The organism is Streptomyces sp. NPDC054866 (assembly GCF_053610745.1).
On record NZ_JBSGZA010000003.1, the window covers coordinates 226,165 to 281,967 of the forward strand.

General features: G+C 68.1%; 55 protein-coding genes and 4 tRNA genes (2 of these 59 cut by a window edge). 32 read left to right on the forward strand and 27 right to left on the reverse strand.

Going from position 1 to position 55,803, the window contains the following annotated elements; translation table 11 throughout:
- The 8 genes from ACWGI2_RS16380 to ACWGI2_RS16415 all read left to right on the forward strand — a co-directional run.
- Positions 1 to 572 carry the 3' portion of an NADH-quinone oxidoreductase subunit J family protein gene (locus ACWGI2_RS16380; protein ID WP_453695982.1) on the forward strand. It extends 64 nt beyond the left edge of the window, so only the last 572 of its 636 coding nucleotides appear in the window; the start codon falls outside the window, past its left edge; its stop codon occupies positions 570 to 572.
- Positions 572 to 967: an NADH-quinone oxidoreductase subunit NuoK gene (gene nuoK, locus ACWGI2_RS16385; protein ID WP_453695984.1), complete on the forward strand. Its 396-nt coding sequence runs from the start codon at positions 572 to 574 to the stop codon at positions 965 to 967. The genes ACWGI2_RS16380 and nuoK overlap by 1 nt, the downstream gene beginning before the upstream one ends.
- Positions 964 to 2,958, forward strand: a complete 1,995-nt coding sequence (locus tag ACWGI2_RS16390) for an NADH-quinone oxidoreductase subunit 5 family protein (RefSeq protein ID WP_453695985.1) — start codon at positions 964 to 966, stop codon at positions 2,956 to 2,958. Before nuoK ends, ACWGI2_RS16390 begins: the two co-directional genes overlap by 4 nt.
- Before the next feature lie 6 nt (positions 2,959 to 2,964).
- Entirely contained in the window at positions 2,965 to 4,572 is a 1,608-nt protein-coding gene (locus tag ACWGI2_RS16395; RefSeq protein ID WP_453695986.1) for an NADH-quinone oxidoreductase subunit M, read from the forward strand.
- Positions 4,569 to 6,107: an NADH-quinone oxidoreductase subunit N gene (locus ACWGI2_RS16400; protein WP_453695988.1), complete on the forward strand. Its 1,539-nt coding sequence runs from the start codon at positions 4,569 to 4,571 to the stop codon at positions 6,105 to 6,107. The genes ACWGI2_RS16395 and ACWGI2_RS16400 overlap by 4 nt, the downstream gene beginning before the upstream one ends.
- Positions 6,108 to 6,294: 187 nt before the next feature.
- The gene (gene htpX, locus ACWGI2_RS16405; protein ID WP_453695990.1) at positions 6,295 to 7,158 is read left to right on the forward strand and encodes a zinc metalloprotease HtpX; all 864 of its coding nucleotides are present in this window, start codon (positions 6,295 to 6,297) and stop codon (positions 7,156 to 7,158) included.
- A complete protein-coding gene (locus ACWGI2_RS16410; RefSeq protein ID WP_453695992.1) occupies positions 7,155 to 7,547 on the forward strand; it encodes a YccF domain-containing protein in 393 nt (130 codons plus the stop codon). Before htpX ends, ACWGI2_RS16410 begins: the two co-directional genes overlap by 4 nt.
- Before the next feature lie 134 nt (positions 7,548 to 7,681).
- On the forward strand, positions 7,682 to 7,948 hold the full coding sequence (locus ACWGI2_RS16415) for a GlsB/YeaQ/YmgE family stress response membrane protein (RefSeq protein WP_453397462.1): 267 nt from the start codon (positions 7,682 to 7,684) through the stop codon (positions 7,946 to 7,948).
- 145 nt (positions 7,949 to 8,093) lie between these two features.
- On the opposite strand, the gene ACWGI2_RS16420 is transcribed toward ACWGI2_RS16415, so the two are convergent.
- Positions 8,094 to 8,582 (reverse strand): YajQ family cyclic di-GMP-binding protein, encoded by a 489-nt coding sequence (locus tag ACWGI2_RS16420; RefSeq protein ID WP_393473025.1) that lies wholly within the window; start codon positions 8,580 to 8,582, stop codon positions 8,094 to 8,096.
- 222 nt (positions 8,583 to 8,804) lie between these two features.
- Here ACWGI2_RS16420 and ACWGI2_RS16425 point away from each other — a divergent pair.
- Positions 8,805 to 8,886, forward strand: a tRNA-Tyr gene (locus tag ACWGI2_RS16425).
- A 154-nt stretch (positions 8,887 to 9,040) separates the two neighbouring features.
- On the opposite strand, the gene ACWGI2_RS16430 is transcribed toward ACWGI2_RS16425, so the two are convergent.
- From ACWGI2_RS16430 to ACWGI2_RS16500, 15 genes are all read right to left on the reverse strand, one after another.
- Positions 9,041 to 10,405, reverse strand: a complete 1,365-nt coding sequence (locus ACWGI2_RS16430) for a tyrosine-type recombinase/integrase (RefSeq protein ID WP_453695994.1) — start codon at positions 10,403 to 10,405, stop codon at positions 9,041 to 9,043.
- On the reverse strand, positions 10,402 to 10,611 hold the full coding sequence (locus ACWGI2_RS16435) for a helix-turn-helix transcriptional regulator (protein ID WP_453695995.1): 210 nt from the start codon (positions 10,609 to 10,611) through the stop codon (positions 10,402 to 10,404). The genes ACWGI2_RS16430 and ACWGI2_RS16435 overlap by 4 nt, the downstream gene beginning before the upstream one ends.
- A 155-nt stretch (positions 10,612 to 10,766) precedes the next feature.
- On the reverse strand, positions 10,767 to 12,023 hold the full coding sequence (locus tag ACWGI2_RS16440) for a DUF3631 domain-containing protein (protein WP_453695997.1): 1,257 nt from the start codon (positions 12,021 to 12,023) through the stop codon (positions 10,767 to 10,769).
- 364 nt (positions 12,024 to 12,387) lie between these two features.
- Positions 12,388 to 13,281: a bifunctional DNA primase/polymerase gene (locus ACWGI2_RS16445; protein WP_453695998.1), complete on the reverse strand. Its 894-nt coding sequence runs from the start codon at positions 13,279 to 13,281 to the stop codon at positions 12,388 to 12,390.
- Entirely contained in the window at positions 13,278 to 14,000 is a 723-nt protein-coding gene (locus tag ACWGI2_RS16450) for a DNA methylase (protein ID WP_453696000.1), read from the reverse strand. The genes ACWGI2_RS16445 and ACWGI2_RS16450 overlap by 4 nt, the downstream gene beginning before the upstream one ends.
- An 89-nt stretch (positions 14,001 to 14,089) precedes the next feature.
- Positions 14,090 to 14,506: a single-stranded DNA-binding protein gene (ssb, locus tag ACWGI2_RS16455; protein WP_453696001.1), complete on the reverse strand. Its 417-nt coding sequence runs from the start codon at positions 14,504 to 14,506 to the stop codon at positions 14,090 to 14,092.
- A 294-nt stretch (positions 14,507 to 14,800) separates the two neighbouring features.
- Complete coding sequence (locus ACWGI2_RS16460; protein ID WP_453696002.1) at positions 14,801 to 15,001, reverse strand: hypothetical protein; 201 nt, start codon at positions 14,999 to 15,001, stop codon at positions 14,801 to 14,803.
- A 20-nt stretch (positions 15,002 to 15,021) separates the two neighbouring features.
- Positions 15,022 to 15,480, reverse strand: a complete 459-nt coding sequence (locus ACWGI2_RS16465; protein WP_453696003.1) for a hypothetical protein — start codon at positions 15,478 to 15,480, stop codon at positions 15,022 to 15,024.
- Between the two features lie 168 nt (positions 15,481 to 15,648).
- Entirely contained in the window at positions 15,649 to 17,673 is a 2,025-nt protein-coding gene (gene traB, locus ACWGI2_RS16470) for a plasmid transfer protein TraB (RefSeq protein ID WP_453696004.1), read from the reverse strand.
- Between the two features lie 12 nt (positions 17,674 to 17,685).
- Positions 17,686 to 18,279 (reverse strand): plasmid transfer protein TraA, encoded by a 594-nt coding sequence (traA, locus tag ACWGI2_RS16475; protein WP_453696005.1) that lies wholly within the window; start codon positions 18,277 to 18,279, stop codon positions 17,686 to 17,688.
- 17 nt (positions 18,280 to 18,296) lie between these two features.
- Positions 18,297 to 18,803 carry a hypothetical protein gene (locus ACWGI2_RS16480; RefSeq protein ID WP_453696007.1) on the reverse strand — a complete coding sequence of 169 codons (507 nt, stop codon included), beginning with the start codon at positions 18,801 to 18,803 and terminating at the stop codon, positions 18,297 to 18,299.
- A gap of 47 nt (positions 18,804 to 18,850) precedes the next feature.
- A complete protein-coding gene (locus ACWGI2_RS16485; protein WP_453696008.1) occupies positions 18,851 to 19,234 on the reverse strand; it encodes an RRQRL motif-containing zinc-binding protein in 384 nt (127 codons plus the stop codon).
- Positions 19,234 to 20,241, reverse strand: a complete 1,008-nt coding sequence (locus ACWGI2_RS16490; protein WP_453696010.1) for a DUF2637 domain-containing protein — start codon at positions 20,239 to 20,241, stop codon at positions 19,234 to 19,236. The genes ACWGI2_RS16485 and ACWGI2_RS16490 overlap by 1 nt, the downstream gene beginning before the upstream one ends.
- Entirely contained in the window at positions 20,238 to 20,525 is a 288-nt protein-coding gene (locus tag ACWGI2_RS16495; protein ID WP_453696011.1) for a DUF6303 family protein, read from the reverse strand. Before ACWGI2_RS16495 ends, ACWGI2_RS16490 begins: the two co-directional genes overlap by 4 nt.
- Positions 20,525 to 20,851 carry a hypothetical protein gene (locus ACWGI2_RS16500; RefSeq protein WP_453696013.1) on the reverse strand — a complete coding sequence of 109 codons (327 nt, stop codon included), beginning with the start codon at positions 20,849 to 20,851 and terminating at the stop codon, positions 20,525 to 20,527. The genes ACWGI2_RS16495 and ACWGI2_RS16500 overlap by 1 nt, the downstream gene beginning before the upstream one ends.
- 836 nt (positions 20,852 to 21,687) lie before the next feature.
- On the opposite strand from ACWGI2_RS16500, the gene ACWGI2_RS16505 reads away from it, so the two are divergent.
- Positions 21,688 to 22,695: an XRE family transcriptional regulator gene (locus ACWGI2_RS16505; RefSeq protein ID WP_453696745.1), complete on the forward strand. Its 1,008-nt coding sequence runs from the start codon at positions 21,688 to 21,690 to the stop codon at positions 22,693 to 22,695.
- On the opposite strand, the gene ACWGI2_RS16510 is transcribed toward ACWGI2_RS16505, so the two are convergent.
- The 3 genes from ACWGI2_RS16510 to ACWGI2_RS16520 all read right to left on the reverse strand — a co-directional run bounded on the left by ACWGI2_RS16510 (position 22,679) and on the right by ACWGI2_RS16520 (position 26,287).
- Positions 22,679 to 23,473 carry an NUDIX domain-containing protein gene (locus ACWGI2_RS16510; RefSeq protein ID WP_453696015.1) on the reverse strand — a complete coding sequence of 265 codons (795 nt, stop codon included), beginning with the start codon at positions 23,471 to 23,473 and terminating at the stop codon, positions 22,679 to 22,681. The two genes, ACWGI2_RS16505 and ACWGI2_RS16510, sit on opposite strands and share 17 nt — an antisense overlap.
- Positions 23,474 to 23,714: 241 nt before the next feature.
- On the reverse strand, positions 23,715 to 24,293 hold the full coding sequence (locus ACWGI2_RS16515) for a flavoprotein (RefSeq protein ID WP_453696016.1): 579 nt from the start codon (positions 24,291 to 24,293) through the stop codon (positions 23,715 to 23,717).
- A gap of 182 nt (positions 24,294 to 24,475) precedes the next feature.
- A complete protein-coding gene (locus ACWGI2_RS16520) occupies positions 24,476 to 26,287 on the reverse strand; it encodes an ATP-dependent nuclease (RefSeq protein ID WP_453696017.1) in 1,812 nt (603 codons plus the stop codon).
- 192 nt (positions 26,288 to 26,479) lie between these two features.
- On the opposite strand from ACWGI2_RS16520, the gene ACWGI2_RS16525 reads away from it, so the two are divergent.
- Together ACWGI2_RS16525 and ACWGI2_RS16530 are read left to right on the forward strand one after the other, a co-directional pair.
- Positions 26,480 to 27,256 carry a hypothetical protein gene (locus ACWGI2_RS16525; protein ID WP_453696018.1) on the forward strand — a complete coding sequence of 259 codons (777 nt, stop codon included), beginning with the start codon at positions 26,480 to 26,482 and terminating at the stop codon, positions 27,254 to 27,256.
- 260 nt (positions 27,257 to 27,516) lie between these two features.
- Complete coding sequence (locus ACWGI2_RS16530; protein WP_160510451.1) at positions 27,517 to 27,738, forward strand: hypothetical protein; 222 nt, start codon at positions 27,517 to 27,519, stop codon at positions 27,736 to 27,738.
- Positions 27,739 to 27,808: 70 nt separating this feature from the next.
- Here ACWGI2_RS16530 and ACWGI2_RS16535 read toward each other — a convergent pair whose 3' ends face one another.
- From ACWGI2_RS16535 to ACWGI2_RS16545, 3 genes are all read right to left on the reverse strand, one after another.
- Complete coding sequence (locus ACWGI2_RS16535; protein WP_453397461.1) at positions 27,809 to 28,186, reverse strand: nuclear transport factor 2 family protein; 378 nt, start codon at positions 28,184 to 28,186, stop codon at positions 27,809 to 27,811.
- 115 nt (positions 28,187 to 28,301) lie between these two features.
- Positions 28,302 to 28,958, reverse strand: a complete 657-nt coding sequence (locus ACWGI2_RS16540) for an SDR family oxidoreductase (protein WP_453696019.1) — start codon at positions 28,956 to 28,958, stop codon at positions 28,302 to 28,304.
- A gap of 98 nt (positions 28,959 to 29,056) precedes the next feature.
- On the reverse strand, positions 29,057 to 30,367 hold the full coding sequence (locus ACWGI2_RS16545; protein ID WP_453696021.1) for an amidohydrolase family protein: 1,311 nt from the start codon (positions 30,365 to 30,367) through the stop codon (positions 29,057 to 29,059).
- 377 nt (positions 30,368 to 30,744) lie between these two features.
- On the opposite strand from ACWGI2_RS16545, the gene ACWGI2_RS16550 reads away from it, so the two are divergent.
- The 8 genes from ACWGI2_RS16550 (at position 30,745) to ACWGI2_RS16585 (ending at position 35,558) form a co-directional block, all read left to right on the forward strand.
- A tRNA-Thr gene (locus ACWGI2_RS16550) sits at positions 30,745 to 30,817 on the forward strand.
- A gap of 48 nt (positions 30,818 to 30,865) precedes the next feature.
- Positions 30,866 to 30,938 (forward strand) — tRNA-Met (locus ACWGI2_RS16555).
- A 91-nt stretch (positions 30,939 to 31,029) separates the two neighbouring features.
- Complete coding sequence (gene rpmG / locus ACWGI2_RS16560) at positions 31,030 to 31,194, forward strand: 50S ribosomal protein L33 (RefSeq protein WP_004571794.1); 165 nt, start codon at positions 31,030 to 31,032, stop codon at positions 31,192 to 31,194.
- Positions 31,195 to 31,278: 84 nt separating this feature from the next.
- Positions 31,279 to 31,743: an FAS1-like dehydratase domain-containing protein gene (locus ACWGI2_RS16565; protein WP_453397459.1), complete on the forward strand. Its 465-nt coding sequence runs from the start codon at positions 31,279 to 31,281 to the stop codon at positions 31,741 to 31,743.
- Positions 31,744 to 31,747: 4 nt separating this feature from the next.
- Entirely contained in the window at positions 31,748 to 32,176 is a 429-nt protein-coding gene (locus tag ACWGI2_RS16570; protein WP_453397458.1) for a MaoC family dehydratase, read from the forward strand.
- A gap of 143 nt (positions 32,177 to 32,319) precedes the next feature.
- On the forward strand, positions 32,320 to 32,877 hold the full coding sequence (locus tag ACWGI2_RS16575) for a TetR/AcrR family transcriptional regulator (protein WP_453397457.1): 558 nt from the start codon (positions 32,320 to 32,322) through the stop codon (positions 32,875 to 32,877).
- Positions 32,878 to 32,984: 107 nt separating this feature from the next.
- The gene (locus tag ACWGI2_RS16580; protein ID WP_453696022.1) at positions 32,985 to 34,424 is read left to right on the forward strand and encodes a DHA2 family efflux MFS transporter permease subunit; all 1,440 of its coding nucleotides are present in this window, start codon (positions 32,985 to 32,987) and stop codon (positions 34,422 to 34,424) included.
- Between the two features lie 78 nt (positions 34,425 to 34,502).
- On the forward strand, positions 34,503 to 35,558 hold the full coding sequence (locus tag ACWGI2_RS16585) for a UDP-N-acetylmuramate dehydrogenase (RefSeq protein ID WP_453696024.1): 1,056 nt from the start codon (positions 34,503 to 34,505) through the stop codon (positions 35,556 to 35,558).
- Between the two features lie 20 nt (positions 35,559 to 35,578).
- Here the strand turns inward: ACWGI2_RS16585 and ACWGI2_RS16590 are convergent, their stop codons facing one another.
- Positions 35,579 to 36,211 (reverse strand): NAD(P)-dependent oxidoreductase, encoded by a 633-nt coding sequence (locus tag ACWGI2_RS16590; RefSeq protein ID WP_453696025.1) that lies wholly within the window; start codon positions 36,209 to 36,211, stop codon positions 35,579 to 35,581.
- An 87-nt stretch (positions 36,212 to 36,298) separates the two neighbouring features.
- Between ACWGI2_RS16590 and ACWGI2_RS16595 the strand changes: the two genes are divergently transcribed.
- The gene (locus ACWGI2_RS16595) at positions 36,299 to 36,898 is read left to right on the forward strand and encodes a TetR/AcrR family transcriptional regulator (RefSeq protein WP_453397454.1); all 600 of its coding nucleotides are present in this window, start codon (positions 36,299 to 36,301) and stop codon (positions 36,896 to 36,898) included.
- Here ACWGI2_RS16595 and ACWGI2_RS16600 read toward each other — a convergent pair.
- Together ACWGI2_RS16600 and ACWGI2_RS16605 are read right to left on the reverse strand one after the other, a co-directional pair.
- A complete protein-coding gene (locus ACWGI2_RS16600; protein WP_453397453.1) occupies positions 36,888 to 37,907 on the reverse strand; it encodes an adenosine deaminase in 1,020 nt (339 codons plus the stop codon). The genes ACWGI2_RS16595 and ACWGI2_RS16600 overlap by 11 nt on opposite strands.
- 130 nt (positions 37,908 to 38,037) lie before the next feature.
- Positions 38,038 to 39,264 carry a pyridoxal phosphate-dependent aminotransferase gene (locus tag ACWGI2_RS16605; RefSeq protein WP_160506638.1) on the reverse strand — a complete coding sequence of 409 codons (1,227 nt, stop codon included), beginning with the start codon at positions 39,262 to 39,264 and terminating at the stop codon, positions 38,038 to 38,040.
- 191 nt (positions 39,265 to 39,455) lie between these two features.
- On the opposite strand from ACWGI2_RS16605, the gene ACWGI2_RS16610 reads away from it, so the two are divergent.
- From ACWGI2_RS16610 to ACWGI2_RS16660, 11 genes are all read left to right on the forward strand, one after another.
- Positions 39,456 to 39,528, forward strand: a tRNA-Trp gene (locus ACWGI2_RS16610).
- A 111-nt stretch (positions 39,529 to 39,639) separates the two neighbouring features.
- Positions 39,640 to 39,927, forward strand: a complete 288-nt coding sequence (gene secE, locus ACWGI2_RS16615) for a preprotein translocase subunit SecE (protein WP_160506639.1) — start codon at positions 39,640 to 39,642, stop codon at positions 39,925 to 39,927.
- Between the two features lie 89 nt (positions 39,928 to 40,016).
- Complete coding sequence (gene nusG / locus ACWGI2_RS16620) at positions 40,017 to 40,937, forward strand: transcription termination/antitermination protein NusG (RefSeq protein WP_453696028.1); 921 nt, start codon at positions 40,017 to 40,019, stop codon at positions 40,935 to 40,937.
- Between the two features lie 183 nt (positions 40,938 to 41,120).
- Positions 41,121 to 41,555, forward strand: a complete 435-nt coding sequence (rplK, locus tag ACWGI2_RS16625; protein ID WP_160506641.1) for a 50S ribosomal protein L11 — start codon at positions 41,121 to 41,123, stop codon at positions 41,553 to 41,555.
- Between the two features lie 86 nt (positions 41,556 to 41,641).
- Positions 41,642 to 42,364: a 50S ribosomal protein L1 gene (gene rplA / locus ACWGI2_RS16630; protein ID WP_160506642.1), complete on the forward strand. Its 723-nt coding sequence runs from the start codon at positions 41,642 to 41,644 to the stop codon at positions 42,362 to 42,364.
- Positions 42,365 to 42,519: 155 nt separating this feature from the next.
- Positions 42,520 to 43,407: a hypothetical protein gene (locus ACWGI2_RS16635; RefSeq protein WP_453696029.1), complete on the forward strand. Its 888-nt coding sequence runs from the start codon at positions 42,520 to 42,522 to the stop codon at positions 43,405 to 43,407.
- Positions 43,408 to 43,472: 65 nt separating this feature from the next.
- Positions 43,473 to 44,417, forward strand: coding sequence for a hypothetical protein (locus tag ACWGI2_RS16640; RefSeq protein WP_453696031.1), 945 nt, complete (start codon positions 43,473 to 43,475; stop codon positions 44,415 to 44,417).
- A 261-nt stretch (positions 44,418 to 44,678) separates the two neighbouring features.
- Positions 44,679 to 45,209, forward strand: coding sequence for a 50S ribosomal protein L10 (gene rplJ, locus ACWGI2_RS16645; protein ID WP_453397448.1), 531 nt, complete (start codon positions 44,679 to 44,681; stop codon positions 45,207 to 45,209).
- Positions 45,210 to 45,322: 113 nt separating this feature from the next.
- Positions 45,323 to 45,703: a 50S ribosomal protein L7/L12 gene (gene rplL / locus ACWGI2_RS16650; RefSeq protein ID WP_160506646.1), complete on the forward strand. Its 381-nt coding sequence runs from the start codon at positions 45,323 to 45,325 to the stop codon at positions 45,701 to 45,703.
- Between the two features lie 589 nt (positions 45,704 to 46,292).
- A complete protein-coding gene (rpoB, locus tag ACWGI2_RS16655) occupies positions 46,293 to 49,778 on the forward strand; it encodes a DNA-directed RNA polymerase subunit beta (RefSeq protein ID WP_453696033.1) in 3,486 nt (1,161 codons plus the stop codon).
- Between the two features lie 96 nt (positions 49,779 to 49,874).
- Positions 49,875 to 53,774 carry a DNA-directed RNA polymerase subunit beta' gene (locus tag ACWGI2_RS16660; protein WP_160506648.1) on the forward strand — a complete coding sequence of 1,300 codons (3,900 nt, stop codon included), beginning with the start codon at positions 49,875 to 49,877 and terminating at the stop codon, positions 53,772 to 53,774.
- An 89-nt stretch (positions 53,775 to 53,863) separates the two neighbouring features.
- Here the strand turns inward: ACWGI2_RS16660 and ACWGI2_RS16665 are convergent, their stop codons facing one another.
- Both ACWGI2_RS16665 and ACWGI2_RS16670 read right to left on the reverse strand, forming a co-directional pair.
- Entirely contained in the window at positions 53,864 to 54,775 is a 912-nt protein-coding gene (locus ACWGI2_RS16665; protein ID WP_453696034.1) for a M48 family metalloprotease, read from the reverse strand.
- Between the two features lie 622 nt (positions 54,776 to 55,397).
- Positions 55,398 to 55,803, reverse strand: the 3' portion of a protein-coding gene (locus ACWGI2_RS16670; RefSeq protein ID WP_453696036.1) for a Pycsar system effector family protein. 158 nt of this gene lie beyond the right edge of the window; only the last 406 of its 564 coding nucleotides appear in the window; the start codon falls outside the window, past its right edge; it ends in the stop codon at positions 55,398 to 55,400.

The following is a 55,803-nucleotide window of genomic DNA, read 5'->3' on the forward strand; positions in this document are numbered from 1 at the left end:
TGGTCGGCCTCGTCACCCTCGGCTCGGCGATCGTCACCGTCACCACCAAGCAGCTGGTGCACGCCGCCCTGTGGCTCGTGGCGACGCTCGGCGGCCTGGCCGTCGAGTACCTCCTGCTCACCGCCGAGTTCATCGCCTGGGTGCAGGTCCTGATCTACGTAGGCTCCGTCGTCGTACTCCTCCTCTTCGGTCTGATGCTGACGCGGGCCCCCATCGGCCGCTCCCCTGACGCCGATTCGGGCAACCGCCCGGTCGCGCTCGCGGTGGCCGTCCTCGCTGCGGCCGCCCTGGTCTGGGTCGTCGTCGACGCCTTCCGGACGACCTGGATCGACCTCGACCGCGCCGCCGACGAGGCCCAGGGCTCCACCGCGGTGACCGGAAAGTTCCTCTTCCAGCACTGGGTGCTGCCCTTCGAGGCCCTCTCGGTCCTGCTCCTCGCCGCCCTGGTCGGCGCGATCGTCCTCTCCCGCAGGAACGCCCGCATGACCCGCCTGAACGAAGCCCCCGGCGACACCCGCACGACCGGCGACCCCCGCACGACTGGTGCCCCCAGCGACAAGGAGCAGCGCTGATGCACCTCGCCTATCCCGCCGTCCTGGCCGTCCTCCTCTTCTGCGTAGGCCTGTACGGAGTGCTCGCCCGGCGCAACGCGATCCTGGTCCTGATGTCCGTCGAGCTCATGCTCAACGCCGTCAACCTCAACCTGGTCGCCTTCGACGTCTGGCTCCGCGACGCCCTCCACTCCGGCCAGGCCCTGACCCTCTTCACCATCGCCATCGCCGCCGCGGAGATCGGCATCGGCCTCGCGATCGTCCTGGCGGTCTACCGCAACCGCGGCTCCTCCGCCGTCGACGAACTCCGCGACACCGCCGAGGGCCCCGACGACCCCGAAGACGATGCCGAGGGCGCGGCCACCGAAGAGCCCGCCCCGGCAGAGAAGTCGCAGAAGGCTGAGGCCACCGCGTGACCACGACCACCCTCGCCGTACTCGTCCCCCTCCTGCCGTTCCTCGGCGCGGTCGCCGGTCTGCTGCTCGGCCGCACCGTCCCGGGACTCGTACGCCCCCTCGCGGTGCTGCCCACCCTGGTGGCGCTGGTCCTCGCCGTGCTGGTCGCCGCCCGCCACGGCGGCGGCGCCGACATCGACTCCGCCACCGAGCTCACCCCGACCGGCTCGGTCCCCATCGAACTCGCCCTGCACATCGACGGCTTCGCCGCCCTCGTCGCCGTCCTGGTCGGCGTCGTCGCCTCCTGCGTGCAGATCTACTCGACGGGCTACTTGCGCGACGACCCGCGCTACCCCTCGTACGCCGCTCTCGTCTCTCTCTTCACCTCCGCGATGCTGCTCGTCGTCTACTCCGGCGACCTGATGGTGCTCCTGGTCGGCTGGGAGATCATGGGCATCTGCTCGTACTTCCTCGTCGGCCACTACTGGGAGACGCCCGAAGCCCGCGCCGCCTCCCTCAAGGCCTTCCTGGTCACCAAGCTCGGCGACGTCCCCTTCCTGATCGGCCTGTTCGCGCTCGCCGTCGACGCCGGGTCGTTCCGCATCACGACGATCCTCGCGAAGGTCGCGGACGGCGGCCTCGACCACCCGACGCTGATCGCCCTGCTGCTCCTGGCCGGTGTGGCGGGCAAGTCGGCGCAGTTCCCGCTGCACACCTGGCTGCCCGACGCGATGGCGGGCCCCACGCCCGTCTCCGCGCTCATCCACGCCGCGACGATGGTCGCCGCCGGTGTCTACTTCGTCGCCCGGCTCCTCCCGGTCTTCGCCGCCTCGTCGGCAGCCCTGGTCGTCCTCGCCGTCATGGCCGCCGTCACGATGGCCGGCTCGGCCCTCGCGGCGCTCGCCCAGGACGACATCAAGCGCGTCCTCGCCTACTCGACGATCGGCCAGCTCGGCTATCTGACCGGCGCCCTCGCCGTCGGCGACCGCGGTGCCGCCGTCTTCCACCTCCTCTCGCACGGCGCGTTCAAGGCGCTCCTCTTCCTCGGCGCGGGCGTGATCATCCACGCCGCCGGCACCAACTCCCTTGCCGCGATGTCCCGCATGAGGGGCCTGCGCGACCGGGTGCCGGACGCGTTCTGGACGATGACCGTGGCGCTCCTCGCGCTCGCCGCGATCCCGCCCTTCAGCGGCTTCTTCTCCAAAGAAGCCGTCCTGGGCGCCGCCGAGCACGCGGCCACAGGACACTCCGAGACCGCGCCCACCGCGGCGGGCTGGATCGTCCTGGTCGCCGGTCTGCTGACCGCCCTCCTCACCGCCGCCTACGCGACGCGTCTGTGGCTGCTCGCCTTCAACGGGCAGGGCCCCGAAGCCCCGGCCCACGCCCGCCAGCCCGTCACGATGACCGCCGTGCTCTGGGTGCTCGCCGTCCCCTCACTCGCCTTCGGCCTCACCGTCGGCGTCCTGCCGGACTGGTTCGACGGCCACTCGCTCAACCCGACCCTCACCACCTCCGTCCTCGGCACGGGACTCGCCCTCGTCGGCGGGCTCGTCACGTACGGAGCGTGGCGCCACACGACGGCGCTGGCCGTCCGCCACCCGATGGGCGCGGTCGCCGCCGACACGGGAGCCGACGGAGGCCTGGTCGAGGCCGAGGCCATCGCCACGCACGCCCCCGCCTACGGAGACGTGGCCCAGGCCCACGACCCGGCCGACCCCGGCCGCCTCCTGCTCGGCCCGCTGCACCGGCACGCCGCTGTCGGCTTCCACCTCGACGCCGTCTACGCCGCCCTGTTCGTGCGCCCCGTCCAGGCCGCCGCGCGCCTCGTCCGGTTCCTCGACCGCGAGGTCGTCGACACCTACGTACGCGGCGCGGGCACCGCACCCCGCTGGCTCGGCGCGGCAGTCCGCCGCGCGCAGACCGGCAACGTGCAGACCTACCTGAGCGCGCTGCTCGCAGGCACCGTCGTCCTGGCTGTCGCCGCCGTCCTCGTCGCCACCGCCGGAGCGTGAGCAGCCGTGATCGATATCAGTGAATCCGTGATGCAGCTTCTTTTGGCGTTGATCGTGGTCGGCCCGCTCATCGGCGCCGTCGCGGCTCTCCTGCCCGCCCCGCCCGGACTGAAGGGGAAGTCGCCCGACCAGGCGGTGCTCCGCCACGGCGTGGTCGTGACAGGCGTGATCCTCATCGCGGCGATCGTCCTGGCGCTCGGCTTCGACCATGACCATCCGTCAAAGATGCAGGCCACGACCGATATCAGCTGGATCCCCGCACTCGACGTGCGCATCCACCTCGGCATCGACGGCATCTCGCTCCCCCTCCTGGTCCTGACCGCGCTCCTGACCTTCCTCTGCGCGCTGTACTCCTACTTCAAAATGCCGACGGGCCCGTCTCCCAAGGCATTCGTCGCGCTGATCCTCGTACTCGAGTCCGGCACCCTCGCGACCTTCGCCGTCCTCGATCTGCTGCTGTTCTTCCTGGCGTTCGAGATGGTCCTCATCCCGATGTACTTCCTCATCGCGCGCTGGGGCGGCGCCCAACGCACGCAAGCCGCCTGGAAGTTCATCCTCTACACGCTTCTCGGCTCCGTCGTGATGCTGCTCGGTCTCCTCCTCATCGGCCTCAAGTCCGGCACATTTGACATGGTGGCACTCGCCACTGACAACGGCCCTCGCCTGAGCACATCCGTGCAGGTCATCGCCGTTCTGGCGATCGGGATCGGGCTCGCGGTCAAGACGCCGATGTGGCCGCTGCACAGCTGGCTGCCTGACGCGCACACCGCCGCGCCGACCGTCGGCTCGGTCCTGCTGGCCGGCGTGCTGCTGAAGATGGGCACGTACGGCTTCGTCCGGATCCTGCTGCCGATCACGCCCGACGGGATGCAGACCTTCGCGCCCTACCTCGCGGCCTTCGCGGTCGTCGGGATCATCTACGGTTCGCTCGCCTGCCTCGCCCTCGCCAAGCAGGGCGCGAAGGGCGACCTCAAGCGCCTCATCGCGTACTCGTCCGTGGGCCACATGGGCTTCGTGCTCCTCGGCATCTCGACGATGAGCCCGACCGGCGTGAACGGCGCGCTGTTCGCCAACATCGCGCACGGCCTCATCACCGGCCTGCTGTTCTTCCTCGTCGGCGCGCTGAAGGACCGCACGGGCACCAGCGACCTCGACACCCTCGCGCAGGAGTCGGGCGCCGCGCTCTACGGCAAGGCGCCCCGCCTCGGCGGCCTCCTCGCCTTCGGTGCCGTCGCCTCGCTCGGGCTCCCGGGCCTGGCCGGGTTCTGGGGCGAAATGCTCGCCCTGTTCGGCGCGTTCAAGCCCGCCGACGAACTGAGCCGCCCGGCCTTCCTCACCTTCATGGCGATCGCCGCCGTCGGCACCCTGCTCACCGCCGCGTACATGCTCATCGTCGTACGCCGCGTCTGCATGGGCCCGATGCCCCAGGGGCCCCAGGGGTCACAGGGCGCCGACAAGATCGAACCCCCGGCGCTCGCCGACGTCCAGGGCTACGAGTTCGCCGCCTGGACCCCGCTCGTCGCCCTCACCGTCCTCGCCGGACTCTGGCCCGCCGCTCTGCTCGGCCTCACCGACCCGGCCGTGCAGCAGCTCCTCTCAGGAGGCAAGTCGTGACCGTGGCCGCCGAAAGCGCCGTCGGCGTCGTCCAGTCCGTCGACTGGCTCGCGATCGCTCCGCCCACCATCGCGGCAGTCGTCGGTCTCCTCGTGCTCGTCGCCGACCTTTTCGTGGGCGACAAGAAGAAGGCACTGCTCGGCTGGATCTCCGTCGCGGGACTCGCCGTCGCCGCGCTCTTCCTGCTGCCGATCCTGAACGACGACCGGTCGACCTTCTGCCTGACCGGCGGCGCCGAGGCCTGCAGCTACACCGCCGACCGCTTCACGCTCGTCATCCAACTCCTCGTCCTCGGCGGTGCCTTGCTGGCCGCCCTGCTCTCGATGAGCACGCTCAAGGACGCGAACGGCACCGCCAAGGAACTCCCCGAAGGGGAGTTCTGGTTCCTGCTGCTGTCCTCAGCGGCGGGCGCCGCGCTGCTGCCCGCCTCGCGTGACCTCGCCACGCTCATCGTCGCCCTGGAAGTGGCCTCCCTCCCCGCCTTCGCGCTCGTCGGCCTCAGGCACGGCGACAAGCGGTCCTCCGAAGCGGCCCTGAAGTTTTTCCTGTCCTCCGTCACCGCGACCGCCGTGACGCTGATGGGCGTCAGCTTCGTGTACGCCGCGACCGGCACCCTGCACCTCACGGAGATCGCCGAAGAGCTCCAGCACGTCGACGGGCAGCTGGACACCCTCGCCCAGACCGGTGTCGCCCTCACCCTCGTCGGCTTCGCCTTCAAGGTGGCCGCCGTGCCCTTCCACTTCTGGGTGCCCGACACCTACGTAGGCGCCCCCTTGCCGGTGGCGGCCTACCTCTCCGTGGTCGGCAAGGCGGTCGGCTTCACCGGCCTGATCCTCGTCACCGTCGTCGCCTTCCCCTCGTACGCGGACGTGTGGGGCCCGGCGCTCGCCGTGCTCGCCGCCCTCACCATGACCGCGGGCAACGTGGCGGCGCTGCGCCAGCAGGCCACGCGCGCGTACAGCGCGGTACGCCTGCTCGCGTGGTCCTCGGTCGGCCAGGCGGGATACCTCCTGGTGCCGATCGCCGCGGCCGGATACGCCGACAACCCCGCCGAGGCCGAGAAGGCCATCGGCTCCACCGTCGCGTACGCCCTGATGTACGCGGCCGTGAACCTCGGCGCCTTCGCCGTCGCCGCGCTCGTCGGCCGTACGCGGCGCCTGAACCGCGTCAGCGACTACCGGGGCCTGTACGCCAGGAGCCCCCTCGCGGCCCTGGTGCTCGGCTTCTTCCTGCTCTGCCTCGCGGGCCTGCCGCCGGGCATCATCGGCCTCTTCGCGAAGGTCACCGTCTTCTCGGCGGCGGTCGACGCGGGCCTCGGCTGGCTCGCCGTGGTGATGGCCGCGAACGTGGTGATCGCGCTCTTCTACTACCTCCAGTGGACCGCGCTGCTGTTCCGCGCCCCCGAGGGCGAGCCGGTCAAGCACCGCGTGCCGGCCCCCCTTACGGCGGCCATCGCCCTGACCGCCGTCCTCGGCATCGCGCTCTCCGGAGCACCGCAACTCGTCCTGAGGTTCTCCGACACCGGCCTGTTCTGACGGGCCGCCTTCTCCGTAGGGCCGCTCGGACCGTCACCCGAGCGGCCCACGTCACTCCTGCGCCGCTCCTGCGCGCACAAGGGAACTAGTGCTCCCCGCCTGGCGTTGACCAGTACGGGAGGGTCCACTGAAGAGTGGAAGCACCAGTAGACAGAGGGTTCCCCCACGCACCACAGGAGGGCGTACCGTGCACCGCCGGCACAACGGGCTGAAGACCGCCGTACTCCTCGGGGGACTGTCCGCTCTCATCCTCGTCATCGGCAGTTTCTTCGGACGTACGGGCTTGATCGTCGCGCTCTTCGTGGCGCTCGGCACCAATGCGTACGCGTACTGGAACAGCGACAAGCTCGCCCTGCGCGCCATGCGCGCGCGCCCGGTGAGCGAATTCGAGGCCCCCGAGCTGTATCGCATGGTCCGCGAGCTCTCCACCCAGGCCCGCCAGCCCATGCCCCGGCTCTACATCTCACGCACGGAGGCGCCGAACGCCTTCGCGACGGGCCGCAACCCCCGTAACGCGGCGGTGTGCTGCACGGACGGCATCCTGCGCCTCCTGGACGAACGCGAACTGAGAGGCGTCATCGGCCATGAGCTGAGCCACGTCTACAACCGCGACATCCTGATCTCGTCGGTCGCAGGCGCACTCGCCTCCGTGATCATGTTCCTGGTCAACTTCGCCTGGCTGATCCCGATCGGCAGGTCGAACGACAACGACGGCCCCGGCATCTTCGGCATGCTCCTGATCATGCTCCTAGGCCCGCTCGCCGCCTCCATCATCCAGCTCGCGATCAGCCGCTCCAGGGAGTACGAGGCCGACGCGTCCGGCGCCCAGCTCACAGGGGATCCCCTGGCCCTCGCGAGCGCCCTGCGCAAGCTGGAGACGGGGACGAAGCAGCTTCCGCTGCCGCCCGAGCCACGCCTTGAGACGGCAAGTCACATGATGATTGCGAACCCTTTCCGTCCGGGGCAGGGCATGTCCAAGATGTTCTCCACGCACCCGCCGATGGCGGAGCGCATTGCCCGGCTCGAGCAGATGGCAGGTCGCCAACAGTGAAGACAATCCTGAACGTCATTTGGCTCGTCCTGTGCGGCTTCTGGATGTTCCTCGGCTATCTCGTGGCCGGGGTGCTTCTGTGCATCACGGTCATCGGCATCCCCTTCGGGGTCGCCAGCTTCCGGATCGGCCGCTATGCCCTGTGGCCCTTCGGCTACACGACAGTTGAGCGCCGCGACGCGGGCGCGCCGTCCTGCATCGTGAACGTCCTGTGGCTGATCCTCGCGGGCTGGTGGCTCGCGCTCGGCCACATCGTGACGGGCTTCCTCCTGTGCGTCACGATCATCGGCATCCCGCTGGGCGTCGCCAACTTCAAGCTGATCCCGGTGTCGTTGATGCCCCTCGGCCGCGAAATCGTGCGCACGGACCAGCCGTTCGCGTCGCGCTAGCGCGCGTGCCGGGCCGCGCCGCGGCCGGTGTGTCGTACACCCCACCTGGCTGATCACCGCAACCACGCCCCGCCCCCGTGTCGTCCTCCAGGACAACAGCACAAAGAGGGCACGAAGAGGGGCAGGGTCACCGCATGGGCATCATCAGCTGGATCGTTCTGGGGCTGCTCGCCGGTGCCGTGGCCAAGGTCTTGCTGCCCGGCCGCGACCCGGGCGGCTTCATCGGCACGACCGTCATCGGCATCGCGGGCGCCTTCATCGGCGGCTGGCTCTCCGCCCGCTATCTCGACCGCCCGATAGTCAACGACTTCTACGACGGCGCGACCTGGGCGGCGGCCATCGGCGGCTCACTCGTCCTGCTCGTCGCCTACCGCATCCTCTTCGGCCACTCGCGCCGCTGAGCCGCGCACGCGCCACCCACGCCGCCTGAGGGCGTCGTCCCCCGATCTGCGGCCAGCAGCAAGGGCGGGCACCCGATCCGGGTGCCCGCCCTTCGGCGTCGTACGACGAGCAATCAGCAGTACTTACTGCGGTACCTACTGGCAATCACCGGTAGTTGACGAACTGCACCGCGAAGTCGAAGTCCTGCCCCTTGAGCAGCGCCTGCACGGCTTGCAGGTCGTCGCGGCTCTTCGAGCTGACCCGCAGCTCCTCGCCTTGGACCTGCGCCTTGACGCCCTTGGGGCCCTCATCGCGGATGATCTTGGCAACCTTCTTCGCGTTCTCCTGGGAGATGCCCTCTTCGATCGAGGCGAAGATCTTGTACTCCTTGCCGGACAGCTGCGGCTCGCCCGCGTCCAGCGACTTCAGCGAGATGCCGCGCTTGATCAGCTTGGACTGGAAGATGTCGAGGATCGCCTTGACCCGCTCCTCGCCGTTCGCCTCCATCAGGATCTTCTCGCCGGACCAGGCGATCGAGGCGCCCGTCCCCTTGAAGTCGTAGCGCTGCGAGATCTCCTTGGCGGCCTGGTTGAGGGCGTTGTCGACCTCCTGCCGCTCGACCTTCGAGACGATGTCGAAACTGGAGTCGGCCATGTCCTGTGGCTCCTTGTATCGGGGTCTGCGTACGTCTGCGTACGTGTGCGTACTGAGCTGGTGCACGGCCTTCGGTCCCTGGCCGCATCCGCAAAGCCTAGCCACCGCCTCCGCGCCGGGGGCCGATCAATCGGGTGGCGAAGCACCCCTGTCCATCAGGTATCGTTTACGTCGTTGCCACGGAGCGCCGCCCCAAAGCGGATGGTTCCAGGCAGCGACCCAGGCGGTGTGCCCGAGCGGCCAAAGGGAGCAGACTGTAAATCTGCCGGCTCAGCCTTCCCAGGTTCGAATCCTGGCGCCGCCACACGGGAACGAAGGGCCCGTGACCTGCGAGAAATCCAGGTCACGGGCCCTTCGTCATGTCTCCCTGCGGCAGACTTTCTGTCTCGCTCCGTCTCGCATTCGAACGCCCCGTCTCGAAGTGTGTGGACGGGCCGTGGACGGGCTTGTGCGGCTGGTTAGCGGTGCAGCCCTAGGCGAGCGGAGATCTTGGCGTTGGCGGCCTCGTCTCCGCCGCTGAGGAACTTGGCGTAGACGCGGAACAGCACGGCGATGCTGTGGCCGGCCCGCTTGGCCACGAGCTGAGGCTCCACGCCTGAGCTAAGCCAGGTGGATACGGCAGCGTGACGAAGGTCATACGGCCGCTTGGCCAGTGACGACTCTCGTTGTCCGGGCGTGAGCGCCCGTGAGCGGGCTTCTGCCCAGACTTCGCCGTATCCGGTGTCCTGGATCAGTCCGCCGCGCTGTGTGCGGAACAAGCGGCCGTCGGGGGCTACGCCGTACGCCGTGACGTGCCACCGGAGCAGAGCAACCAGGTCGGGCGGGATAGGGACCGGCCGGACCGCTTTGCGCGGGCGGTGCTTCAGCCCTCGCTTTTCGTGGGATTCGCCGCTGTCAGTCCACGCCGAACCCGATCGTGGGCGTGTCTCCCGGATCCGCAGCATGCCCCACCCGCGGCGCGGCAGGTCGCAATCCTGGATCCGTAGCCCGATGACTTCCGCCGGCCGTGCTGCGGCGTAGTACATGCAGCCGAAGAACCCCACCAGACGACGTCCGCGGGGGCTCTGGTCCCGTACGGCCGCCAAGAGCTTCGCAGCCTGCCCAGGGTCCGGCACACAGGCCGGGTCGACCTCCTCTTCGACTTGCTCGGGAGCCTTCCAGTTGAGCCGGGGGAGTGGGTTCTCCGAGATGAGGTCGGCCTCTACCGCGTACTCCAGGGAGTTGTAGAAGATCGCTCTCTTCCTGCGGATCGTTCCGGCCGCCGCGGTCTTGCCGTCCAACTTCTTCGAGGCAGCGTCCAGCGCGGCACGTACGACCAGACGATCCGAGAGCGCCGACGCGGGAAGGGACTTCCGCTCGAACCAGGCGAGAACCTTGGCTACCTCGGTCGGCGGCTCTTCGTCCCAGCGGTTCTTGTTGAAGGCCCAGCTGTAGAGGGCGGTGCGCACGGCTCTGGCGTCGGCCATGCCCTTGGTGTCCTTCACCAGAGCGGGCGTGACGGTCGCCATGGCTTCGGCCAGGGTCCGCCGGGTGGAGCCGGGGGAGTGGGTCCACTTCATCTCGATGTACCGGCGGGCGTGTTCGTACCAAGTGATGTCCCGTTCCTTCACGACCAGGGACTTCGGAAGTCCACTGGCGACGTCGAACGGCTCTCCTTCACGAGCTGCGGTGATGAGCTGGGCCCGGCGGCTCTCCGCCAGGCCCAGCGTCAGGAACGACTCCGAATGGGGGCGTAGGCCCACCTTCCAGCGGAGTTGGTAGGGCTTCCGGTAGTCACGCTTGCGGATAGCCCAGATCTTGACGGTGTAGCTCCACTCGGTCACGCGGCGTCCAGTTCTTCGAGGAAGGCGTCTAGGACACTGCGGCGCATCCGCACGCGGCCAGTCGGTGTGTGCTTCGCCGGGGGGCCGTATCCCCGGTCACGCCAGCGGTACCAAGTGGCGCGGCTTATGCCGATCTCTTCGAGTGCGTCGGTGAGGGGCACCCATTCGTCGATGGGGGCACGTCGCCGACGGGTAGCGGTGGCCATCTCAAGATCTCCTTGGACAGAAGGAGGGATAGACGAAGGGAGGGGGAGCCCGTGCTCCTCCCTCTCAGGTCCGCTACATCCGCTACATCCGCTACAGGGCAGGTCAGAGGCCTGTTTCCTGTAGCGGATAGGCGGGATGTAGCGGATAGGCGGCGCTACGCCGTGCGGTGAGCTGCGGCGGAGGTAGCGGCTTCGGCGGAGATGTAGCGGATGCCGGGAAGCTCTTCCGCTACGTTTTCACCCCCGCTGACCTGCGGTGTAGCGGATGTAGCGGGTGTAGCGGACTTCTCGGGGGGTGGGGGGCAGTAGCGAAGCCACGCATCGGCGAGATCTTCCGCGTAGTAGCCCTTCGGGACGCCCGCCGGAGTGCGGATCGAGCGAGGCCGGATCGTCTTGTTGTCGGCCGTGACGTACTCCCCGAGCATCTTGGACAACACGCGGGGAGTGAGCGCTTTGCCGTTGCCGTCCAGATCGCCCCACGGGGCGTCGTCGATCGCGTAGAGCGCCTTGATGATTTCGGCGGTGGCCAGCCGGTCGGCTCCGCAGAACACGCGGTCCCTCAGGTCCGTCAGCAGCTGCACCCCGAGCGAGGCTTTGTCTTCTTCCCTGGCAGTGATGACGAGATCGATGCAGGCGGCTCGGGCCCGTTCGGGCCAGTCGCCACCAGCCGCATCCGCGACCGCGAGCAGGGGTTCCCATACGTCGGCGGGGCGGTCGGTTACGCCTTCCGGCATGGCTGGCCAGGCATCTTGGAGGCTCTCGCGCACAGTGTCGGCCCACTGCGCGAGGGAGTCGCGGAGCGCGTTGCCCTGCTGCTCGTGCACGCGCCGGCGGTAGGGCTCGATCGTTTCGTTGGGGGCGCGCTTGCGCATGCGGACGATGATCGAGCGGGTCAGGATCGTGTCCGGCAGCGAGCCGAGCCCGGCCATCGCGACCGCGCAGTAGGAGGAGAACTCCTGCACGGTCTGGTTGGCCCCGTCACCGACACAACGCCACATCCCAACTCCGCGGCGATGCCCGGCATTCAAGAACCCACGCAGAGGCTCGTTGTCCCCTGCCTTGGGGCCGAACACTGTGTCGACCTCGTCGAAGAGGATTGTCGGGCGGGCATCGCTCGCGACCGAACGGAACATGGCGGAGGCGGAAGCCTGCGCGGCGACCATGCGGTTGGGCACGAGCGTTTCCACGATCTCCAGTGCCCTGCTCTTCCCGGAGCCGGGCTCCGGGGAGAGGAAGGCGATGCGGGGCGTGGAGTCGAAGGCGTCGATGAGGTGGGCGTGCGCGTCCCAGAGCGCGACGGCGACGTAGGCGGCCTCGCGGGGAAAGATGTTGAAGCGTCGGTGGAACGCTTCGACCTCATCGAGCAGGGCCGCGCCGTCGATAGGCGGCGCGGTCTCGGGGGTGCTGGTCATGCGGCGTTCCTCCCTTCCTGAACAGTGCGGAGCGGGCATTGATCGTGGTGGGCGGTGTGGTCGTCGATCAGGGCGAGCACCTTGCGTCGCCCCACGGCGCTGCGGTCCCGGCCGCACAGGCACCGCGAGGTGGCGGTGGGGGTGGCGCCGCGGGGTGCGCGGATGTGGAGCCAGGCCACGGGATAGCGCCCATCGCCGGCGGGCGGGGCGCTGGGGTGCTGTTCGGCGGGAAGGGCTGAAAGGACGCCCTGACGGGCGACTTCCTTTCGGCTGCCCTCCCGAGCCGGACGTACCGCGCGGTCCGCGGAGTCAAGCCGAGATGGCGTGCTGGGGAGGCTTTTCAGGCGCGGGCGGGAGGCGGTGGTCATGCGGCCTCCCGCGGGCGGGCGGTGCGGATCGACCAGTTCAGTGCGCTGCGGATGGTGGCCGTGCACTCGGATGCGGACAGGCCGGCCGCCTCCCCGGCCGCCTGAAAAGCCTCCTCCACCACGTGCCGGGGGATCTCGCCCCAGGCCACGAAGCGCCCCAGCGCGCGGGCGCCCGCCAGCAGCCGCTGATTGCGGCCCCCTTCGCCAGTGCCCGCGACCTGTGCGGCCTCCCGCTCCAGGGCGACGCTCGCGCGGCGGCTGGCCGCGCCCGGTACGAGCACCGGCGCGAGCCGAGCCGTACCGGACGGGGCTGCCGGGGCCTGAAGGAGGGTGTGCAGCCAGTCGGGCAACTCCGCTGTAGGGCGGTCGATGTCGACCACGTAAGCGCCCTGTGGGGTGCGACTTCCGGCGGCGACGATGTTGCCGCCCGAGCCGCGGGTGTCGATGCGCGCGGCGAGGGTTCCCGCCGTGCTCGACAGACGGGCCGCGGTGTGGAAGTACAGGTGCAGGCCGCCGCTGGGGGTCCGCACCGTGTAGGTGGCGGGCCAGGGCTCCCCGGCGCGCTCGCAGAGCGCTTGGAAGTTCGTCGCGCCGCAAGGCGCGTCCGCACTGTCCCTTCCCTTGGGGATATCCAGGTCAACGACCAAGAGGTGGGCGGGGCCGGTGGCGATGCCGACGTTGAACGCGCCGCTCTGCCAGGTAAGGCGAATCCGTTCGACGTGAGTTGTGGCCCGCTGCTCCCACTTCACGTGCCCGCCTGTGCAGGGGCCCCGGCCGGTGCAGGCACCTTCTCCGTGCAGGGCCGAGCCCTTGCCGCCGGGACGCAACGGGTGGACGGGCCAACCGCGCCGCGCCGCCTCCAGCGCAGCGGCCAGCAGGACATCACTCATGCCGCCGCCTCCATCCGGTGCTGAAGGAAGGCACGGCCCACCCACGCGGTGTAGGCGGGTGGGAGGGCCTCACGGAGACGGAAGTGATCCGTCGACCAGTCGATGCCCTTGGCCTGTTGGATCTCTTGAACGGTGGCCTTGCCACCGCCCTGCCCGTAGGCGGCGACGTAGGGGCCGGTGAAGTACTGGCCGTGGCGCCAGCCGCGGACCCGGCCGCGGTGGGCCGGGTGCACAGGTTGGGCGGCGGTCCAGTGGCCGAGTTCGAAGTAGCGGTGCATGAGCACCCCAAGGGAGAACATCTCCCCGCACAGCCGCAGATCCTTGCGGACCTCGGAGCCGGCCACGTTCTCCATCACCCACGGCCGACCGGTGGCTTCCAGGGCCGCGCGGGTGGGGGCGATGAGGCGGGGATGGGTGCGGCCGATGGCGTTGTTGCGGGCCTTGTTGGTGCCCTTGGTGGGAGCGCCCTCGCCCTGGCAGGGCGGCGAGGCGTGGATGAAATCGTACTTGTGGCCGTGGGCACGGATGAAAGCGATGGCGTCGCCCTGGTGGAAGGTATCGCCGCAGTAGTCGGGCTGCGGGGCGATGTCCACGCCGGTGACCTGCCAACCGAGCATCTGGTAGCCACGGGCAGCGCCGCCGATGCAGCCGTAGGCGTCCAAAACCCGTAACGACCGGTCCAAGGTGCGTGCTCGCGGTGTGCGGGCAGAGTGCGTCATGCTGGATGTCCTCCAGTTCCTGTTTGGGTACTGGCTGGCAAGGGCGGCCCCGCGACTTTGGCGAGACGGAGGGGCCGCCCTTGGCGTAGCTAGAACGGGGGCTCGTCGCCGGGCTTGGAGTCGGTCGACGGCTGGTCGGTGGGCTTGCCGTTGATGGCGACGGTGGTGAAGCGCAGCGAGGCGCCGATGTCGTCGATCTCCAGGGCGAGCATGGAGCGGTTCTCGCCCTCGGGGGTCTGCCAGTTGTGCTGGCGGATGCGCCCGGTGGCCACCACGCGGGTGCCCCTGGTCAGTGATTCGGCGACGTGCTCCGCGAGGGAGCGCCAGGCGGCGCAGCGGAAGAACGTGGACGTGCCGTCCTTCCACTGATTGGTGGTCTTGTCGAAGGTGCGCGGGGTAGCGGCGATGGTGAACTTGGCCAGCGCCGCGCCGGAGTCGGTGAACTTGACCTCCGGGTCGGTGGTCAGGTTGCCGACGACGGTAATCGGGGTTTCTCCGAAGGACACAGGTCTCTCCCAGTCAGTCTGATCAGTGGTGAGGCGCAACATCCCTTGCGCCATCTGTTGCGACATCCCTGGCGGCTATCCCTTGCATCAACCCTTGCGGCCCGTTGTTCAGCCACGGCGAGTTGGCGCAGGTCACCACAGGTGTGATGGCGTGGTCGGGGGGTCTGACATCCCCTCTGCAGCCGCCCTCCCCGTCCCACGGAAGGAAGAAGGTGGGGTGGGGCAGTCGGCGGCATCGGCGATCGGGACGGTTCTTGATCACTGCGCGCCGACGTGGCCGGCTTGCCGTGCCGCTCAGGGGCGGCTGGTGTCGTCGTCGGTACGGACGACGGCGAAGGTGTCATGGATCGCGTCGTAGTGGACGTGGACCGGTCCGGGGGCGCTCGCTCGTGCCTGCGTGGCGCGGTGTGCGGCGACCAGCGAGGCGCGCGGGTTGCCCGCGGGGTAGGCGTCGATACGGATCGGGTGGTGCCCGGTGCAGTAGCGGCACGTCATGGCGCTACTCCTTCGAGGGTTCAGCCGTAGAAGCGGTTGCGCTTGATGACGGCCTTGCGGATGTTGACCGTGGTCCCGCCGCTGGAACCGCCTGTTCCGAAGATCTGGACGGCGATGTAGCCGCCGAAGATGACCGCGGCGAGGATGATGAGCTGCTGGACGAAGGCGGCGAGTGCGGCGATGAAGCCGGTGAGCAGGAGCAGGCCCCCGCAGACGCCGGCGAAGCCGATTCCTCCAAGCGCGATGTTCACCGCGGTACGGCTCACGCCCGGCTGTGCGGTCGGCGCGGGCGCCGCCGGCTGCGTCTGCGGGGCGAGGGTGTAGCCGGTGGCGACCCGACCGTCGGGCAGGACGACCGACTGCACCGCGGACGCGCTGCCCGGCTGCAGAGGCACCAGCGGCGCCGCATACGGGACAGCAGGCGTGATCGGTATGGGGTGGTGCACTTCGACGGCCGCAGGCCGCTCGGGGTGGTCCATGAGGGCTCCCTCGGATCGCCTGCGGGCCCGCACTGGGTGGGTGCGGGCCCGCAGGGGGTGAAGTGTCAGGGGCGGGTGTCACGGCTCGCTGTCAGAGGGCGTGACACGTGCGCCTGCCTAGGGGTTTGGGTGTCAGGGCGCCGTGACGGTGTCAGACGGTGTCAGGTGTCAGGCGGCCGTCAGGGTCGGCTCGGGGTCGGGGACGATCCGCCACCGGCCGGTCTTGCTCGTCGGCTCCAGACGCCCCTCGATGGCGGCCTCCTTGAGCCGAGCGGAGACCCACGGGCGCGACAGGTGGTGAACGTCGCACCAGTCCATGAAGTCCTTCGGGCCTACGACCATGCGGCCCTGCGACTCGAACTGCGCGAGCGCCTGCGCGAACAGATGCCGGGCCTCCTCCGGGGTGGGCCGGTGCCCCTGCTCCTGCCCGAACAGCGGTTCCTCGTCGCCCGGCTGGCTGTCGGGGAGCTCTTGCTCGGGGTCGATGTGCTCGTCCTCGGGGTCCACGTCGGGCCCCTGCTCGTCGTCCACCTCGTCCTCCTCCACAGGGTCGTTGGTCGGGCTGTCGGGTCGGGTGCGGTCGGTGTAGGCCCGTCCGGCGACACCGGCCGCCGCGGATGCGGTGACCATGTCGATGTCCATGCGGTGGCCGGCGAACTCGCGGGCCACCCATTCCAACGTCACCGGGTCGTTGCGGAAGGTGCGGGCCGGGTTGGCGTACAGCTCCTCCTCGATGCCGGCGGCGACCAGGTAGCAGTAGCCGGGTCGGCGGTTCTTCCACGCGCCGGGGTTGGCGCCCGCATCGAGCACGTCTTCGGGGAGGGCGAAGCCGGCGTCCCGCTCGTCCACGCCAAAGCACAGCGAGGACGGCAGGGAGGCGCGGGTGTCGGTGCTGATCTGGTAGCCGCTGGCCCGCTGCATCGAGATGACAAGCGAGATCCCTGCGGAGCGGGCTTCTTGGGCGATCGTGGTGAACACGTCGTCGTCCAGCCGGGCCAGGGTGTTGGCGGCCTCCTCGAACCAGGACACCAGGTAGGGCATGCCCGCGCAGCCGCAGGCGGTGCCGTCCTTGCGGCAGGAGTGCGCCGGATCGCTCTGCCGCTGTGCGGCCTCCCGGGACCAGGAGCGGTAGCCGTGCGCGCCGAGCCAGGCGGTGCGGGCCGGGATGGCGGCCTTGACCGCCTCGATCATGATCTCGGTGTCTTCCGGGGTGGTGGCCACCCAGTCACAGGCGGGGAAGACCTCCCCCAGATCCTGCCCCTTCTTCACGTGGTCGGAGAGCCACACCGCCACGTCCGAGCGCGTCAGAACCTCCGCGAGGATGTCCAACGCGCCCTCGGTCTTACCCGCTCCGGTCACGCCCATGATGAGCAGGTGGATGGCCTGCGGCAGCGTGAGCAAGAGGAACGAGCCGTCGTCGTAGACGCCGATGACCAGCGGATCGGCGATCGACCCGCCCGGCTTGGACGGACCCGGATACCAGGTGACCTGCTTCAGCATGTCCTCCGGGACGATGACCAGTTCACCGCGGCGCGCGGAATCGGGATCGGGCCGATAGCGGACCGCGTTCGGCGGCACATCCAAAGCGCCGGCGAGCTTGGGCAGCACCTTGGCCACGTCCTCATTGGTGGCCTCACCTGCGGGCAGGGAGTACGGCGCGGTGACCCGGTTGGGCTCCACCTTCGCCGCCCCCAGCTTCGTGCGGGCCAAACCGACCTTCTCCAGCAGGCCCGCGTCCGAGCCGTCGCCGGAGCCGTCGGGATTGTGGCGCATCAGCATCCGGATGTTCCACGACAGCGCGGCGGCTGGTCCGCCCATCAGGTAGAGGTCATCGAGCGGTCCGGCGGTGGGTCCGGCCAGACAGGCGGCGGTCAGCCATGCGGAGGCGAGCCCGGTGGTGGCGGCCGAGTGCAGGCGGCGCTGTTTGCTGGTGGTCTTGCCGATCACGTAGGCGCCGCCGGACAGCGCCACCGAGGACAACGTCAGGCCGACACCGGCCGCGGTGCTGTCCGCCCACCGCAGGTGGCCGAGCACGCCCGCCAGACCGATACCGCCCACCCCGAGCCACGGCGGGATGTGCGGCTTGGCGCGGTGCAGCAGGTAGGCGCCCACGCCGCCGCTTTCGGGGTTGCCGCGCTGGGTCTCCATCAGTTGCAGGAGCTGGTGCTGCTCGTCATCGAGACGCTTCATCATGGCCCACGCTCCTTACTGGTCAGCCCAGTTCATGACCGGCGCCTGCGGGCGGCGAGCACGGTGGCGGACCCGGTTGATCTCCTCGTCGAACTCCTGCTGGAAAGCGGAGTAGGCGGCGGCAGCGTTCTTGGCGGCGCTCTTGAGGTTGTCGGCGGCCTTGTTGACCTTGCGGGCCACCTTCGCCGCACGGATACGCGAGCCGAACGCGCGGCCCTCCGGGTCGGGCACCTGCGCCAAGGTGGCCTTGAGGATCTCGGCGCCCATCGAAACCTCGATGGACATCGTCACGGCCGCCGCCCGCAGGGTGTTGCAGTAGTTGCGCACCATCGCAGGCGAACCGAAGTCCGGCGAGGGCAGCAGGGACCCATTGGAGCGGCTGCGGTTGCGGCTCACGTTCTTGGTGTTGTTCACGGTGACGTTGATCGGCGGGACGAAGCTGCCGCCCATCGCGCCCATGAAGCCGCCGGCCGCGGCGCCCGCGTTGGCGAACTTGTTGCCCTTGTCGCCCGCACTGCCGTTGGTGTTGGCGCGCGGCGGCCGGTAGGGCTGCTGGGCCTGCTGACGCTGGAAGTTGTGGGGCCGGCTGGTGCTCCTGTTGCCTGCCATCAGGCGATCTCCTCAGGTTAGTGCGAGCGGCGGACGATGAACCAGGTGGTCTGCGCGGCAATCAGAGTGAGCAGCCAGATCAGATCCAGCGGGCCCGCCAGTGGCCCGAACGCCGCGGCGAGCGCCACCCACGCAGTGGCCGCGGTAGCCAGCAGCACCAGGCCGATACGCCAACCCAGCACGCTGCGATCGGCGGCCGGGCGGCGGCGCTGGGTGAGCGCGAGCCAGACCAGCGGACCGGCGCCCAGCGGGGCGAGCAGCAGGCCGGACCACCAGGCCAGCACATGCAGAACAGCCGTGACGGGCAGTGCCAGGACGGCCAGGGCGAGCGGGGCGAGCGCGCGGCGGTGCTGCCACAGCAGCCGCCCCAGGAAGTCGGCGGCCTCGCGAGACAAGGACGGGCGGTCGGGCACGACCACGATGAACGGCTGAGCCGAGCGCCGGCCGCGCTGACGCGGGATACGGACGGTGGTCGCCCCGGCGGGCACCTTCGCGGTGCGGCGGGTACGGGTACGACTGGACACAGCGAAACTCCTCGAATGAGGGAAAAGGGGTTGGGGTGCTGTGCAGGTCAGGCGGTGGCACGCTGCGCGTCAGCGCACAGCACGCACATACCGAGCGACGTCGGCAGGCAGTAGCTGTAGACCACGCCGCAGACCGGGCAGGTACGCCGGGCGAGCATCGCCAGCGCGAGCGCACCACACCGGCGCGACGTCATCGGCCGAACCGGCTTCGCGAGGTCGATGCGGTAGAGGTAGGCCACCTTTGCGCCGCTCTTACGGCCGCGGTGGAGCAGCATGGCTTGGGCGACGATCGGCTGACCGCCCGGCCGCAGCCCCTTCGCACGCAACTGCCGGCGGGTCGCCAGACCGTCCGGGGCGTAGCGCCACGGGTAGGTCGGAATCCCGTAGCGGGCGCCGGCGGGGTCGTAGCACTTGCTGTAGGCCGTCGACATCAGACCAGCGGCCCGTCAGTCTCGAAGGCCGGGTGGCCTGCGTCGCGCAGTTGCTGGTAGCGGGTGGCGACCCAGCCCACCGACCAGCCGCACAGCTCCGCGGCCGAGCGCACCGGTAGCCCTGCCTCGAAGGCGGCCTGCACCGTGGCGCGGGCCCGCTCCTCGGAAACCTTCTCCATGGCGGGGCCTGCGGCCAGCAGCGCGGCGCGTTCACGCTCGGCCCGCGCGGTGCGCTCGGCCTGTTCACGGCGTTCACGCTCCAACCGCTCGGCCCGCTCACGCGCCGCCCGCTCGGCCTCCTCGCGCTCACTGCGTTCACGCTCGTGCTGGAGGCGTTCACGCTCGCGCTCAACGCGTTCACGCTCGGCCCGTTCGGCCATCTCGCGGGCATCGGCCCGTTCGCGTTCCTCGCGGCGGGTCCGCTCTTCGCGCTCGGCCTGTTCGCGGACCAACTGGGCTTCGTGTTCGCGCTGTTCTCGCGCCAGCAGTGCGGCGTGCTCGCGCTCCTCACGGGCCATCCGCGCGGCCATCTCGCGGCGCTCGACAGCCGCCTGCTCCCGTGCTGCACGCTCTGCCTGCTGGCGCTCCTCCAGCGCGGCCACCGCAGCGGTGATAGCGCGCCGGTAGGCGAGGCCGGATTCCGCGGTGACGATCAACAGCAGCGGTGCGACCGCATGTACGGCCACGCCCACCAGGTCGTTTTGCAGGGCGGAGTCCGCGACGTTCAGGGCCAACGTCATGCAGCCGGTCATCCAGCGCAGGGTGATGGGCCACCGGCCGCCGTGTCCTCCGAGCCGGGCGAGCACCGCATCGAGCCGGACCACGATGACCACCGCCGCGTCGACCACGAGCGGCAGGATGGGCGCCGTCCAGTCCCACTCATTCGGTGTGTGCTCGGCCGCGAGGGGAGTGACGGTGAGGATCGAGTAGAGCATCGCGCCCGCGACGATCAGCCACGTGCCGATGGACAGCGCGCGCTCGGCTGAACGGATCTGAACGCTGTTCACGCGTCCACCCCCGCCCGTGAACGCACCCGAAGCGCCGCGATCAGGCAGACCGCAGAGGCAGGGTCGTCGTGAGTCTCGCTGTGCTCGGTCCACTCCCACTCAGCGCCCGCAACCGGCTTGAAGCCGAGCACACTGAGCGCCTCCGCACGTTCCGTGAACGTCGGCACCGGCGCGGGACGGTCGAAGCTGTACTCCGGCCATGCGTCGGTGGTGTTCAGCAGCACCACGTACAAGCGCCAGCGGCCAGCTTTCATCGACATCTGCGCGGTGAACTCCTGCGGCATCACGCCGCCACCGCCAAACCCTGCGCGCGGCACGCGGCCGGCCGACGGCCCTTGCGGGACCGGCGGGGCCGCGGCGCCCGCTTCGGGAGGTCGCTCACCTTCAGCAGCTCCCTGGCGTACGCGGCGGCGATCGGGTCCGCCTCCCGCAGCTCCGCGAGCACGTCGCGTGCCACGTCCAGTCGGGCCGCGCGGTCCGTCTCGGACTCCGTGGCCGTGCCGATGAACAGCTCCACATCGAACCCCGCCGAACGCTCGGTAAGGCCCAAGGCCAGCTCCGCGAACTCGGCCGCGGTAACAGCAATATGACCAGCAACGATGCACTTCATGGGTCGTGTCTCCCTAGCAGCAGGCAACGGCCCCAAACAGCGGCCCCGGTGTTCGAGCACCGGGGCCGCACGCCGTTGAAGTCGGTAGATCCGGCTCCCCTCGGCCCCGTCCGTACGAGATGGCCCCGAGGGGCGCCCGGACGGACGAAGGAGGCAACCGGCGCGGCGCTAGCCGCCGCGAGCGGTCGGTCGAGACCGGTTGGCCGCGGCGCTCGTTCGCGCTCACGGTCCGTTGGATGTAGCGGCGCCGCCGTGCCGGTCAAATCACGGCCGCGCCCATCGCTTTCGTCGAATCACTGCCACTCCTTCAGGTCGCTGAACAGGGGATACGCACTGCAAGGGGGACCAAGTCCCCACCCTCCGGCCGTTGCTCGCGGTCACCGGGCCACCTCGCCAGTCAGGCCGAAGCCCTGATTTCTGGCCTTAGCGGGATTGCAGCGTCCCCGCCCTTTGCTCTGCGCACCGTGAAGCGGAGGTGAATCCGCCATCTGGTGCGCACCAGTAGAGAACCATCTGGTGCGCACCAGAGTCAAGGGCTTGCGTTGGCTGGTGCCGCGCTCGGCCTCTCCGGTGCATCTCTAGAAGACCGTTTGAGGTGGGGAGTTCGGTAGCCAACAGGGCTTAACTTCCGTCCTGTTAACCCCTGTTGACCTGCGGCGATGTGAGGCATCCTGTGAAGGTCAGTGCATGGACCTATTGCCGGGCGGTGGCCTGTGAGCACAGGACTTCGGAGCGCGCGAACGGCGCGGGGCTGGTCTCAGGAACGGTTGGTTCGCGAGATCGAGCAGTACGCCCGGCAGCACGTCACCGACGTTGCGTCGACCGCGAGTTTGCGCGTGTACGTGTCCGAGTGGGAGAACGGGAAGCGCAGCATCTCGGACCGCTACGCGGTGATCCTCCGGCAACTTCTCGGCGTCACGGATGCGGAGTTGCGGGGCGCCCCACTGGCGGTAGTGCCACCCTCCGCCGACGGGTACGACGACCTGCTGAGCCGGATCGACTCGGCAGGCAGCGTCAGCGAATCCATGGTGAAGGCGTTCAATGACCAGACCGAGTTACTGCGGACCATGGACCGCCAGATGGGCGCGGCTGGTCTCGTAGACCAGATGGCGGGGCACCTCTCCGCCCTGGAAGACGCGTTGAACTTCACTGTGCTCCCCAGCGCGCGTCGTCCCGTGGCGCTCGCGCTCGCGGGGGCGTCAACGCTGGCGGCATGGCAAGCGATTGACTCCGGGGCAGTCGAACGCGCCTGGCGTCACTACGAGCTCGCGAAACGGGCTGCGCGCGACGCTGAGGCTCCGATGTACCTCGCTCACGCGATGGCGGAGCAGGCGTACGTACTGTGCGAGGCTGGCCGGCCGTCCCTCGGGGTGGAGTTGGTCCGCGATGCTCAACGCACGCTTGCCCGGGGCGGGTCCCCCCGTCTCAGGGCATGGCTGTACGCGGCTGAAGCCGAGATGTGCGCTCACGCCGGAATGCCTGATGACTGCCAGCGGGCGCTCGATGCGGCCGGGGCCAGCATTCCGTCCGGACCCGGGGACCGAGACCCGGACATGCTGAGCATCTTCCTGAACGGCGCACACCTCACTCGATGGCGAGGCAATGTTCTTGCCCTACTCGGAGACAGCGAGGCAGTGACCAGTCTGTACGGCGCCTTGGAAGGCGTGGACCCAACCTTTGTCCGGGCAAAAGGCGGGCTCCACACCGATCTCGCACAGGCTCACTTGGTGCGAGCGGAGTACGACGACGCCAACACTCACCTGAGGCAAGCGCGACTGCTGGCCAGCCGCACAGGCTCAGTGCGGCAGCGCCGCCGTGTCGACCTCCTCAGTGCGCGGCTGTAGCCCCCGGTCGACCGCGGTGCGACAGGATGTGGAGCAGGGCAACGAGGGTGCCGGACCCCATTAGTTCGCCACGGGCCATCAGGCCCGGAACGTCCGCGAGCGGCACCCACTCGATGTGGCCGGCCTCTTCCAGGTCCGTCGGGGAGCCGACCTGTTCTGGCTCGCGTCCTACGAAGATCTCGTGGGGCGAATCGACCATGCCCACCATGGGTTGATAGGTGACGACGTGCTCCACTGACTTCGGTCGCCAGCCGGTCTCTTCGACGACTTCCCGAAGTGCCGTGGCCTCAGGGTCCTCCCCGTCGTCCACGATGCCACCAGGCAGTTCCCAGCCCCACTGCTGCGGGACGAAGCGATACCGCCACATCATCAAGACGCGGTCCTGGTCGTCCAGAACCGCGGTGACGGCCACGTGATGCAGCTTCACCACGTGATGCTCGAAGCGCTTCAGGCCGGGCGGCTCCACGTCCCAGAGTTGGAGCTTGACCCACCGGTTGTCGTAGAGGTCCCGCTCACCGTGGATGCGCCATGGCTCCAAGCCCTCAGGCTTCTTGACGCTCACGCCCCCCGGCACCCGATACGAACTCCGGCCATAGACTTCCAAGGCGCCCTCGGACACGAGTCGGGCCAGCACTTGGCGAAGGGCGGTACGGCGGATGTCCAGCTCTTCGTCTTCTTCGAGCTTCCGTTCCGAGGGGATCTTCTCGCCGGCGGGATATTCGCCAGAGGCGATCCGAGCAAGGATCTTCTTGTAAGCCTTCGTCGACTTCGGTCCCATCCGTGGAGCACTCTCCGTTCTCAGGTGGTGCACACCAGCGTAATGGGAGGGGGACACGATGCCTCCAGTCGTAGACGGGATGGGACCCCGGAGAGTTCAAGATCAGGACGACATATGGACCGGAGTTGGCACCTCTCCGCCCGCGGTCGGCAAAGTACCTGGTCACGCCGGGCGCCGTCGGTCGATCTTGTGTGGACTGTCCGGTCCTCTTACCTTGCAGGTCAAGGGCATCGACGGCTTGTCACCGCGTGGCCTCGTCCACGGCGTCCAGCACCGCTTCCCACGGGAGCTCTCGCCCCGATGGCGCTTCTCGCGGCTCGTACAGCGGCCATACGGCAGGTCCGTAGACGAGCTGCACACCGGCTTCGCTCAAGGCTTCGATGTGGCGCCGCCACGCCGGGTGGCGGGCATGCGCCGCGTTCACGCGCGGGAAGACAACGACCGGTAGCCCGATGGTCCCGATGGCCTCGCCCACCTGCGTTAGGGCTTGATTGTCCATGAGGCCGCTCGCGAGCTTCGCGACCATGTTGGCTGACGCTGGAGCCACGACGTAGCAGTCAACGGCGGGGTGCGGTCGAGCCTCGCCAGGGAGACGTGGTTCGTCGCGGACAGGGAGACCGGTCAGCTTCTCCAGCCGCTCGGTCTCGCCATTCAGCCGTAGCCAGGTTCCCGCCGTGGGTGTCAGCGTCACAGCCGTCTGCCACCCACGGCCCATCGCGGGTTCGACAAGCCCCGTACGGATCGACTCCACTCCGCCTGCCGCCGAACCGACGACTCCAAGTACCCCGCGCTTGCTCGAACTCACCGCACCGCCCTGCACGGTTGGGCCATCACGAACACCTCGGACGAACGTGAGCCGCCGCTCACGGGAACCTGTTTGATCAGGTACCGAGCGTCTCGCTCAGGATGCGCGCCAGCTCCGCAGGCATGTCGATCCGTGGCGTAGCGGCTGCGCGTTGGCTGCTTCTGGTGCGCTTTCATAGCTCGAGGCCGAGTGCGGCTCTATGTTTCTAGAAGGCTCAGACTGGACGCGAGAATGTTTCGGATGTGCCTTTGGGCATCTGTGGTCTCGTGCGATCGAGCCGTCAGAGCTGCTGGGAGCCAAGCGGGTCCTTTCGACACTGGCACGTCGGAGAGACTTTCGAGTTCGCCCGCATGGACCGGCACAAAGCCAAATTTCGACGCCTCCTCAAGGAAATGAAGTGCTGCAGTTCGGGACTCTCCGGGGAATCCCTTAACCCCATATTTTTTCACTTCGCGCCAGACGCTATCGGTAAATAGTTCAGCCTCAACGAATTTTTTATGCTCGGAGGCGTACTTCTCACCCTCGTGCCCTTGTAGTGCGGACTGAATAGCAGTGAGCACTACGCCGACCGTGCGTGGCGATTTCGGTGTTGAGAAAGGCGCTCTCAACTTGCGGTCCAGCGCTTCAAAGTGTCCCCACGATCCGCCCAGAGTAGTAACCATTTTCTTCACCATGGCGGAGTCACTGAAAATGTCCATGTCCGGCGATACGACCACGGGAACGCTAAGTTCTCGAAGGGCCCTCGCCAATTTAGGCATCTCTCCCAATCCTCCGGACGGCACGAAGAGAACATCGTCGGCCGGATAAGGGAAGGCGTCTTCAGTTCCCTGGAGTAGGGACTCTAGGGCGGCGGCATAGAATCTGCAATCAGGGTCCGCCTCTGCGATAACTACGAGCTTATGGAATAGCCCGTCCAGCGCGTTGCTGTACTTCAGCGTCGGATTTTCCCAAAGCTCTCTTAGGGATTCATTCTTAAGCTGACTGGATCGAACTTTGCTTCCTCGTCGGTCAATCCGAACTACGGAGACCTCCGTACGCGAACCCAGTAGGCCTGCGAGAAGATTTTTGTCGTGTGTGGCTAGAACGATCTGCATGCCCTTGGCCTGGGCTAGCTCTCCGAGGATTTTTCCCAGGGCTACCGCCTGTGGCGGATGAAGAAATGCCTCTGGCTCATCCACCAAGACGATGGGGAATGGGGTCGTGACCAGCGGAATCAGAAGGCCAAGAAGGCTCTTCATTCCGTCGCCCTGTTCGTGCAGTGACGGCAAGGTGGCTAGCTCGCGCCTGTATTCTTGGGTCACATTATCGACTGGTGGAGCTGGCATTTCTGTTCGGCCGACGCGAAAGTGGCTGCTGGCGCTAAGGTAGTCCACTGTCAGAGGTTCGCCAAAAACACGCTGACTATACGAGTCGATCTCTTCTCTTAGGTGATCGTAGTCTTGAAAGTAGTGCATTGGCGTCTGAGGTGGGTCAGTGAAATTAGTTCGAATATTTGCACCTCCCACCTGCCCTGCCCGGTCGAACGGAGTGGAGTGATGAACCAAATATTGAGAAAGCTCCCACAGTCTCTCTTTGCCGATGGTGCCGGTTCTCCAGAAGTTCATTGTTGTTTCTACGTTGAAGGCGTTTTGCCGAACCCCTCTTACGAACCCGCGTTGATGGCCTTCGATTTTGTATGTAGCGTTGGTAAGGAACCATGCCATCAAATCTTTGACTGAGGATTGCTCACCCAAGTCAATGGATTTGATAATCTTATAACTGTTAGGGTCCTCGCCCGGCGGCGCCGCCAGGTGGTTGACCAACTCCCTGATTAGAGTGGTCTTTCCTGCGTTGTTTGACCCTACGATTACAGTCACTCCTCGCTCGGAGAAGTCGATAGTTGGCCCGCTAATGAGCTCAGCGGATTTGATGGCTAGGTGAAAGTTCTCCACGTTGCCACCGAGGTGTTCGCTCGGCAGGAACTGATCGGCCGGTACGAGTTGACCGCCGAAATGCATCATGTCTTCCATGGCACGATGATCCTGCATCCGGGGTGCTGTGTCTTCTCTTCGCCAAGATCGTTGTATGCGCATCAAGATGGGTAGAGAGCGCCGAGTCCCCGTATGGGCTCCCCACGCGGTCCGTTGAGGCGACTGCTCCCGCCATGGCCGGTGACTTGATTCTGCGTCGGATTGTCGTACCAGGCGCCTAGATTCAGGACCATGACCAACGCGAAGGACACTGGCACTCGCGGTCAAGGCTCTGGCGGTGGCGGGGCAGCCCCTCTGCCGACAAGGCTCACCGTGGATCTCCTGGACTCCTGTCTGCAGAAGGCAGGTCAGTCGTTCGAACCAGGGGAGTTGGCATATTTGGCCCTGACCTCGCAGGTGGAGAACCCGGTCCGCGACCGGGTGGCATTCCAGATGCATCGGCGCTTCGAGGGGACGAGGCTGGACGTTGGCCGCGAGTGGACGGGGATGTTCGCCGAAGGTAGAGGAGGCCAGCGTGTCCTGCGGAAGGTGGATCTTGCACTAGTAGAGCGCCCTAGGCGTCGACCGAGGTATGTGCAGCCCCCCAAGGCTGTAGTCGAGTTCAAGGCTGTGCACTCCTACGCTGCCTACACCAAGGGACATCTGAACCGTATAGAGCGTTTGGTGAGAGCCGATGTGCTCAAATCGGTGTCGTGGGAGGGGTGCATATTGGGTGATGTGTACGCGGTGCTGCTGCTTCCACACGTGACCGTTTTGCACGAACGGAAACTTGCTGCGCACGTGATGAAGGGGCACGCCGAGATCGATTGGCGCTGCTGGCTGCAACAGGTGGACGGCTTGCGCTACCCAGCAATCGACGGCATCACAGCGCGTCTTGCGCCACTCGGACCGGTCCGCGAAGGATTGATCGACGGCGGGACGGAGTACGGCTGCCACGTCACGGTGCCCTACCTGATCCTTGGGCCGGTTGGCGTGGAGACGTTCGAGACGCTCGAATGGCCTCTATAGAGCGCGGCGTTGGTGCCGTACCCAGCAAGATCAGGACGAGATGTGGACGGCTCTCCTACCTTGTAAACCCTATCGCCATGCAGCCGCAGGTCAGATGCGGTTCGGCTGGGCTTCCGGTGGGGGACTGTAAATCTGCCGGCTCAGCCTTCCCAGGTTCGAATCCTGGCGCCGCCACACGAAGGAGACCCTCTCCGATCTTGCGGAAACGCAAGGCGGAGGGGGTCTTTTCGTACGCTGAGGCCATGCCGTTCACGCAGTCCATGCCGTCAGGGTCCTCGCGCCGCAGGAACTGCCCCGAGTGCCGCCGTGAAATCGCGGTCGTCGGGGGGCGGTTCGCACGTCACGATCCGCCGGGGCAGCGCGGCAGCGGCGATCTCGTCTCCTGTCCCGGCTCGCGCAGGCAGGCCATGCTGGGCGCCGCACAGCCCTCTCTGGACGGCTACACCGTCCCGGACTTCCCCGGCCAGCTCCCGCTCTTCTGAGGCGCTCTCACGGCCCTCCAGGGCGCCTGACGCGGCTGGCTGGCCTGGGGCGTGTGTCACCGCTCGTGCGTCACGGCTGCCTGACGTCCATCCGGCTCACCAGGCCGTCCTCCCGGAACGTGTAGACGTGCTCGACCGTCGTCGGCGCCCAGTGGTCGCCCGTCTCGTCCCGCAGCCCGGGCCGCACGGTCGCCACGACCCGCCGTCCGTCGTCGTCGAGCCGCAGCCGCTCCAGATGCACCAGGGGGTGCATCACCGCGAACTGCCGTGCCCAGTAGGCGCGGACCGCCGCGATGCCGCGGGCGCGGGTGTTGTCCAGGAGGTTCGGCCAGTCCACGTCGGGTGCCAGGGAGCGGGGGATGAACGCATCGCGCTCTTCGGTACTGAAGACGGCGTACATCTGCCGCAAGAGGGCCTCGTGCGCGGCAGGCACATCGGAAGCGGGCATGGCGGGCGTTCCTCACGTAGGCGGCAGCTCAAGACAAGCACCGCCCCGCGCGCGGGACATCCCTCAGGAGGCCGACTTCGCCGTACGGATGTCAGCCGCCGTAAAGGAGCGGACGTCAGTTGCCCGCAACGGACTTGACCGCCACGGACACCGGCGTGGTCCCGCTGATCAGCTCCAGCGTCAGGCCTGCCGTCGCCGCCGAGTCGACGAGCTCCGCGAGCACCGCGGCCACGTCGTCACGCGGGACCGGACCGCGTCCGGTCGACGCCTCCAGGCGTACGAGACCGGTGCCCGCGTCGTCCGTCAGCATGCCGGGGCGCAGGATCGTCCAGTCCAGTGCCTTGCGGCCGCGTACGGACGCGTCGGCCTCGCCCTTGGCCCGCAGGTAGGCGTCGAAGATCTCGTCGCCCTCGTGCGCGGGGTCCGCGCCCATCGACGACACGACGACATAGCGCCGCACGCCCGCGCGCTCCGCCGCGTCCGCGAAGAGCACGGCCGCGTCGCGGTCCACGGTGATCTTGCGGTCGGCGCCGCTCCCCGGGCCCGCACCCGCCGCGAAGACAGTCGCGTCGGCGCCTTCCAGAAGCCCGGCAACCTCGTCGACGGAAGCCGACTCCAAGTCGCACAGTGCCGCCTCGGCGCCCGCTTCCCGCAGATCGGCTTCCTGTCCGGCTCTGCGGACGAGCCCGACGACCTCGTCACCCCGCGCGGCGAGCAACCGCTCGAGCCGCAGCGCGATCTGACCATGACCTCCAGCGATGACAATGCGCATGTCTCCGACCGTACGGCAGCCCCCGCAAGATCGCCCCGCGCACGCGGGAGCACGTCAGGAAGTGCCGCCCGCCCTCGGGCCTGCCCCTACGCCCGCCCTCACGACGGTTCCGCGCCCTTCGCCCGCCCCGGACCGTTCCCCTTCGAGCGGCCCTGCCGCGGCAGGTCGAGCGCCACGGCGGCCGCCGAATCGCAGTACTCCCGCACCGCGCTCGTCCGTGCCACCACGCGCCCCCGGTGCACCACGACGCGGCTGTACGCGAGCGAGAGCGCCCCCGCGAGATGGTCGCCGCGCACCGCGAGCAACTCGGCGGGGAAGCCCGCCTCCACCCGGACCTGGGGGAGCCCCATCGCGGCCCGTGCCGCCGAGCTGACCGTGCCGTACGCCTCCTCGGGGCGCAGACCGCACCGCGAGGCCAGCAGATAGGCGGCCTCCAGCGGATCCCCGCGCCCCACGGGGTTCGACACGTCCCGCATGGCCCCGCTGCCCGCGGCCACCCGCACCCCGGCCGCCCGCAGCAGCCGCACCGGCGCCACCGCGCCCCGCCGGTCCACGCTTCCGCACCCGCCCTGCGGCAGGCACACCACCGTCACGCCGGCCGCCGCCAGCTGTTCCGCCGTCCGCGCGGCCACGTCCGACGGCAGCCGCCCCAGCCCGCCGCACGGCCCGATCGTCACCCCGGGCCGCAGCCCGCCCGCCATCGCCGCGAGCCGCCCGAGCCGCGCCGGATCGCTGCCGTCCGTATGCAGGTCGACGGGGCAGCCGTGCTCGGCGGCGACCTCGAGCACCGCCTCCACGTACCCGGTGGGATCGGGATCCAGGTCGGGGCAGCCGCCCACCACGGAGGCGCCCATCTTCACCGCGTCCCGCAGCATCGCGAGCCCGTCGGCACCGGCCACCCCGGTCAGCAGGCGCGGCACGGCCACGGCCGCCAGGTCGACGAGGCCGCGCAGCGAACGCCGTGCCTGTAGCACCGCCTCCATCGACGTGAGCCCCGGGACGTCGCCGATCCGCACGTGTGAGCGCAGCGCCGTCGCGCCGTGCCCGAGCTGCAGCAGGGCGGCCTCGGTGGCCCGGCGCTGGACGTCGGCGAGTTCGTACGAGACCGGGCCCTCCGCGTCCGCGGACAGGGCCGTGTCGCTGTGCGCGTGCGGTTCGGCGGCGGCCGGCAGCAGGAGGTAGCCGCCGAGGTCCACGCGCGCGGTGTGCGCGGCCAGGCTGCCCGCCGTGCCGACCGCTTCGATGCGCCCGGAGCCGAGCCGCACGTCCACGGTCCGGCCGTCGGTCAGCCGGGCGCCGCACAGGAGCAGCGCGGAGGCGTCGTCGTCACCTGAGGAGCCGGAAGACCCGGAAGAGCCGGAGGAGCCTGAGGGCCCGGAGGAGTGGGGCTGCGGCTGGCTGTCGGGCATCGCGCTCCTGAGGTTCGGGGGCGGCTGCGGGGCATGGCGTCGTCCGGGGCGGAGGCGTCCGGGACCAAGACGTCCAAGATCACGCAGAGTGGGTCGAGCCTAGGGCGGCGACCGGCCCTCTTCGAGGAGGAGCGGAATAGTCGTACCGGCGTGGTGTGGGGCTCCCGACAGGCGCGATGTCGGGCGCGGAGCAAGCCGCCGAACCGGCACGCCACGAGCCACCGGACAGCCGCTCCGCGACCCACCGAACCGGTGTGGCGCGAGGCACTGAAGTGACGTGGTGAGACGGCCGGGACGCCGTCCGAGATGCCCCCGGACAGCCCCGGCGAAACGGATTTGGGCGATCGGCGACCGACCGTGTAATGTCTTCATCGCTCGCCCCAATAGCTCAGTCGGTAGAGCGTCTCCATGGTAAGGAGAAGGTCTGCGGTTCGATTCCGCATTGGGGCTCTGATGTCGCGTGATCCTCGCCCTCGGGCGGGGGGATCCGGCATCTGCAGCGGTGTAGCTCAGTCGGTAGAGCAAGCGGCTCATAATCGCTGTGTCACCGGTTCAAGTCCGGTCACCGCTACTCAATTGGTAGCCGATTGTGGGGTCGGACCTTCGATCGGCTACTCTTTTTTTGCGTTCATCCGTCCATCCGTCCGTCAAGGAGCACTCACGTGGCTGCCACAGACGTCCGCCCGAAGATCACGCTGGCCTGCGTGGAGTGCAAGGAGCGGAACTACATCACCAAGAAGAACCGGCGTAACGACCCGGACCGTCTTGAGATGAAGAAGCACTGCCCGCGCTGCAACGCGCACACTGCGCACCGCGAAACGCGCTAGATACAGGCTCGTACACGAGGCCGTCCCCGATTTCTGGGGGCGGCCTCGCGTCGTTCACCCACACCTGCAGGAGGTACCGAGTCCATGGCGCTCGACCAGTCCTTCGTAGGGCGGTCCTACCCGCCCACCGACCCCTATGAGGTCGGCCGGGAGAAGATCCGTGAGTTCGCCGAGGCGGTGGGCGACACCAACCCCGCGTACGTCGACGCGGAGGCCGCCAAGGCGTTCGGGCACTCTGATGTGATCGCCCCGCCGACCTTTGTGTTCGCCCTCTCCTTCAAGGCCGCGGGCCAGGTCGTCGAGGACCCGCAGCTGGGGCTCGACTACAGCCGTGTCGTGCACGGGGACCAGAAGTTCGCGTACACCCGCCCGGTGCGTGCGGGGGACCGGCTCACGGTGACCTCGACCATCGAGGCCATCAAGTCGATGGCGGGCAACGACATCCTGGACATCCGCGGCGAGGTCCACGACGAGGCCGGCGAGCACGTCGTGACCGCCTGGACCAAGCTCGTCGCGCGTGCGGCGGAGCCCGCGGCAGAGGGAGCGTGACGCGATGACCGCCAAGATTTCGTACGACAGCGTCGAGGTCGGCACCGAGCTGACGGCCCAGAGCTTCCCTGTGACGCGTGCCACGCTCGTGCGGTACGCGGGCGCTTCCGGTGACTTCAACCCGATCCACTGGAACGAGAAGTTCGCGGTCGAGGTCGGCCTTCCCGACGTCATCGCGCACGGCATGTTCACCATGGCCGAGGCGATCCGTGTGGTGACCGACTGGGTGGGTGACCCGGCCGCCGTCGTCGAGTACGGCGTGCGCTTCACCAAGCCCGTCGTGGTCCCGAACGACGACAAGGGCGCGCTGATCGAGGTCAGCGCCAAGGTCGCCCAGAAGCTGGACGACAACCGGGTCCGCGTGGACCTGGTGGCGATGAGCGGGGGCCAGAAGGTCCTCGGCATGTCGCGCGCCGTGGTCCAGCTCGCCTGACGTTCGCGCAGCAGCAAGGGCGCAAGGGAGTAAGGGGCATCTGCCATGGGCGGGTGCCCCTTACCTGTTGGTCTGCCCGCCCTCTCTGAGTGCCGCCCCCTCTGCGGTTGACGTAGGTAGTGATTGGCCACTAACTTAATCGCATGGTCAGGATGAGCGCAGAGGAGCGACGCGAGAGCGTCATCCGCGCGGCGATGATCGAGTTCGCCCGCGGTGGCTACAACGGCACGTCCACCGAGGTGATCGCCAAGCGCGTAGGTGTCTCGCAGCCGTATCTCTTCCGCCTCTTCCCGACCAAGCAGGCGATCTTCCTCGCCGCGTCCGGGCGTTGCTGCCAGGAGATCACCGAGGTCTTCCGGAATGCGGCGGAGGGGTTCGAGGGGGAGGAGGCCCTGCACGCCATGGGCGAGGCCTATCAGGCGCTCATCGCCGACGACCCGGACAAGCTGCTCATGCAGATGCAGATGTACGTCGCCGTGGCCTCGGCGGAGGCGTCCGGTGACCGGGAGTTCGGCGAGGCGTTGCGGGCCGCCTGGATGGAGATGTACGACACGGTCCGCCTCGCGTTGGGAGCGGACGTCGGTGAGACGACGCAGTTCCTGGCGTACGGGATGCTGATCAACGTCCTGGTGTCGATGGGATACCGGCCCGATCACCGGGTGTGGGCCGGCTTCTACGAGTCGGCGCAGTCCGAGAAGTGAGTCGCGCGCACATCCGGCGCGCCTCAGGGGGGTGCTCAATTTTGCGCCCACAAAAGTTAGTCATCAATAACTAACCAAAGAGGGAAGCAATGTCACAGGGGAAAGCAATGTCACAGCAGACACCACGGCGCGGGGAGGCGGCCTGGGCCCTTGCCATCACCAGCGTCGCCGGATTCATGGCGGCCCTCGACAACCTCGTCGTCACCACGGCCCTGCCCGCCATCCGCGAGGACTTCGGGGGAGCGCTGCACGACCTCGAATGGACGGTGAGCGCCTACACCCTCACCTTCGCCGTGCTGCTGATGTTCGGTGCGGCCCTGGGGGACCGCTTCGGGCGCCGCAGGCTCTTCATAGTCGGCCTCGCCGTCTTCACCGGGGCCTCCGGCGCCGCGGCCCTCGCGCCCGGCATCGAGGCACTGATCGCCGCCCGCGCGGTCCAGGGCGTCGGCGCCGCGATCATGATGCCGCTGACGCTGACCCTGCTGACGGCGGCCGTCCCGGTGGCCAAGCGCGGGATGGTGTACGGGATCTGGGGCGCCGTCAACGGCCTCGCGGTCGCCAGCGGACCACTCATCGGCGGCAGCCTCACCGAACACGCGTCCTGGCAGTGGATCTTCTGGCTGAACGTCCCGCTCGGCCTCGCGGTGCTGCCGCTCGCCAGGCTCCGGCTCTCCGAGTCGTACGGCACGGGAGCGCCGCTCGACATCACCGGCACACTCCTTGCCAGCGGCGGCCTCTTCGGCATCGTGTACGCGCTGATCCGCGGCAACCTCGACGGCTGGACCAGCGCGACCGTCCTCATCGGTCTGATCGGCGGCGGCGCGCTCCTGGCCCTCTTCGTGCGCCACGGAATCCGCAGCGAGAACCCGATGCTGCCGATGCGGCTCTTCCGTAGCCGTGCGTTCTCCGCGATCAACGCCGCGAGCCTGCTGATGTTCGTCGGGATGTTCGGTTCGATCTTCCTGCTCGCCCAGTTCCTGCAGAACGTCGTCGGTTACTCGCCCACCGAAGCGGGCCTGCGGATGCTCCCCTGGACCGGCATGCCGATGATCGTCTCTCCCGTCGCGGCCTATCTCGCGGACCGGTTCGGTGGCCGCCCCGTCGTGACCGCGGGCCTGGCGCTCCAGGCCATCGGCCTCGCCTGGTTCGCGGTCGTCGTGGAGCCTGACGTGTCGTACGCCGCCCAACTGCCCGCCCTGATCATCAGCGGGATCGGCATGGCGCTGTACTTCGCCCCCGCCGCGAACCTGGTGATGTCCAGCGTCCGCCCGTCCGAGCAGGGCATCGCGTCCGGCGCCAACAACGCCCTGCGGGAGGTCGGCGGCGCTCTCGGCATCGCGGTCCTCGCCTCGGTCTTCTCCGCCCAGGGCGGCTACGGGCCCGCCCAGCACTTCGTGGACGGCCTCGGCCCCGCGCTGTGGGCCGGCGCCGCGCTGGTCGGCGTGGGCGCGGTGGCGGCGGCGCTGCTCCCGGGGAAGGCCGCGGCCGAGAAGCGGACCGGCGCCGTTCCGGCAGTGGCCGAAGAGCACACTCCGGCCGGCGTCTGAAGCCGCACCGTCCGGTCCCACGCGTACGGTCCGTGGCCCCGCCCGAGCGGTGGGGCCACGGACCGTACCCTTGAGCACGTGCAGGAACTCCACGATGCCCCCCTCGCCCCGCTGACCACCTTCCGGCTCGGCGGTCCCGCGGCCCGTCTGATCACCGCGACGACCGACGCCGAGGTGATCGCCGCCGTCCGCGAAGCCGACGACTCCGGGACCCCGCTGCTGCTCATCGGCGGCGGCTCGAACCTGGTCATCGGAGACAAGGGCTTCGACGGCACCGCCCTGCGCATCGCCACGAAGGGCTTCGAACTCGACGGCACCGAGCTCGAATTGGCGGCCGGTGAGGTGTGGACCGACGCCGTGGCCCGCGTCGTGGATGCGGGCCTCGCGGGCATCGAGTGCCTCGCCGGGATCCCGGGCTCCGCGGGCGCGACGCCGATCCAGAACGTGGGGGCGTACGGCCAGGAGGTCTCGTCGACCATCACCGAAGTGATCGCGTACGACAGGAAGACGCACGAGACGGTCACCGTCGCGAACGCCGAGTGCGACTTCTCGTACCGGCACAGCCGCTTCAAGGCCGAACCCGACCGCTTCGTAGTGCTGCGCGTCCGTTTCGCGCTGGAGGACGCTCAGGGGATGAGCGCCCCCCTCAAGTACCCGGAGACGGCCCGCACGCTCGGCGTCGAGGCGGGCGACCGGGTTCCCGCGGCCGTCGCCCGTGAGACCGTCCTGAAGCTGCGCGCGGGCAAGGGCATGGTGCTGGACCCCGAGGACCACGACAGCTGGTCGGCCGGGTCCTTCTTCACCAACCCGATCCTCACGGAGGAGGAGTTCGCCGCCTTCCACGCGCGCGTGGTGGACCGTCTCGGCCCGGACGTGGCGCCCCCCGCCTTCCCGACGGAGGACGGCCGCGTGAAGACCTCCGCCGCCTGGCTCATCGACAAGGCGGGCTTCACCAAGGGCTACGGAGAGGGCCCGGCCCGCATCTCCACCAAGCACACGCTCGCCCTGACCAACCGCGGCGGCGCGACCACGGAGGACCTGCTGGCCCTGGCCCGTGAGGTCGTCGCCGGAGTACGGGACGCCTTCGGGGTCACGCTGGTCAACGAGCCGGTCACGGTGGGCGTCAGCCTCTGAGGCACGTACGACACGCACCGCTAGTAGGCGACGCCCACGCCCTGCCTCACCGTCGACAGGTCGTCGATCGCCGCCAGCATCGCGTGCGCCACATCCGCCCTCCCGATGAACCGCCCGCTGGCCGGCGTGCCCCCGACGACCTTGCGGTAGACGCCTGTGGTCGGCTTGTCCTGCAGCCTCGGCGGGCGCACGGACGTCCAGTCCGTCGCACTGCTCGCAAGCCCGGCCTCCATGGTCCGCAGGTCGTCGTACACAGGCTTCAGGATCTTGCTCACCAGGGCTCCCATGATCCGGTCGACCACCGGCTGACGCTCGGCCGGAGGGCCCACCGGCGCCGCGCTCACCACCACCAGCCTGCGCACCCCCTCGGCCTCCATCGCGCGCACCACCGACCGCGTGAGCCGGGCCGCGACCCCCGCGTCCGCCTTCTTGCGGGCCCCGAGACCCGAGAGCACCGCGTCCCGCCCTGCCACCGCCGCCCGCAGGCCCTCCGGGTCGGTCAGGTCGGCCCGGAACACCTCAAGGCCCTCGCCCGTCGCACTCATCCGTGCGGGGTCACGCACGACGGCCGTGACCTCGTGGCCCGCCGCGAGCGCCTGCCGGACGATCTCCCCGCCGACACCCCCGGTCGCACCGAACACCGTGAGCTTCATCGCGCACCCTCCCCACGTGGGTAAGTATTCACTCACCCCTAGGGTGAGTATCCACTCACCTCTTCGTCAAGGTTGGTTGGACGGCACATGCAGCAGAAGCCCACCCGGGCCCGCATCCTCGACGCGGCGCACGACCTCATGCTCACCATCGGCCTCGCCCGTGCCACCACCAAGGAGATCGCCAAGGCGGCAGGCTGCTCCGAAGCGGCTCTCTACAAGCACTTCGCGAGCAAGGAGGAGCTGTTCGTGGCCGTCCTCCAGGAGCGGCTGCCCCGGCTCGGCCCGCTCCTGCGCCGCCTCGCCGAGGACCCGGGAGAGCGCTCCGTGGAGGAGAACCTCGCCGAGATCGCCCGTCTGGCCAGCCACTTCTACGCCCAGAGCTTCCCGATCGCCGCGTCCCTCTACGCCGAGACCAAGCTCAAGCGCCGCCACGAGGACTCCATGCGGGAGATGGGTACGGGCCCGCACATGCCCATCGAGGCCCTCGACGCCTATCTGCGCACCGAACGCGACGCCGGCCGGATCGCCCCCGGAGCCGACACCTTCGCGGCCGCCTCGCTCCTCCTGGGCGCCTGCGCCCAGCGCGCCTTCGCCTACGACTCCACGGTCGGCAAGCAACCCCCGCAGCCCGTCGAGGAGTTCGCCGCCGCCCTCGCCCGCACCCTCCTCGCGGGCATCAGCCGCTGAGCCACTCCTCGATCCCCGACAGGAGCTTCTCCCGTACGTCGACGGGGGCGGCCGAGCCGCGCACCGACTGCCGCGCGAGCTCGGCCAGGTCGCTGTCGTCGAAGGCGTGGTGCTTGCGCACGATCTCGTACTGCGCGGCCAGCCGTGACCCGAAGAGCAGCGGATCGTCGGCCCCCAGAGCCATCGGCACCCCGGCGTCGTACAAGGTGCGCAGCGGTACGTCCTCGGGCTTCTCGTAGACGCCGAGGGCTACGTTCGACGCCGGACACACCTCGCAGGTCACGCCCCGGTCGGCGAGACGCTTCAGGAGCCGCGGATCCTCGGCCGCCCGCACCCCGTGCCCGATCCGCCCCGCGTGCAGGTCGTCGAGGCAGTCCCGCACCGAGGCGGGCCCGCTGAGCTCACCGCCGTGCGGCGCCGCGAGCAGGCCGCCGTCCCGCGCGATCGCGAAGGCCCGGTCGAAGTCCCGTGCGAAGCCCCGGCGCTCGTCGTTGGAGAGCCCGAAGCCGACGACGCCGCGATCGGCGTACCGCACCGCGAGCCGGGCCAGCGTGCGGGCGTCCAGAGGGTGCTTCATGCGGTTCGCGGCGACGAGCACGCGCATTCCGAGGCCGGTGTCCCGCGAGGCGCTCTCGACGGCGTCCAGGATGATTTCCAGGGCCGGAATGAGCCCGCCGAGCCGCGGCGCGTACGACGTCGGGTCGACCTGGATCTCCAGCCACCCCGACCCGTCCCGCAGATCCTCCTCCGCGGCCTCCCGGACCAGGCGCTGGATGTCCTCGGGCTCCCGCAGGCAGGACCGCGCCATGTCGTAGAGCCGCTGGAAGCGGAACCACCCGCGCTCATCGGTCGCCCGCAGCTGCGGAGGCTCACCGCCGGTCAGCGCCGGGGGCAGCCGCACCCCGTACTTGTCGGCGAGTTCCAGCAGGGTCGTGGGCCGCATCGACCCGGTGAAGTGCAGATGCAGATGGGCCTTGGGCAGCTCTCTTACGTCACGTACACGCTCCATTCGAGGATCTTGCCGTACGCACGTGTCGTGCCGATAGCCACTTTCCCCCTTCGTGGCCTACCCCGAACGAAGAAACGGGCCGCCTCCCGGAGGGGGAGACGGCCCGCACATACCCACAGGGGGGAGGCGCTCAGTCGCGCGCCTCGGCCAGCAGCTTCTGGATCCGCGAGACGCCCTCGACGAGGTCCTCGTCACCCAGGGCGTACGAAAGACGCAGGTAACCCGGCGTCCCGAAGGCCTCGCCCGGAACGACCGCGACCTCGGCCTCCTCCAGGATCAGCGCCGCGAGCTCCACGGAGTCCTGCGGGCGCTTGCCGCGGATCTCCTTGCCGATGAGGCCCTTCACCGAGGGGTAGGCGTAGAAGGCGCCCTCCGGCTCGGGGCAGAGCACGCCGTCGATGTCGTTCAGCATCCGCACGATGGTCTTGCGGCGCCGGTCGAAGGCCTCGCGCATCTTCTCGACGGCGGCCAGATCGCCGGAGACGGCCGCGATGGCCGCCACCTGCGCGACGTTGGAGACGTTCGACGTGGCGTGCGACTGGAGGTTCGTCGCGGCCTTCACGACGTCCTTCGGGCCGACGATCCAGCCCACGCGCCAGCCGGTCATCGCGTACGTCTTGGCCACGCCGTTGACCACGATGCACTTGTCGCGCAGCTCGGGCAGGATCGCCGGGAGCGAGGTGAACTTCGCGTCTCCGTAGACGAGGTGTTCGTAGATCTCGTCGGTCATGACCCACAGGCCGTGCTCGACGGCCCAGCGGCCGATCGCCTCGGCGTCGGCCTCGCTGTAGACGGCGCCCGTCGGGTTGGACGGCGACACGAAGAGGACGACCTTCGTGCGCTCCGTGCGCGCGGCCTCCAGCTGCTCCACCGAGACGCGGTAGCCCGTGGTCTCGTCGGCGACGACCTCGACCGGCACACCGCCCGCGAGACGGATCGACTCCGGGTACGTCGTCCAGTAGGGAGCCGGGACGATGACCTCGTCGCCCGGGTCGAGGATCGCGGCGAACGCCTGATAGATCGCCTGCTTGCCGCCGTTGGTCACCAGGATCTGCGAGGCGTCGACCTCGTACCCGGAGTCGCGCAGCGTCTTCGCGGCGATCGCGGCCTTGAGCTCGGGGAGCCCGCCGGCCGGGGTGTAGCGGTGGTACTTCGGGTTCTTGCAGGCCTCGACGGCGGCTTCGACGATGTAGTCGGGCGTCGGGAAGTCGGGCTCACCCGCGCCGAAACCGATCACCGGCCGCCCGGCGGCCTTGAGGGCCTTCGCCTTGGCGTCGACAGCGAGGGTCGCGGACTCGGAGATCGCGCCGATGCGGGCGGAGACCCGGCGCTCGGTGGGAGAAGTGGAAGCGCTCATCGCCCCATCGTTCCAGACCTCGAAGGCCCCCGGCACGCGGCTTTCGGTGTTTGCCGGGGGCCGCCGGATCCGTTTCTGTTCGACGGGGCGCCGCAGAACACGTACACTCACTGCTCGTTGGCCCTCACCGGCCGCACCTTCTCCTCGCACTCTGTGCACCCGGGCGGATGCGGTAGGTTGGGGGAAATCAAAGGGTCGTAGCTCAATTGGTAGAGCACTGGTCTCCAAAACCAGCGGTTGGGGGTTCAAGTCCCTCCGGCCCTGCTACACACTCCTCTCGCCAGGACGTGTGCGCACATGTACGTACTGCATTGCACCGCCGTGCGGCTCATACCGGGCGCGGCACGGCCACGACCCGGAATCAGGTGAGGACGAGTGACGGACGCCGTGGGCTCCATCGACATGCCTGATGCCCAGGACGAGGCGCCGGATTCGAAGAAGAAGGCCCGCAAGGGCGGCAAGCGCGGCAAGAAGGGCCCCTTCGGGCGTCTCGCGCTCTTCTACCGCCAGATCGTCGCGGAACTCCGCAAGGTCGTGTGGCCGACTCGCAGTCAGCTCACGACGTACACCACCGTGGTGATTGTCTTCGTCGTCATCATGATCGGCCTTGTGACCGTGATTGACTATGGGTTCAACCAGGCCGTCAAGTACGTCTTCGGCTGAGCCGATGGCACAGCCGAGAGCGAAGGGCGCCGTACCCGGCGCCCGTTTCGCGCGTTCCACCCCTCTGTATCCAGGAAGAAGCAGCCACCGTGTCTGACCCGAACCTGAACGACGCCGTTGAGCCGCGCGTGGATTCCGAGGAGTCCGTGGAGGACCAGCTCGACATCGTCGAGGCGGCGGACGCCGAGGACCCGGACCAGGCCGAGGCTGCCGACGTCGCCGCTGGCACTCCCGCCGAGGAGTCGGCGCTGCACGTCGAGGACGAGACCGAGGCCGTCGACGACACTGAGGCGGGCGACGAAGCCGCCGCCGAGGCCGACGAGACCGAGGGCGAGACCGAAGAGGCCGCCGAGTCCGCTGAGTCCGCAGAGGACGAGGAGGAGGCCGAGCCGGTCGACCCGATCGTGGCCCTGCGCGACGAGCTCCGCACCCTGCCCGGCGAGTGGTACGTCATCCACACCTACGCGGGTTACGAGAACCGCGTGAAGACCAACCTCGAACAGCGTGCCGTCTCGCTGAACGTCGAGGACTTCATCTTCCAGGCCGAGGTGCCGCAGGAAGAGGTCGCGCAGATCAAGAACGGCGAGCGCAAGACGATCCGTCAGAACAAGCTCCCCGGGTACGTCCTGGTGCGCATGGACCTGACGAACGAGTCCTGGGGCGTCGTCCGCAACACCCCCGGCGTCACCGGCTTCGTGGGCAACGCCTACGACCCGTACCCGCTGACCCTGGACGAGATCGTCAAGATGCTCGCCCCCGAGGCCGAGGAGAAGGCAGCCCGCGAGGCCGCCGAGGCCGAGGGCAAGCCGGCTCCGTCCCGCAAGGTCGAGGTCCAGGTGCTCGACTTCGAGGTCGGGGACTCGGTCACCGTCACCGACGGCCCGTTCGCGACGCTGCAGGCGACGATCAACGAGATCAACGCCGACTCGAAGAAGGTCAAGGGTCTCGTCGAGATCTTCGGCCGTGAGACCCCGGTCGAGCTCAGCTTCGACCAGATCCAGAAGAACTAGCCCTCGCGGCTTCCTGGCTTCCTCTGGAACATACGCCTCCGAACAGGTCAGACGGGCTCTCAAAGCCTGTCTGACCTGCTCGGTTTTTGGCCGCGCGACTATACCCGTTATCGTTGTGCGGTATGCCTCCATCCGGATGACTGGATGGTGGCTGGAAACTCTCACTAGGACCCGGAGAGAGCAATGCCTCCCAAGAAGAAGAAGGTCACGGGGCTTATCAAGCTCCAGATCCAGGCCGGCGCAGCCAACCCGGCCCCGCCGGTCGGCCCCGCGCTGGGCCAGCACGGCGTCAACATCATGGAGTTCTGCAAGGCCTACAACGCCGCGACCGAGTCGCAGCGTGGCTGGGTCATCCCGGTGGAGATCACGGTCTACGAAGACCGCTCCTTCACCTTCGTGACCAAGACTCCGCCGGCCGCCAAGATGATCCTCAAGGCCGCGGGTGTCGAGAAGGGCTCCGGCGAGCCGCACAAGACCAAGGTCGCCAAGATCACCGAGGCGCAGGTCCGCGAGATCGCCACCACCAAGATGGAAGACCTCAACGCCAACGACCTGGACGCCGCGTCGAAGATCATCGCCGGCACCGCCCGTTCCATGGGCATCACGGTCGAGGGCTAAGAGCTTTCCCCGTCTGACCTTTCTCAGTGGTAGGGCCACGCGCCGGCCCGCACCACGACTCCACACCTGAAACCACAGGAGCAGAAGTGAAGCGCAGCAAGACTCTCCGCGCTGCGGACGCCAAGATCGACCGGGACAAGCTCTACGCCCCGCTCGAGGCCGTCCGTCTCGCCAAGGAGACCTCCGCGACCAAGTTCGACGGCACCGTCGAGGTCGCCTTCCGCCTGGGTGTCGACCCGCGCAAGGCCGACCAGATGGTCCGTGGCACCGTGAACCTCCCGCACGGCACCGGCAAGACCGCCCGGGTCCTGGTCTTCGCGACCGGTGACCGTGCTGCGGCCGCGGAAGCCGCTGGGGCCGACATCGTCGGCGCCGACGAGCTCATCGACGAGGTCGCCAAGGGTCGCCTGGACTTCGACGCCGTCGTCGCCACCCCGGACCTCATGGGCAAGGTCGGCCGCCTCGGCCGCGTGCTCGGTCCGCGTGGTCTGATGCCGAACCCGAAGACCGGCACCGTGACCCCCGACGTCGTGAAGGCTGTCAACGACATCAAGGGCGGCAAGATCGAGTTCCGCGTCGACAAGCACTCGAACCTGCACTTCATCATCGGCAAGGTGTCCTTCGACGACACCAAGCTGGTGGAGAACTACGCCGCGGCGCTGGAGGAGATCCTCCGTCTGAAGCCGTCGGCCGCCAAGGGTCGCTACATCAAGAAGGCCGCGCTCACCACCACGATGGGCCCCGGCATTCCGCTGGACAGCAACCGCACCCGCAACCTCCTCGTCGAGGAGGACCCGGCCGCCGTCTGAATCTGACGGCAGTCGCGTCGTGCACGCGTTTGTGATGACGGGCCCCGCAACCTTTCGAGGTGCGGGGCCCGTCCTCGTATGCGTGCATGTCCGTCGGAGCTCTCGGGGACTGCGCTAGCGTGCGGGATTCACACGAGTACAAGGGGTGGGATGTCATGAACAGCACGACCATGCGACGCGCTGGCCTGTCGATCGCGGTGGCCGCCGCGCTGACCGGGGTCGCGGCCTGTGGCTCCTCCGGCGGCGACAGCGACGCGAAGGGCAAGAAGAAGGGCTCCGCCGCCCTGAGCCCGATAGCCGCCCTGCGCACCATCGAGAACAAGACCGACAACGCCGACTCGGCCAAGGTCGAGGGCAAGACGGTCATGGGCACCCAGATGTCGATGGACATGAAGGGCGTCATGGGCTGGAAGGACGGGGTGACCGGCGAGGTGACGGCGACCCTCACCGGCGGCACCGCGGCCGACCAGATGGAACAGCTCGGCCAGTCCACCATCGACTACCGCTATCTGCCCGACGCGTACTACGCCAACATGGGCGACAAGTTCGCCTCCCAGTCCGGCGGCAAGCACTGGATCGAGTACGACTACGCCACGCTGGCCGAGATGGGCGGCGCCGCCGGCGAGGCCTTCAAGGACCAGATGCAGAACACCACACCCAACCAGTCGGTGAAGATGCTCCTCGCGTCCGGCGACGTGAAGCGCGTGGGCCAGGAGAAGGTCCGCGGGACGGAGGCGACCCACTACTCGGGCACCGTCGACGTCGCGGACCTCACCGGCAAGAACACGGACCTCGACGCCGGGCAGATGTCCGAGCTGAAGAAGCAGTTCAAGCAGGCCGGCATGAGCACCGAGAAGATCGACATCTGGGTCGACGGCGACGATCTGCTGGTCAAGAAGACCGAGAAGGCCGACATGAAGACCGGCTCCTTCTCCCAGACGGTCTACTACAGCGACTACGGCACCCCGGTCTCCGCCGAGAAGCCCCCGGCCTCGGACACGATGAGCTTCAAGGACCTCATGAACCAGCAGCCGCAGGCCTGACCTCGGGCGTCGGGTATTCTCGCCAGACTGAATTGTGTCGATCATGTGTTCCTAGGGGTGGGGTCATGACTGTGAAGAGAATGGCGGGCGCCGTGCTCGCCACCACGCTGCTGTGTACGGGTGCGGTGGCCTGTGGAGGCTCCGACAAGGACGGCAAGGCCAACGGGACGGGCTCGGGGGAGACCCAGTCCCGGTCGCAGGTGACCGAGGTCATCACGGCGGCGTACGAGAAGACCGCGAAGGCCAAGTCGGCCAAGGTCCAGATGACGATGTCCGCGCCGAAGTCGATGGGCGGCGCCAGCGGTGACATGAAGATGTCCGGCGTCATGGGCTGGGACCCGACGGTCATGGATATGACGATGTCGGGCTCGGCGCTCACGGCCGGCGATCCGGAGGCGCCGGAGAAGGTCCGGATGCTCTGGCTCGACAACGTCATGTACATGGACATGGGGGCTGTCGCCGCCAAGGACATGGACGGCAAGCAGTGGGTCAAGATGGACCTGAACACCATCGCGGAGCAGGTCGGTGACGAGAAGGCCGCCAAGCAGCTGACCGGCGGCCTTGACAGCATGAACCAGGATCCGGCGCAGCAGCTCGCGATGCTCCTGGACTCGCCGAACCTGAAGCACGTCGGCCCGGCCAAGGTCGACGGCGTCCAGACCCAGCGCTACAAGGGCCGCCTCTCCGTCAAGGAGATGATGGAGTCCAACAAGGGCCTCGACGAGATGCTCGGCAAGAGCGAGCGCGAACAGCTCCTCAAGAACATCGAGAAGTCGGGCATCAAGGGGTACGACACCGAGGTCTGGGTGAACGAGGACGACTACCCCGTCCGTATGGACATCGACATCAAGTCCCCTGAAGGCACGATGAAGACGTCCCAGAAGTTCTCCGAGTACGGCGCGGCCGCCAAGGTGACCCCGCCGCCGGCCGGGGAGACCTTCGACCTGATGGAGATGTTCAAGGAGCTCGAGAAGAGCGGCGCCGGTACCGGCTCGGACAGCGGTATCTGACCCGATTTGCTTGACGCGAACCCGTTCGCGTACTCTTCCACAGAAGCCAAAGACCGCTGGTCGTTGCCGTGTGCTCGTAAGAGGGTGCGGTGGCCGAAGGATCCGCTGAAACTGCGGACGACCCGCGCAGGTGACTGAGGAAGTGCTCCCGGACGGGATTCCGTCGGGTCGAGCTCACGCCCCATGCGCCTGCGCTGGGGCGTTTTGTTTTGTCAGCCCCTTTTGAGCGGTCCTCATCACCCGGAAGGAGGCCGACGCTCTATGCCGACGCCCGACAAGGCTGCCGCGGTAGCCGAGCTCACGGACAAGTTCCGCAGCTCGAACGCCGCCGTGCTGACCGAGTACCGGGGTCTCACCGTGGCCCAGCTCAAGCAGCTGCGCCGTTCGCTCGGTGAGAACTCCGAGTACGCCGTGGTGAAGAACACGCTGACCAAGATCGCGGCCAACGAGGCCGGGATCAACACGCTGGACGACCTGTTCTCGGGTCCGACGGCTGTTGCCTTCGTCACCGGTGACCCGGTGGAGTCGGCGAAGGGTCTTCGTGACTTCGCCAAGGACAACCCCAACCTCGTCATCAAGGGCGGTGTCCTTGACGGCAAGGCGCTGTCCGCCGACGAGATCAAGAAGCTCGCGGACCTCGAGTCCCGCGAGGTTCTGCTCGCCAAGCTGGCGGGCGCCATGAAGGGCAAGCAGACGCAGACTGCGCAGCTCTTCCAGGCGCTTCCCTCGAAGTTCGTCCGCACCGCGGAGGCGCTTCGTGCCAAGAAGGCCGAGCAGGGCGGTGCCGAGTAATTCGGCTCGCGCATTGATCGCCGCCCGCTAGGGCGACGGTCGCAGCGGGCCGAACGTACGCCCGCCTTCATATACACCCGGCACCAGCCGAATTAGTGGAAGGATCGCCCATCATGGCGAAGCTCAGCCAGGAAGACCTGCTTGCTCAGTTCGAGGAGCTCACCCTCATCGAGCTCTCCGAGTTCGTGAAGGCCTTCGAGGAGAAGTTCGACGTCACCGCCGCCGCGGCCGTCGCCGCCGCCCCGGCCGGCCCGGCCGCCGCCGCCGAGGTTGCCGAGGAGCAGGACGAGTTCGACGTCATCCTCACCGGCGCCGGCGAGAAGAAGATCCAGGTCATCAAGGTCGTGCGCGAGCTCACCTCCCTGGGTCTCAAGGAGGCCAAGGACCTCGTCGACGGCACCCCGAAGCCGGTCCTCGAGAAGGTCGCCAAGGAGGCCGCCGAGAAGGCTGCCGAGTCCCTCAAGGCCGCCGGCGCCTCGGTCGAGGTCAAGTAACACCTCGCGAGTCGTCTGCCGCGCGCCTGTGGGCGTGTAGTCGGCAGGACTTTTCAGCGCTGCTCAGGCAGCGCGCGTCAAGGGCGATCACCCATCTGGGTGGTCGCCCTTCGGCGTTCTCCGGCGCACCCCTACGGCTGCCTTGCGTAGCCCGCCCCGACGAGTATGGTGATCTTCGTCGTGCCTCGGAACGGCCGTGACGGTGACGAACTGAGAGCCAAGTCGGGGCAGGGGGGCCTTGACGAACCGCACGCAGCGCGCAATTCTCAGGACGCGTCGTCACAACGATCCGCATCCGAGGCATGGATCGACGGCGAAGAGGGCAGTATCGATGTGCATCGAGGGCGTGGCTTGCAGCAGGGGTTGAGAACAACGAGGGTCTTCAAAAACCCGCACTGGACATCAGTGGGCCTAGTGGCTACACTGACCCTTTGCGCTGCCTGTTAGCTGCCTCCTGCCCGTCACCAGGGGCATGCCCATGCTTGAGCACAGTGGACTGGACTTTCCCTGACCTGGGATGTTCCGTCTCTGCGTCCAACCTGGGACCGGTACGCGCGTAGTGAGTCCGAGCCCTCGGAAGGACCCCCTCTTGGCCGCCTCGCGCACTGCCTCGACCGCGAATACGAACAACGGCGCCAGCACCGCCCCGCTGCGCATCTCCTTTGCAAAGATCAAGGAGCCCCTCGAGGTTCCGAACCTTCTTGCGCTGCAGACCGAGAGCTTTGACTGGCTGCTCGGGAATGAAGCGTGGAAGGCTCGTGTCGAGGCGGCTCTGGACAGCGGACAGGACGTCCCCACCAAGTCTGGTCTGGAGGAGATCTTCGAGGAGATCTCTCCGATCGAGGACTTCTCTGGGTCGATGTCCTTGACGTTCCGCGACCACCGTTTTGAGCCTCCGAAGAACTCCATCGACGAGTGCAAGGAGCGCGACTTCACGTTCGCCGCCCCGCTCTTCGTCACTGCCGAGTTCACCAACAACGAGACCGGCGAGATCAAGTCCCAGACGGTCTTCATGGGCGATTTCCCGCTCATGACGAACAAGGGCACCTTCGTCATCAACGGCACCGAGCGTGTCGTCGTGTCGCAGCTGGTCCGTTCGCCGGGTGTCTACTTCGATTCCTCGATCGACAAGACGTCCGACAAGGACATCTTCTCCGCCAAGATCATCCCGTCCCGGGGTGCCTGGCTGGAGATGGAGATCGACAAGCGCGACATGGTCGGTGTCCGCATCGACCGCAAGCGCAAGCAGTCGGTCACCGTTCTGCTCAAGGCTCTCGGTTGGACGACCGAGCAGATCCTCGAGGAGTTCGGCGAGTACGAGTCCATGCGCGCCACCCTGGAGAAGGACCACACCCAGGGCCAGGACGACGCGCTGCTCGACATCTACCGCAAGCTCCGTCCGGGCGAGCCGCCGACGCGTGAGGCCGCTCAGACTCTGCTTGAGAACCTCTACTTCAACCCCAAGCGCTACGACCTCGCGAAGGTCGGCCGCTACAAGGTCAACAAGAAGCTGGGTGCGGACGCTCCGCTCGACGCGGGCATCCTCACGGTCGAGGACATCATCGCCTCGATCAAGTACCTGGTGAAGCTGCACGCCGGTGAGGTCGAGACCGTTGGTGACAGCGGTACGTCGATCGTCGTCGAGACCGACGACATCGACCACTTCGGCAACCGTCGTCTGCGCAACGTCGGCGAGCTCATCCAGAACCAGGTCCGCACGGGTCTGGCTCGTATGGAGCGCGTCGTCCGCGAGCGCATGACGACTCAGGACGTCGAGGCGATCACGCCGCAGACCCTGATCAACATCCGGCCGGTCGTCGCCTCCATCAAGGAGTTCTTCGGCACCAGCCAGCTGTCGCAGTTCATGGACCAGAACAACCCGCTGTCGGGTCTCACCCACAAGCGCCGTCTGTCGGCGCTTGGCCCGGGTGGTCTCTCCCGTGAGCGGGCCGGCTTCGAGGTCCGTGACGTGCACCCGTCTCACTACGGCCGCATGTGCCCGATTGAGACTCCCGAAGGCCCGAACATCGGTCTGATCGGTTCGCTCGCCTCGTACGGCCGCGTCAACGCGTTCGGCTTCGTCGAGACGCCGTACCGCAAGGTCGTCGAGGGCGTCGTCACCGACGACGTCGACTACCTCACGGCCGACGAAGAAGACCGCTTCGTGATCGCCCAGGCCAACGCCGTGCTGGGTGAGGACATGCGCTTCACCGAGTCGCGCGTCCTCGTCCGCCGTCGTGGCGGCGAGATCGACTACATCCCCGGCGACGACGTCGACTACATGGACGTCTCGCCGCGCCAGATGGTGTCGGTCGCGACCGCGATGATCCCGTTCCTCGAGCACGACGACGCCAACCGTGCCCTCATGGGCGCGAACATGATGCGTCAGGCCGTGCCGCTGATCACCGCCGAGGCTCCCCTCGTCGGCACCGGCATGGAGTACCGCTGTGCGGTCGACGCCGGTGACGTGATCAAGGCCGAGAAGGCGGGTGTGGTCCAGGAGGTCTCCGCGGACTACGTCACGGTCACGAACGACGACGGCACGTACACCACGTACCGCATCGCCAAGTTCTCCCGCTCGAACCAGGGCACCTCGGTCAACCAGAAGGTTGTCGTCGACGAGGGCGCCCGGGTCATCGAGGGTCAGGTTCTCGCCGACGGTCCCGCGACCGAAGAGGGCGAAATGGCCCTCGGCAAGAACCTGCTCGTGGCGTTCATGCCCTGGGAGGGTCACAACTACGAGGACGCGATCATCCTGTCGCAGCGCCTCGTGCAGGACGACGTCCTCTCCTCGATCCACATCGAGGAGCACGAGGTCGACGCCCGTGACACCAAGCTGGGCCCGGAGGAGATCACCCGGGACATCCCGAACGTCTCCGAAGAGGTCCTCGCCGACCTCGACGAGCGCGGCATCATCCGTATCGGTGCCGAGGTCGTCGCCGGCGACATCCTCGTCGGCAAGGTCACGCCCAAGGGCGAGACCGAGCTGACGCCGGAAGAGCGTCTGCTCCGCGCGATCTTCGGTGAGAAGGCGCGCGAGGTGCGCGACACCTCGCTGAAGGTGCCGCACGGTGAGATCGGCAAGGTCATCGGCGTACGCGTCTTCGACCGTGAAGAGGGCGACGAGCTGCCGCCGGGCGTGAACCAGCTGGTTCGTGTCTACGTGGCGCAGAAGCGCAAGATCACGGACGGCGACAAGCTGGCCGGCCGTCACGGAAACAAGGGCGTCATCTCCAAGATCCTTCCGATCGAGGACATGCCCTTCCTTGAGGACGGCACGCCCGTCGACATCATCCTCAACCCGCTGGGTGTCCCGTCCCGAATGAACCCGGGTCAGGTCCTGGAGATCCACCTCGGCTGGCTCGCCAGCCAGGGCTGGGACGTCTCCGGTCTCAGCGAGGACTGGGCGCAGAGCCTGCAGCGCATCGGCGCCGACCAGGTCGACCCGCGGACGAACGTCGCGACTCCGGTCTTCGACGGCGCCCGCGAGGACGAGCTGTCCGGCCTCCTCGAGCACACCATCCCGAACCGCGACGGCGACCGCATGGTCCTCCCGTCCGGCAAGGCGCGGCTGTTCGACGGGCGCTCCGGCGAGCCGTTCCCGGACCCGATCTCGATCGGGTACATGTACATCCTCAAGCTGCACCACCTGGTCGACGACAAGCTCCACGCCCGTTCGACCGGTCCGTACTCCATGATCACCCAGCAGCCGCTGGGTGGTAAGGCTCAGTTCGGTGGTCAGCGCTTCGGTGAGATGGAGGTGTGGGCGCTCGAGGCTTATGGCGCCGCGTACGCCCTCCAGGAACTCCTTACGATCAAGTCCGACGACGTGACCGGCCGCGTGAAGGTCTACGAGGCCATCGTCAAGGGCGAGAACATCCCCGAGCCCGGCATTCCCGAGTCCTTCAAGGTGCTCATCAAGGAAATGCAGTCGCTCTGCCTCAACGTGGAGGTGCTGTCCTCGGACGGCATGTCCATCGAGATGCGCGACACCGACGAGGACGTCTTCCGCGCGGCGGAAGAGCTCGGTATCGACCTGTCCCGGCGCGAGCCGAGCAGCGTCGAAGAGGTCTGACGGGTTGTCCGGCCGGACCTCGTGTCCGGCCGGCTCTCCCCGGACCCGTTCAGACCATGATTGAGACTCGACCCCGAAAGAGGGATTGACGACAAAGTGCTCGACGTCAACTTCTTCGACGAGCTGCGGATCGGCCTTGCCACCGCGGACGACATCCGACAGTGGTCCCACGGCGAGGTCAAGAAGCCGGAGACCATCAACTACCGCACGCTCAAGCCCGAAAAGGACGGACTCTTCTGCGAGAAGATCTTCGGTCCGACCCGGGACTGGGAGTGCTACTGCGGTAAGTACAAGCGTGTCCGCTTCAAGGGCATCATCTGCGAGCGCTGCGGCGTCGAGGTCACTCGCGCCAAGGTGCGTCGTGAGCGGATGGGCCACATTGAGCTGGCCGCCCCTGTCACGCACATCTGGTACTTCAAGGGCGTCCCGTCGCGCCTCGGCTACCTGCTTGATCTCGCCCCGAAGGACCTCGAAAAGGTCATCTACTTCGCGGCGTACATGATCACGTTCGTGGACGAGGAGCGCCGTACGCGTGACCTGCCCTCCCTGGAGGCGCACGTCTCCGTGGAGCGTCAGCAGGTCGAGAACCGTCGCGACTCCGACCTGGAGGCCCGCGCCAAGAAGCTCGAGACCGACCTGGCCGAGCTCGAGGCCGAGGGCGCCAAGGCCGACGTACGCCGCAAGGTGCGCGAAGGTGCCGAGCGTGAGATGAAGCAGCTGCGTGACCGTGCGCAGCGCGAGATCGACCGTCTCGACGAGGTCTGGAACCGCTTCAAGAACCTCAAGGTCCAGGACCTGGAGGGTGACGAGCTGCTCTACCGCGAGCTGCGTGACCGCTTCGGCACGTACTTCGACGGTTCGATGGGTGCCGCTGCACTGCAGAAGCGCCTTGAGTCGTTCGACCTGGATGAGGAAGCCGAGCGGCTTCGCGAGATCATCCGTACCGGCAAGGGCCAGAAGAAGACCCGTGCGCTCAAGCGCCTCAAGGTCGTCTCCGCGTTCCTGCAGACCAGCAACAGCCCCAAGGGCATGGTGCTCGACTGCGTGCCGGTCATCCCGCCGGACCTGCGTCCGATGGTGCAGCTGGACGGTGGCCGCTTCGCGACCTCCGACCTGAACGACCTGTACCGCCGCGTCATCAACCGCAACAACCGCCTGAAGCGCCTTCTCGACCTCGGTGCGCCCGAGATCATCGTGAACAACGAGAAGCGCATGCTCCAGGAGGCCGTGGACGCCCTCTTCGACAACGGTCGTCGTGGTCGCCCGGTCACCGGCCCCGGTAACCGCCCGCTGAAGTCCCTGAGCGACATGCTCAAGGGCAAGCAGGGTCGTTTCCGTCAGAACCTTCTCGGTAAGCGTGTGGACTACTCCGCGCGTTCCGTGATCGTCGTCGGCCCGCAGCTGAAGCTGCACCAGTGTGGTCTGCCGAAGGCCATGGCGCTGGAGCTCTTCAAGCCGTTCGTGATGAAGCGCCTGGTTGACCTCAACCACGCGCAGAACATCAAGTCGGCCAAGCGCATGGTCGAGCGCGGCCGCACGGTCGTGTACGACGTCCTGGAAGAGGTCATCGCCGAGCACCCGGTTCTCCTGAACCGTGCGCCGACGCTGCACCGCCTCGGCATCCAGGCCTTCGAGCCGCAGCTGGTCGAGGGCAAGGCCATTCAGATTCACCCGCTCGTCTGCACCGCGTTCAACGCGGACTTCGACGGTGACCAGATGGCCGTGCACCTGCCGCTCTCCGCGGAGGCGCAGGCCGAGGCCCGCATCCTGATGCTGTCCTCGAACAACATCCTGAAGCCGGCAGACGGCCGTCCCGTCACCATGCCGACCCAGGACATGGTTCTCGGTCTCTTCTTCCTCACGACGGACGAGGAAGAGCGCAAGGTCATCGGTGAGGGCCGCTCGTTCGGTTCCTCCGCCGAGGCGACCATGGCGTTCGACGCCAAGGAGCTCTCGCTCCAGGCGAAGGTCGACATCCGCTTCCCGGTGGGCACCATCCCGCCGCGCGGCTGGACCCCGCCGGCCGTCGAAGAGGGCGAGCAGGAGTACCAGCAGGGCGACAGCTTCCGACTGCGTACGACCCTGGGCCGCGCGCTCTTCAACGAGCTGCTGCCCGAGGACTACCCGTTCGTCGACTACTCGGTGGGCAAGAAGCAGCTCTCCGAGATCGTCAACGACCTGGCCGAGCGCTACCCCAAGGTCATCGTGGCGGCGACGCTCGACAACCTGAAGGCGGCGGGCTTCTACTGGGCGACCCGTTCCGGTGTCACCGTGGCCATCTCCGACGTCGTGGTCCCCGAGGCCAAGAAGGCGATCGTCGCGGGCTACGAGGCGCAGGACGAGAAGGTCCAGAAGCAGTACGAGCGCGGTCTGATCACCAAGGACGAGCGCACGCAGGAGCTCATCGCGATCTGGACCAAGGCGACCAACGAGGTTGCCGAGGCGATGAACGCGAACTTCCCCAAGACGAACCCCATCTTCATGATGGTTGACTCGGGTGCCCGAGGAAACATGATGCAGATGCGTCAGATCGCCGGTATGCGTGGTCTGGTGTCGAACGCGAAGAACGAGACGATCCCGCGTCCGATTAAGGCGTCGTTCCGTGAGGGCCTCTCGGTCCTCGAGTACTTCATCTCCACGCACGGTGCCCGTAAGGGTCTGGCGGACACGGCTCTCCGTACCGCCGACTCCGGTTACCTCACCCGTCGTCTGGTCGACGTCTCTCAGGACGTCATCATTCGCGAGGAGGACTGTGGCACCGAGCGCGGTCTGAAGCTGAAGATCGCGGTCAAGGGCGAGGACGGTGTGCTCCGCAAGACGGAGAACGTCGAGACCTCGGTGTACGCCCGCATGCTGGCCGAGGACGTCGTCATCGACGGCAAGGTCATCGCGCCGGCCAACGTCGACCTCGGTGACGTCCTCATCGACGCCCTGGTCGCCAACGGCGTCGAGGAGGTCAAGACCCGTTCGGTCCTGACCTGTGAGTCCGCGGTCGGCACCTGTGCCTTCTGCTACGGCCGTTCGCTCGCCACCGGCAAGCTGGTCGACATCGGTGAGGCGGTCGGCATCATCGCCGCCCAGTCCATCGGTGAGCCCGGCACGCAGCTGACGATGCGTACGTTCCACACCGGTGGTGTGGCCGGTGACGACATCACCCAGGGTCTGCCCCGTGTCGTCGAGCTCTTCGAGGCTCGTACGCCCAAGGGTGTCGCCCCGATCTCGGAGGCGGCAGGCCGCATCCGTATCGAGGAGACCGAGAAGACCAAGAAGATCGTCGTCACGCCGGACGACGGCAGCGACGAGACTCCCTTCCCGATCTCGAAGCGCGCCAAGGTCCTCGTGCGTGAGGGTGACCACGTCGAGGTGGGCCAGAAGCTCACCTTCGGTGCCACCAACCCGCACGACGTGCTGCGGATCCTCGGTCAGCGCGCGGTCCAGGTCCACCTGGTCGGCGAAGTCCAGAAGGTCTACAACAGCCAGGGCGTGTCGATCCACGACAAGCACATCGAGATCATCATCCGGCAGATGCTCCGCCGCGTGACGATCATCGAGTCCGGCGACGCGGAGCTGCTGCCGGGCGAGCTCGTCGAGCGCTCGAAGTTCGAGACCGAGAACCGTCGGGTCGTGACGGAAGGCGGCCACCCGGCCTCCGGCCGTCCGCAGCTGATGGGTATCACCAAGGCCTCGCTGGCGACGGAGTCGTGGCTGTCCGCGGCTTCCTTCCAGGAGACGACCAGGGTCCTGACGGACGCGGCGATCAACGCCAAGTCCGACTCCCTGATCGGCCTCAAGGAGAACGTCATCATCGGTAAGCTCATCCCGGCCGGTACGGGTCTCTCCCGCTACCGCAACATCCGGGTCGAGCCGACCGAGGAAGCCAAGGCCGCGATGTACTCGGCCGTCGGCTACGACGACATCGACTACTCGCCCTTCGGGACGGGGTCGGGTCAGGCTGTGCCGCTGGAGGATTACGACTACGGGCCGTACAACCAGTAGGCGCTGCTTGCCAGTCGCTTGAGTTGAACTGAAGGGCGCTCACTCCGTTTCTTACGGGGTGGGCGCCCTTCGGCGTTTTCGGGCGCGGCTCAGAGGTGCGTCCGCAGATAGGGCTCCAGGGCCAGCAGCCGGGTGTGCGTCTCGGGGTGGCTGGAGAGCAGCTGGGCCAGCTTGCCCGGCTTCTTGACCCGGTGTCCGGCGGCGACGGCCCGCGCGCGTTCGGCGTCGTCCTGCGCCTGCATCTCGTGCAGGACCTCCGCCAGCATGGGGGCGAAGCCCAGGGCGGCGGCTTGCTGGTCGGCGCGCAGTTCGCCGCGGCGGCCGAAGTGGGCGAGCAGGTACGGGGTGAAGACCAGTGGGATCACGACGAACCACAGGGCAGCCGTCACGGCCATCAGGAGGGCGCCAAGGCACAGGATGACGACGCCGGTCGCGGCGAGCGAGATGTGCCGCGCCACGACGAACGCGAGCCAGGTGATGCGCCGGGCCACGGCCCAGACGACGCGTCCGGGCGTCGAGTACCAGTAGCCGAGCAGTCCCGCCCAGGCGTGCCCGCCCGTGTGGTGGCCCAGCTCATGGGCCAGTACGGCGGCCAGCCGGCTGCTGGGCAGCCGGTTCAGGGAGAACGTCGTGACGCCGACGACGTGGCCGGCGGCCGCCATGGCGTTCAGGCCGTCGCTGTTCTCCACCATCAGCTCGTACGTCTGCGGTTCGATGCCCGCACGAGCGGTGACCTCACGCCAGACGGGTTCCAGCCGCATCCGTTCCTCGGCCAGCGGCTGCCGCAGGCCGAGGACGTGCCGGGCGAAGGCCAGCTCGGTCGGCCGGTGGAAGACGAGGGCGCCGGACGCGAGCCAGGCCAGGACGACGAGCCATCCGGCGTCGCCGAACAGGCTGACCGAGAGACCGCCGACGATGATGAAGCTGACGAGAAACCCCGGCACCTGCACGAGGAGGCGTCCCACGGCGGTGGCATCGGTCCCCCGCTGATGGGCAGCCACGTGCAGCCGCGAGCCTTGGTGCCTGTAGTCGAGATCATCGGCGCCCTGGGGGACCATCGGCGGTCGCGACGGGGGAGGCCCTGGGGGGTGAACCACACTCCCTTGGGGTGGAGGGGGGACGGTGCCTGGGTAGGTCGGGTGCGGGCCCTGGTGCGGGTACGAGGGTTCTGAGGGCGGGGCTGGATATGGGCCTGGGGCTGGGCCTGACCCCGGGCTCGGAGCTGGTGCTGGGGCCGGGTATGTGGGCTCGGGGGACGTGGGGTACGCGGGCTCGGGGTAAGCGGGTGCGGGGTGCGTGGGCTGGGGGTGCGTGGGCTGGGGGTACGCGGGCGCCGGGTGCGTGGCCTGCGGGTAGGCCGGTGCCGGGTGTGCAGGCTGGGGGTACGTGGGCTCCGGGCCCCCGGGGTTCGCAGTGGTCCTCGGGGTCAGGGGCTCCGGGCGGGTGGTCTTCGGGTCCACGGGCCCCGAATGCGCAGGCTCGGTGGCCACAGGCCCCGGATACGTAGGCTCCGGGTGGGCTGTCACCGGATATGTAGGCTCCGGGCCCGTCGGTGGTTCTGGGTGGGGAGAGTTTGTTGGGTGGGGCGGGGCCATGGGCCGGCTCCTTCGCTTTGTGTGGTCGTCAGCCGATGAGGAGAGCCGCGGGCAGCAGCGCGGTGCCGGCGCAGAAGGCGATCAGCCCCACGCGAATCCACTGGTGCTTGCGCACGGCGATGCGGCTCGTCTCGGCGAGCGCCGCGGTGAGCCCGGACAGGGGATCGCGCTCGGTCTCGGCCAGCGCATGGGCCAACCGCCCCTCGCGTACGGCCTGTTGGATGTCTCCGAAGTAGGACAGAGGGCGCCCGGCCGTCCACGTCGTACCTCGCAAGCGAGGCAGCACCGCGAGCAGCAGGGCGAGCAGGGCGGACGTAAAGGCCAGGACGCCCGCCCACCAGACCGCCGCACCGGCCGCGGACAGCGTGCCCGGCTGCCAGTTCCGTCCTGCCAGCAGCCCGGTGAAGACGCCCGCCGTCATGCCCAGGGCGGCC

Bases quoted from the DNA above. Each gene is read 5' to 3' on its own strand.
- ACWGI2_RS16440 (WP_453695997.1), bottom strand. From the start codon at position 12,023: ATGACCAGCACCCCCGAGACCGCGCCGCCTATCGACGGCGCGGCCCTG.
- ACWGI2_RS16500 (WP_453696013.1), bottom strand. From the start codon at position 20,851: ATGAAGTGCATCGTTGCTGGTCATATTGCTGTTACCGCGGCCGAGTTC.
- ACWGI2_RS16640 (WP_453696031.1), top strand. From the start codon at position 43,473: ATGACTGTGAAGAGAATGGCGGGCGCCGTGCTCGCCACCACGCTGCTG.
- ACWGI2_RS16510 (WP_453696015.1), bottom strand. From the start codon at position 23,473: ATGGGACCGAAGTCGACGAAGGCTTACAAGAAGATCCTTGCTCGGATC.
- ACWGI2_RS16590 (WP_453696025.1), bottom strand. From the start codon at position 36,211: ATGAAGCTCACGGTGTTCGGTGCGACCGGGGGTGTCGGCGGGGAGATC.
- ACWGI2_RS16580 (WP_453696022.1), top strand. From the start codon at position 32,985: ATGTCACAGCAGACACCACGGCGCGGGGAGGCGGCCTGGGCCCTTGCC.
- ACWGI2_RS16635 (WP_453696029.1), top strand. From the start codon at position 42,520: ATGAACAGCACGACCATGCGACGCGCTGGCCTGTCGATCGCGGTGGCC.
- ACWGI2_RS16450 (WP_453696000.1), bottom strand. From the start codon at position 14,000: ATGACGCACTCTGCCCGCACACCGCGAGCACGCACCTTGGACCGGTCG.
- ACWGI2_RS16435 (WP_453695995.1), bottom strand. From the start codon at position 10,611: ATGGCCACCGCTACCCGTCGGCGACGTGCCCCCATCGACGAATGGGTG.
- ACWGI2_RS16605 (WP_160506638.1), bottom strand. From the start codon at position 39,264: ATGAGCGCTTCCACTTCTCCCACCGAGCGCCGGGTCTCCGCCCGCATC.
- ACWGI2_RS16460 (WP_453696002.1), bottom strand. From the start codon at position 15,001: ATGACGTGCCGCTACTGCACCGGGCACCACCCGATCCGTATCGACGCC.
- ACWGI2_RS16465 (WP_453696003.1), bottom strand. From the start codon at position 15,480: ATGGACCACCCCGAGCGGCCTGCGGCCGTCGAAGTGCACCACCCCATA.
- ACWGI2_RS16595 (WP_453397454.1), top strand. From the start codon at position 36,299: ATGCAGCAGAAGCCCACCCGGGCCCGCATCCTCGACGCGGCGCACGAC.
- ACWGI2_RS16535 (WP_453397461.1), bottom strand. From the start codon at position 28,186: ATGCCCGCTTCCGATGTGCCTGCCGCGCACGAGGCCCTCTTGCGGCAG.
- ACWGI2_RS16415 (WP_453397462.1), top strand. From the start codon at position 7,682: ATGGGCATCATCAGCTGGATCGTTCTGGGGCTGCTCGCCGGTGCCGTG.
- ACWGI2_RS16485 (WP_453696008.1), bottom strand. From the start codon at position 19,234: ATGTCGACGGCCTACAGCAAGTGCTACGACCCCGCCGGCGCCCGCTAC.
- ACWGI2_RS16600 (WP_453397453.1), bottom strand. From the start codon at position 37,907: ATGGAGCGTGTACGTGACGTAAGAGAGCTGCCCAAGGCCCATCTGCAT.
- ACWGI2_RS16530 (WP_160510451.1), top strand. From the start codon at position 27,517: ATGCCGTCAGGGTCCTCGCGCCGCAGGAACTGCCCCGAGTGCCGCCGT.
- traA (WP_453696005.1), bottom strand. From the start codon at position 18,279: ATGGCAGGCAACAGGAGCACCAGCCGGCCCCACAACTTCCAGCGTCAG.
- ACWGI2_RS16545 (WP_453696021.1), bottom strand. From the start codon at position 30,367: ATGCCCGACAGCCAGCCGCAGCCCCACTCCTCCGGGCCCTCAGGCTCC.
- ACWGI2_RS16445 (WP_453695998.1), bottom strand. From the start codon at position 13,281: ATGAGTGATGTCCTGCTGGCCGCTGCGCTGGAGGCGGCGCGGCGCGGT.
- rplL (WP_160506646.1), top strand. From the start codon at position 45,323: ATGGCGAAGCTCAGCCAGGAAGACCTGCTTGCTCAGTTCGAGGAGCTC.
- ACWGI2_RS16575 (WP_453397457.1), top strand. From the start codon at position 32,320: ATGGTCAGGATGAGCGCAGAGGAGCGACGCGAGAGCGTCATCCGCGCG.
- ACWGI2_RS16420 (WP_393473025.1), bottom strand. From the start codon at position 8,582: ATGGCCGACTCCAGTTTCGACATCGTCTCGAAGGTCGAGCGGCAGGAG.
- traB (WP_453696004.1), bottom strand. From the start codon at position 17,673: ATGATGAAGCGTCTCGATGACGAGCAGCACCAGCTCCTGCAACTGATG.
- nuoK (WP_453695984.1), top strand. From the start codon at position 572: ATGCACCTCGCCTATCCCGCCGTCCTGGCCGTCCTCCTCTTCTGCGTA.
- ACWGI2_RS16565 (WP_453397459.1), top strand. From the start codon at position 31,279: ATGGCGCTCGACCAGTCCTTCGTAGGGCGGTCCTACCCGCCCACCGAC.
- rplK (WP_160506641.1), top strand. From the start codon at position 41,121: ATGCCTCCCAAGAAGAAGAAGGTCACGGGGCTTATCAAGCTCCAGATC.
- rplJ (WP_453397448.1), top strand. From the start codon at position 44,679: ATGCCGACGCCCGACAAGGCTGCCGCGGTAGCCGAGCTCACGGACAAG.
- ACWGI2_RS16540 (WP_453696019.1), bottom strand. From the start codon at position 28,958: ATGCGCATTGTCATCGCTGGAGGTCATGGTCAGATCGCGCTGCGGCTC.
- ACWGI2_RS16495 (WP_453696011.1), bottom strand. From the start codon at position 20,525: ATGCCGCAGGAGTTCACCGCGCAGATGTCGATGAAAGCTGGCCGCTGG.
- ACWGI2_RS16525 (WP_453696018.1), top strand. From the start codon at position 26,480: ATGACCAACGCGAAGGACACTGGCACTCGCGGTCAAGGCTCTGGCGGT.
- ACWGI2_RS16520 (WP_453696017.1), bottom strand. From the start codon at position 26,287: ATGGAAGACATGATGCATTTCGGCGGTCAACTCGTACCGGCCGATCAG.
- ACWGI2_RS16570 (WP_453397458.1), top strand. From the start codon at position 31,748: ATGACCGCCAAGATTTCGTACGACAGCGTCGAGGTCGGCACCGAGCTG.